This is a genomic window from Streptomyces lacrimifluminis, assembly GCF_014646095.1.
In the GTDB taxonomy this organism is placed as follows: Bacteria; Actinomycetota; Actinomycetes; order Streptomycetales; family Streptomycetaceae; genus Streptomyces; species Streptomyces lacrimifluminis.
Map to the genome: position 1 here is coordinate 64,548 of NZ_BMMU01000023.1, position 57,671 is coordinate 122,218.

The window sequence follows — 57,671 nt, forward strand, 5'->3', positions numbered from 1 at the left end:
GACAGAGATAGCCCTGACAAGGACGGCTCAGTGCGCGGCCTCGGCGAGGTGTTGCGTGCCGATCCGCTTGCGGAACACCCAGTACGTCCAGCCCTGGTAGAGCAGGACCATGGGGGTGGCGATCCCCGCACACCACGTCATGATCTTCAGGGTGTAGGGGCTCGACGAGGCGTTGGTGACCGTGAGGTTCCAGTCCGCGTTGAGCGAGGACGGCATGACATTCGGGAAGAGCGTCAGGAACAGCATCGCGACGGCGGCCACGATGGTGACGCCCGAGAACGCGAACGCCCAGCCCTCCCGCCCCTTCCACGCCGCACCCAGCGCGGCGACGAGGGCGAGCACCGCCACGACCGCCGCGGCCAGGGAGCCGCTGTCGCCCTTGTCGGCCTGGGTCCAGCTCAGGAACGCGAGCGCGACGACGGCAGCCACGAGTCCGACGCGCACCGCCAGCTTCCGCGCCCGTTCCCGGATGTCCCCGACGGTCTTGAGGCCGACGAACACCGTGCCGTGGAAGGTGAACAGCGACAGGGTGACCAGGCCGCCGAGCAGGGCGTACGGGTTGAGCAGGTCGGCGAGATTCCCGACGTACTCGAAGTCCGCGTCGATCTTCACCCCGCGCGTGATGTTGGCGAAGGCCACGCCCCAGAGGAAGGCCGGCAGGAGCGAGGTCCAGAAGATCGCGGTCTCCCAGTTGCGCTGCCAGTTCTCCTCGGGCCGCTTCACGCGGTACTCGAAGGCGACACCACGGACGATCAGGCAGACCAGGATGAGCAGCAGCGGCAGATAGAAACCGGAGAAGAGCGTGGCGTACCACTCGGGGAAGGCGGCGAAGGTCGCGCCGCCCGCCGAGAGCAGCCACACCTCGTTGCCGTCCCAGACGGGTCCGATGGTGTTGATGAGGACCCGCTTCTCCGCCCGGTCACGGGCGAGCAGCTTGGTGAGGACACCGACCCCGAAGTCGAAGCCCTCCAGGAAGAAGTAGCCGATCCACAGGACGGCGATGAGGACGAACCAGACGTCGTGAAGTTGCATGGCGTTTCCAGCTCCCTGGGCCTAGTAGGAGAAGGCCATCGGCTTGTCGGCGTCCTGTGGGTCGCCGCCGATCTTCGTGGGCGGGTTGAGGTCGGCCTCGGTCATTTCGGGCGGCCCGGCCTTGACGTACTTCACGAGGAGCTTGACCTCGATGACGGCGAGGATCGCGTAGAGCGAGGTGAAGACGATCATCGAGGTGAGGATCTCGCCCTGCGACACCCCGGGGGAGACCGCGTCCCGGGTCTGGAAGATGCCGTAGACAACCCACGGCTGGCGGCCCATCTCGGTGAAGATCCAGCCCCAGGAGCTGGCAATCAGCGGGAAGCCGAGGGTGAGGATCGCGATGCGCCAGTACCACTTGGTGAGCGTCGGGCCCAGCACCTTCCCGGGGAGCAGCGAGAGGTGCGGCACTTCGTCGTCACCGACCCGCAGATGCTGCGGCAGCATGAACTTCTTGCGCGTCAGCCAGAGCCCGGCGAGCCCGATCGCGAAGGACGTCATACCGAAGCCGATCATCCAGCGAAAGCCCCAGTAGGCGACCGGGATGTTGGGCCGGTAGTCGCCGGGCCCGAACTTCTCCTGCTCGGCCTTGTTGACGTCGTTGATCCCGGGGACGTACGAGCTGAAGTCGTCGTTGGCCAGGAAGGACAGCAGGCCCGGGATCTCGATGGCGACCTTGTTGTGGCCCGCGTCGACGTCACCGTAGGCGAAGACGGAGAAGGGCGCGGGCGCCTCGCCGTCCCAGAGTGCCTCGGCGGCGGCCATCTTCATCGGCTGCTGCTTGAACATGACCTTGCCGAGGAAGTCACCGCTGACCGCGGTGAGCAGACCGCCGATGACGACGGTGACCAGGCCGAGCCGCAGCGAGGTCTTCATCACGTCGATGTGCTTCTTGCGCGTCAGGTGGAAGGCGGCGATGCCGACCATGAAGGCGCCACCCGTGAGGAAGGCCGCGGAGAGCGTGTGGAAGACCTGGGTCAGCGCGGTGTTCTGCGTGAGGACCAGCCAGAAGTCGGTGAGCTCGGCGCGCCCCTTCTTCTCGTTGATCCGGTAGCCGACGGGGTGCTGCATCCAGGAGTTGGCCGCGAGGATGAAGTACGCCGACAGGATCGTGCCGATCGAGACCATCCAGATGCAGGCCAGGTGGATCCTCTTCGGCAGCTTGTCCCAGCCGAAGATCCACAGCCCGATGAAGGTGGACTCGAAGAAGAAGGCGATCAGCGCCTCGAAGGCGAGCGGGGCGCCGAAGACATCGCCGACGAAGCGCGAGTAGTCGGACCAGTTCATGCCGAACTGGAACTCCTGCACGATGCCGGTGACGACACCCATCGCGATGTTGATCAGGAAGAGCTTGCCCCAGAACTTGGTGGCCTTGAGGTACTTCTCCTTCTCGGTGCGCACCCAGGCGGTCTGCAGGCCGGCGGTGAGCGCGGCGAGGGAGATCGTCAGCGGGACGAACAGGAAGTGGTAGACGGTGGTGATGCCGAACTGCCATCGCGCCAGAGTCTCGGGCGCCAAAGCAACGTCCACATCTCCTCCTTACGAGCCGTGACCATTGCGTCGGTCTGTCCCGGTTGCCGTCCTCCATGAGTGGGACAAACGGGTGCGCTTGTGAACGCGTTCACATTCACAAGCAATTATGGCGCATGCCCGTTCGAACTTGCATGGGTGGGGGGTCCCTAAACGAGACCTGACCGGCCCTTGACAGAAAAGGGCCGGTCAGACGATGTACGGCCGGTCCTGGACGCGCCGGGTCGCCGACGCCCAGGACCTCTGGACTAGAGCTCCTTGCGGAACACCTCCGCCGCCTTCAGGAAGACGTCGTTCGCCTCGGTCTCCCCGACCGTCACCCGAACCCCCTCGCCCGGGAACGGCCGGACGACGACCCCGGCCCGCTCGCACACCGCCGCGAAGTCCGCCGTGCGCTCCCCCAGCCGCAGCCACACGAAGTTCGCCTGTGTCTCGGGCACCGTCCAGCCCTGGCCGCGCAGACCGTCGACCACCCGCGAGCGCTCGGACACCAGCGAACCGACCCGGCCCAGCAGCGCGTCCTCGGCCCGCAGCGAGGCCACCGCCGCGTCCTGGGCGAGCTGGCTCACCCCGAACGGCACCGCCGTCTTGCGCAGCGCCGCCGCCACCGGCTCGTGGGCGATCGCGAACCCGACCCGGAGTCCGGCGAGGCCGTATGCCTTGGAAAAGGTCCGCAGCACACAGACGTTCGGCCGGTCGCGGTAGAGCGCGACCCCGTCCGGCACTTCGGAGTCGCGAACGAACTCCCGGTAGGCCTCGTCGAGCACCACCAGCGCATCACCGGGCACCCGGTCCAGGAACCGCTCCAGCTCGGCCCGCCGCACGGCCGTCCCGGTCGGGTTGTTGGGGTTGCAGACGAAGATCAGCCGGGTCCGGTCGGTGATCGCGTCCGCCATCGCGTCGAGGTCGTGCACATCGCCGGGCGTCAACGGGACCTTGACCGAGGTGGCGCCGCTGATCTGCGTGATGATCGGATAGGCCTCGAAGGACCGCCAGGCGTAGATCACCTCGTCGCCGGGCCCGCTGGTGGCCTGGATCAGCTGCTGGGCGACACCGACCGAACCGGTGCCGGTGGCGACATGGGAGACCGGCACGGCGAAACGTTCTGCCAGTTCGCTCATGAGCTCCGTGCAGGCCATGTCCGGGTAGCGGTTGAAGGCTCCCGCCGCGGCTGTCACGGTCTCCAGCACCCCGGGCAGCGGCGGGTACGGGTTCTCGTTCGAGGACAGCTTGTAGGCCACCGGACCGCCGGCCGCGGCAGGCCTGCCCGGCTTGTAGGTGGGGATACCCTCCAGCTCGGCGCGCAGCTTGGGGCTCGTCTCGCTCACCGCAGTCCTCCTCGTGACCACCACCGGCTCAGCACGGCGACCCGCTGCCGGTTACCGGGTACCAATGCTTCTCACCTTATGAGGATTCGGCGCCGCTGCGTACGGGTCGGTCCGCTTCGAGAACCTCGGACGGCTCCACGCCTCCACCTCACCTGTCCCATGAGCATCAGGGGTATCACCGTACAAAATTGTACGAATTAGGGGGCGCATTGCGCTTCTCGGCACGCGCCGGTGGCTCGCGCCGTGGCGCGCATCCCTCGTAGAGGTGAGTTGAGACCTCTTCGAAACATCGGTCACTTGGCAGGCCTATGTCCGCCGACAAGTCACGTAGGTCAGTAATTTCGTTCAACTGACTTCTTTTCTCAGGCAGTTGATAGCTTTTGACCATGCAGAAACGTGCCTGTCAACGACTGCATATGCGTCCGCACTACCCCACCGCATGAGCCCTACTATCGGCTCGCCATGACAGCAGCAGGGAAGCACCAGGTGAGCCGCGCGGAGACAACCCGAAGAAGCGGTCGGCCGGGCCGGGCAGGCATCAGAGACGTGGCCGCCGCCGCCGGTGTCTCGATCACGACCGTCTCCGACGCCCTCAACGGAAAGGGCCGGCTCCCGGACGCCACCCGCCGCCATGTCCGAGAGGTCGCGGACCGGCTGGGCTACCGCCCGTCGGCCGCGGCCCGAACCCTCCGTACCGGCAAGTCCGGGCTGATCGGTCTGACCGTGACGACATACGGGGATGAACCTTTCACCTTCACCGAGTTCGCGTACTTCGCGGAGATGGCGAGGGCCGCCACCTCGGCAGCGCTCGCCCGGGGCTACGCCCTGGTCATCCTCCCCGCGACCTCGCGCCACGACGTCTGGTCGAACGTCGCCCTGGACGGCACGGTCGTCATCGACCCGTCCGACCACGACCCGGTGGTCACCGAACTCGTCCGGCAGGGACTGCCCGTCGTCTCCGACGGACGCCCGGCCGGCTCGCTCCCGGTCACCGCGTGGGTCGACAACGACCACGAGGCGGCGGTCCTGGGCATCCTCGACCACCTGGCCGACGCCGGCGCCCGCCGCATCGGCCTGCTGACGGGGACCTCCACCGACACCTACACCCATCTCTCGACCACGGCGTACCTCCGCTGGTGCGAGCGGGTCGGCCAGGACCCGGTGTACGAGTCCTACCCGGCCCACGACCCGTGCGCGGGCGCCGTGGCCGCCGACCGGCTGCTGGCCCGCCCGGACCGCCCGGACGCCGTCTACGGCCTCTTCGACCCGAACGGCACCGACCTGCTGGCCGCGGCCCGCCGCTACGGCCTGCGCGTCCCGGACGACCTCCTGCTGGTCTGCTGCAGCGAGTCGACGGTGTACGCCACCACGGAGCCGCCGATCACCACCCTCTCCCTGAAGCCGCGCCGCATCGGCACGGCGGTGGTCCAGCTCCTGATCGACGCCATCGAGAACCTCGACTCGGACCAGCCGGTCGAGCAGGTGATACCGACCGAACTGATCGTGCGGACGTCCTCGCAGCGCCGTCCGCCGCGCACGACGGTCAGTCCTCCGCGGTCGCCCGAGGAAGGGTGATCCGGGGGCGGTGGTGAGGGGCGGGCAAAGTGGGCTTGTGCGGGGCCGGTTCCCGGACAGCGGGGCCGTACGAGGGGTCGGCCCCGTAGGGGAAGCGGGAGCCCGGCCCCGTTCAGGAACGCGGGACACCGGCGTCCGGACAGTTGACGGGCGCCGGTGTCATGATCGTACGAATCATCGGTGTCCGAGGTTCGAAGCAAGCCACGAAACCGGCGGGTCCGGGGTGGGCCCAGACGGGAAAGCCCCTCCGAACCGGGGCGAAAGCCTCAGTGAACTGGGCTCCTTCGCCGATTCACCACCCCTGGGTCATCACATGGCGCGATCCGCATTCCTATGATGGGCCCACGACACCGCGGGCCGCTGCGACCAGGCAGTCCGATGCGGTGCAGATGCGGCGCGATGGTGGAGGGGTCGATGACTCAGGGGGCCGGTCAGGGACCCGAGGTGACGCGGACGGCGACGTTGCGCGACTTCCGGGTGCCCGCTTACGTCCATGAGGCCGGTCCGCACACCGACGGCACGGCCCCCCGGGACGTCACCGCCGGGACGGCCGACACCGAGGTCCAGGAGCCCGCCGAGGGAGCTCAGATCCTGTCCGACCTGGAGGAATACCCCGACGGGTACACGCCGACCCAACGCGACCTGCCCGTCATCAACCGCGGTGACACGCTCCAGGTGACCGTCGATCCCGCGGCCCTGGCCGCCGACGGCCCGGGACCTCTGTTCGTCGTCGGCGACGTCCACGGCTACCTCGACGAACTGGTGGGCGCCCTCCAGGAACAGGGCCTGATCGACAGCGCGGGCAACTGGTCGGCGGGCACCGCCCGGCTCTGGTTCCTCGGCGACTTCACCGACCGCGGTCCGGACGGCATCGGGGTCATCGACCTGGTCATGCGGCTGTCCGCCGAGGCAGCCGCGGCCGGCGGCTACTGCAAGGCCCTCATGGGCAACCACGAGCTGCTGCTCCTGGGTGCCAAGCGGTTCGGTGACACCCCCGTCAACTCGGGCGCGGGCACGGCCACCTTCCAGGCGGCCTGGCTGCTGAACGGCGGCCAGAAGACCGACATGGACCGGCTTCAGGACCACCACCTCCAGTGGATGGCCCGCCTCGACGCGATCGAGGAGGTCGACGGCCACCTGCTCGTGCACTCGGACACCACCGCCTACCTCGACTACGGCGACTCGATCGAGGCGGTCAACGACACCGTCCGAGAGACGATCACGCGCAACGACGCGGACGAGGTGTGGGATCTGTTCCGCAAGTTCACCAAGCGCTTCTCCTTCCGCGACGAGGGCGGCGCCGAGGCCGTACGCTCCCTCCTCGACACCTACGGCGGCACCCGCATCGTTCACGGCCACAGCCCCATCCCGTATCTGGTGGGCGATGTCGGCACCGAGGACGACGGCGGGGACAACTCCGGTCCGAACATCGAACATCCGCATGTCTACGCCGACGGACTGGCCATCGCGATGGACGGCGGCGTGACCATGGCCGGAAAACTGCTGGTCCAGGAACTACCGCTGGATCTCTGACGGCTATCCGAGCGTTTCCCGGGCACACGTCCTCCGACTGCGAACCGCATCGGACGGGGGACAGTCGCACGGCAATTTCTTCAAACCCCCTGTCACCGCGCGCCGTCGCCGCTCTACCATCGGCTTATCCGTAGCAGGCTCCCCTCCGTTTCTGCCCGACGGCTCGTCAGCATGCCGAGCCCCAAGCCCTACGGAGCATCGGGGGATGCACATGAACAGCGTTCCGCAGCACCTGTTGAACGAGGACCGCCAGGAATACGGGCGGATCCTCGATGAGGCGCTGCGCTCCGCCCCACACCGCCCGGAACTGGCCGCCGTCGGCCAACGGCTGAACCCCGAACAACTGCGCACCATGGCACTCAACGCCACCGCGCTCATCACGGTCGCCGCGGCGGCCGAATACCAGCACTACGTGAAGGTCCGCGACGAACTGCGCCACCCGGCGCCGTCCACCCCGTCGTCCTTCCACGAATCCGGCTCCACCGAGCCGGGCCCAGGCACGATGGGACTCGCAGGAATGGGCGAGGCCGCCGCCGAGACCGCCGGGGCGGGCGCCGTCGCCGTCGTCGCGGTCCTGGCTCCCGTCCTCGCGGGCACGGCCGCGGCGATCTTCCTGCTCGTGGGCTACATCCTCAAGATGCTCGACCCCCAGCCGGCGTTCGCCCAGACCATGCTCACCACCGGATGGGTGTTCGGTGCGATGACCGCGGCAGCGATACTCGTCGCCGGGGTCGGCCTTCTCCTCACCGCCCTGCGCAACAGCCCGGAGGCGGAGGAGGCCGGGGCGTACGGCGAACTGACCGGGGAGGTCGCGCAGGCCAGGGAAGCCTGGCGCGAGGCCCTGCTGGAGCGCGGCATCATGCCGTTCCTCCGCGATGCCCTCGCCGATCCCGGTACGGCGGCCATGAACCGCAAACCGGCTCCGGAACCCACCACCGGCCGCATGCCCCAACTCGGCTACAACCGACCCGGCTTCAGCAGCCCCGATGAGGGCTCGACGACGGGCCACCGCCCCAGCTTCTCGAGCCCGGACTTCTCCAGCCCGGACTTCGGGGGCCCGGACCACCCGCCGGAGTGACCGGCCGGTCCGGAAGCGGGCCCAGGACTCAGGTGGAGCGGGCGGCTACTGGAGCCGCCTGACCACCTGGGCTTCCGCACGCTCCAAAGGCGTACGGCCGTTCCCATGGACCGGGGCCGGCGCGGTACAGGGCCGGGGCAACCGGCGCCCACCGGAAGAATAGGATCACATGATGCCCGCCTGGCCTGCGGCAGCGATCCAGGTCGGGAACTCGGACAGGAGCCGGTCGTACAGCTCCTGGTCGGGGACGGTACTGATGTCGTCCACAGCGAAGAATCCGACGTTGTCGACGCGACGGCCGGGCAGGGTGTCGAAGCGTTCCAGCACTCCGTAGTTGGACCGTCCAAGCCCCACGAACTGCCAGAAGATCGGTTCCTCGACGGCTTCCCGCAACTCCCGCTCGATCACGTCGTTGCGGTAGACGCCCCCGTCGGAGAAGAACAGCACCAGGGTGGGGGCAGCGGCAGGGTTTTCCCTGACATACGTACGAACTTGGGCGATCGCCTTCTGTTCTTCGTTCTGGATACCCACCGTCCGCATGTCGACCTGACCGGATTCCAGCCCTCTGCCGGGCTTTCTGCTGCGCCGGAAGAGGCTGATCTGTCCCACCCGGACGTGCAGTCGCAGCCACTCGGGAAGGTCCCCGAGTCGCAGGTCAGGGAGGCGTGCCGCATGTGAAGCGAACGTCCAGGCCTGCATTTCACCGTCGTCGTCCAGCTGCGCGGCAACCGCTGCCATGCGCTCCACGACATCGGCGACGACCCCCTTGGAGTAGAGGAAGGACATGGATCCGGAGGCGTCCAGGACCAGGATGACGCGTGCGGTGATCCCGGCTGCGCCATGCTTTCTCAGACTGACCGCCACCTGCTCCTTGCGCAGAGACAGACGCTTGCGCATTTCGACGGGCAACTGTTCCTCGCCCTTGCTGAGGCGTGGGCCCACGGATGCTGGGGCCGGGACGGGAGATGCCGAAACAGGTGTCGCCGGGAGCGCGGACGTGTCCGAGGACGCGTCGTCAACGGTGATGCCGAAGTCGGTGGCCAGTCCGGCGAGCCCGGAGGCATAGCCCTGACCGACCGCACGGAACTTCCACTGCCCTGCCCGCAGATACAGCTCGCCACCGATGAACGCGGTCTCCGTCCCGGCCTCCATGGGAAACCGTGCGATCTCTGTCCCGCTCTTCGCGTCCAGGAGCCTCAGGGTCAGTCCAGGCACCTGCCCGAACGTTCCCCCATCGGCCGAAGCGCACAGCACAACTCGCTCTACGGCGGGGTCGAGCGAGTGCAGATGCACCTCGACCGTGTCGGTGAGGACACCACCGGAACTCACCTTTCCCAGGTGGGTCACAGCGTTCGACGCATGCTGCGGCTGGTTGTAGAAGACGAAGTCACCATCGTCGCGAACGCGTCCCGCACCGGTGAGCAGCAAGGCCGAGGCGTCGACATCGGGCATGCCAGGCTTCTCATGCCAACCGAACTCGACGCGTACCTCAGGAGAATCGACGGGAAGGTTGGCGCCCTTGCTCAGTGCTCTCGCTGTCATGGGGGCAGTCTGCCCGCCGAGAGAGCAGGAGGGCAGCCTTGCCGAGGTCCCAAGGGTGACGATGCCCCGAAGCGCCGGGGCATCGGGGGCATCGCCACCCGGTTCTCACTCCGCGAGCGGCAAATACACCCGGTTTCCGCTGGCCGCAAACTCCTTCGACTTCTGCAGCATCCCCTCAGCGACCTCCTCGGCCGTCGCGTCCGCAGCCGCCGTACCGCCAAATCGCTCTGTGATGCTCTGGCTGATCTTCATCGAGCAGAACTTCGGCCCGCACATCGAGCAGAAATGAGCGGTCTTGGCGGGCTCGGCCGGCAGGGTCTCGTCGTGGAACTCCCGCGCTGTGTCCGGGTCGAGGGCCAGGTTGAACTGGTCCTCCCACCGGAACTCGAAGCGGGCGTCGGAGAGTGCGTCGTCCCAATCCTGCGCACCTGGGTGCCCCTTGGCGAGGTCGGCTGCGTGGGCGGCGATCTTGTAGGTGATGACGCCGGTCTTGACGTCGTCACGATTGGGCAGACCCAAGTGCTCCTTGGGTGTGACATAGCAGAGCATGGCCGTGCCCCACCAGGCGATCATCGCGGCACCGATGCCGGAAGTGATGTGGTCGTACGCCGGCGCGACGTCCGTCGTCAGCGGGCCGAGCGTATAGAACGGAGCTTCATCACAGATCTCCTGCTGTAGATCGATGTTCTCCTTGATCTTGTGCATCGGGACGTGTCCCGGGCCTTCGATCATCGTCTGTACGTGAAAACGCTTCGCGATCGTGTTGAGTTCCCCGAGCGTCCGCAACTCCGCGAACTGCGCCTGGTCGTTGGCGTCAGCGATCGATCCGGGCCGTAGGCCGTCGCCCAGGGAGTAGGTGACGTCGTACGCGGCGAGGATCTCGCACAGTTCTTCGAAGTTCTCGTACAGGAAAGACTCCTTGTGGTGCGCCAGGCACCATGCCGCCATGATCGATCCACCGCGCGAGACGATGCCGGTCTTACGGTTCGCGGTGAGCGGTACGTACGCGAGGCGAACGCCCGCGTGCACCGTCATGTAGTCCACACCCTGCTCGGCCTGTTCGACGACCGTGTCCTTGTAGATCTCCCAGGTCAGTTCCTCGGCCCTGCCGTCCACCTTCTCCAACGCCTGGTAGAGCGGCACCGTGCCGATGGGGACGGGGGAGTTGCGCAGCACCCACTCACGGGTGGTGTGGATATTGCGGCCGGTGGACAGGTCCATGACCGTGTCGGCGCCCCAGCGCGTCGCCCAGGTCATCTTCTCGACCTCTTCCTCGATGGAGGAAGTGACCGCGGAGTTGCCGATGTTGGCGTTGACCTTCACCAGGAACCGCTTGCCGATGATCATCGGCTCGATCTCCGGGTGGTTGACGTTCGCGGGCAGTACCGCGCGTCCGGCGGCGATCTCGTCGCGGACCACCTCCGGGTCCATGTTCTCCCGGACGGCCACGAACTCCATCTCGGGCGTGATCTCCCCGCGGCGGGCGTACGCGAGTTGCGTCACCGCCTGTCCGTTCCGGCTCCGGCGCGGCTGCCGGGGCCTCCCCGGGAACACCGCGTCGAGGTTCCTGAGCCCGCCACGCGGCGAGGTGTGCTTGATCCCGTCGTCCTCCGGGCGGATGGGGCGACCCGCGTACTCCTCGGTGTCACCGCGGGCGATGATCCAGTTGTCGCGCAGCGGCGCCAGCCCCCTGCGGACGTCGGTGTCGATCCGCGGATCGGTGTACGGACCCGACGTGTCGTACAGGGTTACCGACTTCCCGTTGGTGAGGTGCACCTGACGGACCGGCACCCGCACGTCGGGGCGTGAGCCGCCGACATACCCCTTGTGCCAGCCGATGGACTTCCCGGCCTCCTGGGACTGTTCGCCCTGGACGAGCTGTGCGTCCTGGTCGGAGGCAGGCGTGCGTGTGTCCTTGATGGTCATGAGACCTACTCCCTACGCCGGCATTACCCGGTAACAGGTTCAGCGGTCGACGCAGCGGATCCCGTCTGCCGATGTTTCATGTGAAACATCACTCGTTCCACATGTTCCACGTGAAACATCGCTAAGACGGAGGTCAGCGCCCTCTCAGCCCGGTGCTCCGAGCTCCCGCGTGTACAAAAGGTGCCTCCACGCTAGCGTCAATTTGGGCGAGGTGAACAGAGGGCCCCTGCCGTTCTTGCGATGATCGGGCGGTGACCACGACGCAAGGACCCCCATACCCGCCCTCCGAGCCGCCGCGCGGAAGCGGCGCCGGGCACGGCTCCGGGACGGGCAACGGAAACGGCGGCGGCACCGGCCGAGAGCGCGGGCCCCGGTCCGGCAACGGCTCCGGCGGCCTCGGTGGTGTGTCCTCGCCCGGCACGGGAGCAGGCGGCGCCGGCGGGGCGACCGGCCCGAGTAGCGGTCCCGGATTCCGGCCAGAATTCGGGCCCGGTCGGAGGATCGATCGCGGCTACGGGCCCGGAGCGGGGTCGGGTCGAGAAGACCGACCGGGTCCGCGTGGCCAAGGACAGGGCTTCGGAACCGAGGGGCCCGGGACCGGTCAGTTCGGCCCTCTTCCCGCTTCCGCTTCCGGTGCCGGGCAGAGTCCTGGACCTGGAGCAGGTGGTGGTCACGATCACGGATCCGGCCCGGGACAAGGCGGCCAGGGCCACGGTCACCCTGGGCACGAAAACGGCCCCGGCGGCGGGTACAGCGGCGGACCTGGCGGCGGTTCCGGTGGTGGGCACGGACCCGGACCCGGTGACGGACACGGTGGAGGACACGAGGGCGGACACGGGCCCGGTGACACCTACGGCCCCGACGACAACCGCGGTCACTCGCACGGCCACAGTCACAGCCATGGCCCGGCAGCCCCTGTCTCCATCCACCTGCGGAAGATCATCGGGGCGATTCTGATCCCCTTCGCCGTGGCGGTCGTGGTCGGGCTCGCGGTGCTGTGGCCCGGCGGCGCCCCGGCCCACGAGCGCACCGGCGTCGGCTTCGACCGGCAGACCCAGGAGGCCACGGTCACCAAGGTCGTCGCGGTGGACTGCAAGTCCGTCAACGCCTCGGGGGAGACCCCGACCGGCGACACGTCCACCGCCGAGGGCTCCTCGGCGCAGCAACAGGCGACCGGCGACTGCAAGCGGGCGACGATCCGGGTCGACACCGGTGACGACAAGGGCCGTACGTTCACGGAGATCGTCCAGCCGGACCAGTCACGGCAGTTGCACCAGGACCAGAAGGTCGTGGTGGCCTACGAGCCCTCGGCACCGAAGGACCTGCAGTACTCGGTCTCCGACGTGAACCGCAGGTTCCCCATGGCCCTGCTGGCCGGCATCTTCGCGCTCGCCGTCGTGGCCGTCGGACGCATGCGCGGTGTGATGGCCCTGGTCGCACTGGCCGTCAGCTTCATGGTCCTGACCTTCTTCATCCTGCCGGCGGTCCTGCAGGGGTCGAATCCACTGGTCGTGGCGGTGGTCGGAGCCAGTGCCATCATGCTGATCGCGCTCTACATGTGCCACGGCCTCTCGGCCCGTACATCCGTGGCAGTGCTCGGCACCCTGATCTCGCTGGTGCTGATCGGCGTTCTCGGCTCGCTGTTCATCGGCTGGGCCGCGCTGACCGGTAACACGGACGACAACACGGGTCTGATCCATGGCCTGTATCCGTCCATCGACATGAGCGGCCTGCTGCTCGCAGGTGTCATCATCGGTTCGCTCGGCGTCCTGGACGATGTGACGGTGACGCAGACATCGGCGGTCTGGGAACTCCACGAGGCGAATCCGACGATGGGATGGCGCGGGCTGTACCGCGCCGGCATCCGCATCGGCCGCGACCACATCGCCTCCGTCGTCAACACGCTCGTCCTCGCCTACGCGGGTGCCGCGCTGCCCCTGCTGCTTCTCTTCTCGATCGCGCAGAGCAGCGTCGGGGCTGTCGCCAACAGCGAACTCGTCGCGGCGGAGATCGTGCGGACCCTGGTGGGCTCGATCGGCCTGGTCGCGTCCGTGCCGGTGACCACGCTCCTGGCGGCTCTGATGGTCTCGGCCGACCGCCCGGGCACGGCACCGCTGACCGCAGGAGCGGCAGCGGGGACCGGGCCGGGGGCAGGGGCCGCGGCAGCCGGGGCAGCCGGGGCAGGAACAGCGGCCCAGGCGGTCCCGGCCCGCGCCGGGAAGGGCCGTCGCCGCAAGCACTGACGGAGGCTGGGCACCGACTCCGCATCTGCGCCGAAGCAGGGCTGGGCGCGAAGTACGGCTGTAACGCTTCTCCTCGCGCCAAGGAGAAGCGTTACAGCACTGTCGGGGGTCCGGCTCAGCCCGCGCTCTGTTCCTCCGCCAGAATGCGGTCCAGCGCCTCGTCGAGGTGGGCGTCGAAATCGGCGAGGGAGCGCTCCTGCCCCAGCGGCACGAGTTTGTCCGTGCGGTCGAGGAAGGCCACCAGCGGCGCCGCACCGGAGCGGAACAGCGCCTGGTCGCCGCCGACCTGAAGCCGGATCAGCACCTCACCCAGGACATCGGAGTCGGCGGGAGAGATCCGCACATCCCCGTCCCCGCAGGGCCGCCCCACTCCGTCGATCAGCAGCTCGCGCCCGAAGGCCCAGGTCACAGGGGCGTCGCCAGGCAAATGGAAGGTCAGCCTGACGGCATAGGGATCACAGGTCTCGTAGCGCAGCTCCACCGGAATGCGGAAGGAGAGCTCCTCCGAGACAAGAAAGCTCATCATGACTTCTGCCTGCACCGACTCGCGCATCGCCTAACCCCGTCACTTGCCGTGGACTGGCCTGGAATCATCGCTCTTGATACTGCTCGAATCTTGCTGAAAGTACACGGTGAATCACAAGGAGTGAGTTTTCAGATACTGATAGAGATCGCGAGCGACCCCAGCAGTCTTCCGACCTCTGTCTGCAACTGCTGCGCCGCTTCTAGCAGTCGATCGGCCTGGTGGGAAGGCAGAGAAATGGCCAATGTGGCAGCCGTGGAACCGATGGTGATCGGAACCGCCGCACAGACCGTCCCCAGCGCGTACTCCTGCCGCTCCACGACCAGTTCCATGCGCCGCATGCGGTCGAGACGGCGCAGCAGCGTATGGCTGTCACGCACCGTGTAGGGGGTGACCGCCTGGACGGGGTGACGGTCGAGATGGTCCCGGCGGCACTCCTCGTCCAACTGGGAGAGCAGGCACTGTCCGATGGCGTGCGCGTGTCCGGTCTCCCGGAAGTCCGCCCACTCCTCGACCGCCGGGTTACCGGGGGTGTCGGAGACGCACATGACCTCGATCTCGCCGTCGCGGTACACCGCGTAGTACACGGGTACGCCGATGGTGTCCCGCCAGTGCGCGAGTGCGTCCACCACTGTGCTGCGACGCTTCTGCCTTGCCCCGCTGCTGCCGAGCCGATCGGCCGCCTCACCAAGGAAGAACAGCCCTTTGTCCCGCCGCAGATAACCCTCGAAGACGAGCGTCCGCAGCAGGTGGTAGGCGGTCGGGAGGGCGAGGCCGGTCTCGCGGGCCAACTGTTTCGCCGGTGCGCCGTGCTCGTGCGCGGCGACGGATTCCAGCAGACGCATCGCCCGTTGCACGGAGCCGATAAGGGTCGCCGTGGAGTGCGCTTCGGCGGGCGGCGCGGGGCGGAGGGCAGGTACGGGGGCCGAGACGGGTACCTCGGTGGGTCGGCCGCGAGGCCTCGGGGAGGGCGCGGTCCGTTGTTCGGGCCGGCGCTGAACGGGTGGAGCCTGTGGTTCCGCGGGGGCGGTGTCGACCATGGCGAGGGTCACTCTCGAAGGCGAGGGGGGCTGCCCGTGCGGAAGGCACGGGAGGAGGGGGTACGCCGTCCGCGAGGGTTGTCCCCGCGTCGAATTCCGGACTCTAACCGCCTGTCACCGCCCACAGACGGCCCGTACGGGAAACTTCCCCCGCCCGAGCGAACCGGTGATTTCTGTTACCGGCGCCCGCGCCGTCCCGCCGACCGGCTCCCGTGCCCCCCTCGCCCCACGGCACTCACCAGTCGCTGCGCGACGACGAACTCGTCATGAACTTCCGTACGACGTAGATGAGTCCGCCGACCAGGGCGACGAAGACCAGCGCCTTGAAGAGCAGGGCGATGACGAACCCGACGACGGTCGCTATCAGCCCGCCGAACACGACGAGGGCGATGACCGGCACCGCGACCCACTTCACCCACCACGGCATTCCCGCGAAGATCTCTCGCATCGCGCTCTTCCTTACTTCTCGGCCCGTCGCATCCGCCGGGGCCTGTGGCCTTCGCTCGTGCCGGGACATGTGATGTTCCGCCTTCGATGCTAGGGCCGGCAGGGGGCCCGGCGGGGGCCTCGCATCCCTTGTCCTCCCCTGATCGATCCCCTAGGGAACCCCGAGGCAACAGGTCAGCTCTCAGGCGGAGAGAAGACCACCATGACCCGCAGATCCTCGCTGATGTGATGGAACTTGTGGGCCACCCCGGCCGGCACGTACACGACACTGCCGCGTGCCACCTGGGTCGTCTCCATACCGACCGTGATCGCGGCCCGCCCGCTCACCACGAAGTACACCTCGTCCTGGCGGTGGGGCTGCTGCGGGTCCTGCTCGCCCGCGTTCAGTGCGTACAGGCCGACCGACATGTTCCGTTCGCGCAGGAACTGCAGGTAGGCACCGTCGTTGGCGGCACGTTCCGCCTCCAGTTCATCCAACCGGAATGCCTTCATCGCCCTCGCCCACGCTCGTAACCGATCTCTTCTGCCACGATCAGACACATGAAGAATTTCGTAGTCAAGACGATCGCCAACGCGGGCGCCCTCGGCGTGGCCGTGTGGGTACTCGACAAGATCACCCTGACCGGTGACAGCACGGGCAAGAAGATCGGCACGTTGATCGTCGTCGCTCTGCTGTTCGGCCTGGTGAACTTCCTGGTCAAGCCGCTCGTGCAGGTGCTGACCTTCCCGCTGTTCATCCTCACGCTCGGACTGATCACCCTGGTGGTCAACGCCCTGATGCTGCTGCTCACCTCGTGGCTGGCCGACAAGTTCGACCTGAGCTTCCACGTCGAGGGCTTCTGGACTGCCGTCCTGGGCGGTCTGATCATCTCGATCGTCTCCTGGGCGCTGCACATCGTCCTTCCCGACGAGGACTGAGGACGCTCGATGCCCTACCGCGTCTGTTTCGTCTGCACAGGCAACATCTGCCGCTCCCCGATGGCGGAGTCCGTCTTCCGCGCGCGCGTGGAGGAGGCCGGGCTGGCGGGCCTGGTCGAGGTCGACAGCGCGGGCACGGGAGGCTGGCACGAGGGCGACGCCGCCGACCCGCGCACGGTCTCCGTGCTGGAGGCGGCCGGCTACGACGGCGATCACGCGGCCCGCCAGTTCCAGGCCGCGTGGTTCACCCGTCTCGACCTCGTCGTCGCCCTCGACGCAGGCCATCTCAAGGCCCTGCGCCGTCTGGCGCCCACTCCGCAGGACGCGGAGAAGGTACGTCTGCTGCGCTCGTACGATCCCGTCGCGGACGCCGATCTGGACGTCCCTGACCCGTACTACGGGGGCACGGACGGCTTCGAGGAGTGCCTTGAGATGGTGGAGGCGGCGAGCGTGGGCCTGCTCATCGCAGTGCAGGCGGAAGTGGAAGGACGGGCGGCATGACCCATTCGAATGCGAACAAGAGTTCAGACATTCGCGCGAATCAGGGCATGGGTAACGGCACGCGCGCGGTGCGGGCGGGGCTGCCCGACCCGGTGAAGCACGCGCCGGCCCTCCCCGGCCCGGTGTTCGCCGCCCACTACCATCTGCCGGGCGACCCCACCGGCCCGTACACCTACGGCCGCGACGAGAACCCGACCTGGACGTTGCTGGAGCGCGCCATCGGCGAGTTGGAGGCACCGGAGCGGGATGGCGTCGAGACGCTCGTCTTCGCCTCCGGGATGGCCGCCGTCTCGTCGGTGCTCTTCTCCCAGCTGCGCACCGGGGACACCGTCATCCTGCCCAACGACGGCTACCAGGCGCTGCCCCTGGTGCGGGCCCAGTTGGAGGCGTACGGCATCGAGGTGCGCACCGCGCCGACCGGCGGCAACGCTCAGCTCGACGTGCTCGACGGCGCACGGCTGCTGTGGATCGAGACCCCGTCGAACCCCGGACTCGACGTGTGCGACGTACGACGGCTCGCCGAGGCGGCACACGCGCGTGGCTGTCTCGTGGCCGTCGACAACACCCTGGCGACGCCCCTCGGCCAGCGCCCGCTGGAACTCGGCGCCGACTTCTCCGTGGCCAGTGGAACCAAGCAGCTCACCGGGCACGGCGACGTGCTGCTCGGTTACGTCACCGGTGCGGACGCCTCCGCGATGGCCGCCGTACGACGGTGGCGCAAGATCGCCGGGGCGATTCCCGGGCCCATGGAGGCATGGCTCGCCCATCGGTCGATTGCCACTCTCCCCTTGCGTGTCGACCGGCAGGACGCCACCGCACTGGCTCTCGCCGAGTCTCTGCGGGGACGGCCCGAGGTGACCGGGCTGCGCTATCCGGGGCTGCCGGAGGACCCCTCGTACGAGATCGCTGCGCAGCAGATGCGGCGCTACGGGTGTGTGGTTTCCTTCGTGCTGCCCACGCGCGCACGTGCCGACCGTTTTCTCGACGCGCTGCGGCTCGTGGACGACGCCACGAGTTTCGGTGGGGTCCGGTCCACGGCCGAACGGCGCGGCCGGTGGGGCGGGGACGCCGTGCCGGAGGGCTTCATTCGTTTTTCGGTCGGCGCCGAGGACCAGGACGACCTGGTGGCGGATGTGCTCCGCGCGCTGGACGAGTCGACGGACTGACCTGTCGAGCAGGGGCCGAGAGGTGCTCCGCTACGCCCGATGGCGGTCCGAGCCTCCCCCCTCGTGGCTCGGACCGCCGCGGTTCCACGCGCGAAGAACCGCGCGCACAAGGCTAGTTGACTCTGTGTCAGTGTCCAATCACGGCAACGACAGGGTCCTATCGACTTATTTATAGTTGGACAGGCCTGGAGGACGAAAGAAGGGCAGCGAAGGGGGAGCACACGTCATGGACCTGGCCTTGCTGCGCACCTTCCTGACTGTCCACCGAGCCGGCTCCTTCACTCGTGCCGCCGCCCTGCTCGGCCTCTCACAGCCTGCCGTCACCTCGCAGATCCGCGCCCTGGAGCGGCAGCTGGGGCGCCCTCTGTTCCTGCGCCAAGCCCGTGGCGTGACCCCCACGACCATCGGCGACGAGCTCGCGCACAAGGCCGCGCCACATCTCGACGCGCTCGTGGAGATCACCGAGACCGGGCTGGACGAGGACTCCTCCCTACGCACGCTGCACCTTGCCGGGCCACCGGAGTTCACCGCCGAACGCGCGCTTCCCGCGCTTACGGAGCTGACCGGGGACGACGGCCAGGGCTTCGCCCTGCGTGTCTCCTTCGGCAATGCCGAGGAAACCCTGGAGGGCCTGTCCGCCGGGCATCATGATCTGGCCATCACGACGACCCGTCCGCACGGCACCCTGCTCACAGCGACTGCGCTCTGCGACGAGGAGCACGTCCTGGTCGCCGCTCCGCGCTGGGCCGCCGAGGTCGGCGCCGGGAAACTGCGCTGCAAGGGGGCGTCCGTCCTGCAGGACCTCCCCTTGGTGGAGGTCCACGAGTCGCTGCCACTCGTCGCCCGCTACTGGGCCTCCGTCTTCGACTCCCATCCCGCCGCCTCGGGCACCGTCATCGTGCCCGACCTGCGTGCGGTGCTCGCCTGCGCGGTCGCGGGCGCGGGACTCGCGGTGCTGCCCCGGTATCTGTGCGCGCCCGCCCTGGAGCGCGGGGAGGTGGTTGCTCTGCTCGATCCGGCGGTACCCCCACTGCGGACGTATTTTCTGGTGGTCCGCACCGGCACACTGGCAATGCCGCACCTCACACGGGCACACGAATGGCTCCAGCGCGCGGCGACCGACTGGGGCTGAGCCCTCGCTGGGCCTGGAAGCCCTCTGTGGACCTTTCCGCGGACCTCTCCAAACCCCTGCAATGTTTCACGTGAAACAGCCATTTCACCCCATGCGGTCCGCCGCCTTTGCTTCACCGAGAGCACATCGTGGGGAGCCGAGATGTTTCACGTGGAACCAGCCGGGCCACATTTCTCCCATGACCGTCCGACCTGTGGTCAAGCGCACCGCACGCGCCATCCTGCTCGATGGCGACGATCTGATCCTCATCAAGCGGACCAAGCCGAGTGTCGATCCCTACTGGCTCACTCCGGGCGGCGGGGTCGAACCGGACGACACGACGGTCGTCGACGCCCTGCACCGTGAAGTGCACGAAGAGCTGGGTGCCAAGATCACCGACGTGGTGCCCTGCTTCGTGGACACCGTCGAGCACATCGGCGCGGACGGCGGCGCCACAGGCGTGAAGGTGCAGCACTTCTTCGTCTGCCGTCTGGAGAGCATGGACCTCTCGCTGCGACACGGCCCCGAAGTCGACCAGCCCTGCGGCGAGTACGAGATCGTCCGCATCCCCTTCACCCGGGTCGGCATCGCCTCCGTCCATCTCGTGCCGCTGTCGCTGCGCCACTATCTGGACGGGAACATCGAGGGCGTACGGGCGATGCACGCGCCCGACTTGGGCTGACAGCGCGCAGCCGGGTCAGTTCCCGGTGACGACCAGTTCCTCCACCGAGTCGTGGCGGATCCGCTCCGCGGGGATACCGGCACGCAGCAACGCGTCCACACCGCTGCGGATCATCCCGGGCGGGCCCGACAGATAAGCGTCGTACTCGTACCAGGGCCCGTACTCCCGTACAGCGTCGGGGAGCTGGAGATTCGCCTGCTGGTCTATGACCGCGCGTACCGACAGCCAGGGATGGCTCTGCTGGAGCCGCAGCATGGTGTCGATGTCGTACAGGTCGAGATCAGTACGGGCACCGTAGAACACCTCGACCCGCCGCCGGTCACCGTGCTCGGCGACGTCCTCGACCAGCGCCTTGATGGGCGCGATACCGGTGCCGCCGCCCAGACAGAGCAGGCCGCTGTCGGTGGTGTGGTCGACGGTCATCGTGCCGGCGGGCGGGCCCAGCCGGACGATGTCGCCGGGTCGGGCACGGTGCACCAGTGCGTTGGAGACCCAGCCCGCGGGCACCGCCTTCACATGGAAGGACAGCAGACCGTCGGAGCGGGGCGCCGACGCGAAGGAGTAGTGCCGCCAGATGCGGGGCCACCACGGTGTCTCCAGGCTCGCGTACTGCCCGGCGAGGAACGGGTACGGCTGGTCGGGCCGGACGGTGATGACGGCGATGTCCGGGGTCCTGAGATCGTGCGACACCACCTCCCCGTGCCACCAGGCCGGAGCGCGCAGTTCGTCGACGGCCGCAGCGTCGATCATGACCTGCGACATCGTCGTGTACGCCCGTACCCACGCCGCCTCGGTCTCCTGGTCCCAGATCGCGGCGGCGTACCGGCTCAGCGAGCCGATGAGGCACTCGCCGACGGCCGGGTAGTGCTCGGGCCGGGTGCCGTACTTGCGGTGGCCGCGGCCGAGGTTCTTCAGATACGCGACTAGGACCTCGGTGTTGTCGATGTGTTCGGCGGCGGTGAGCAGTGCCTTGAGCAGCCGGTCCCGCTGGGTGTCCATCGCGGCCGGGAAGAGTGAACGCAGTTCGGGATGACGAACGAAGAGGAGCGCGTAGAAGTACGAGGTGGCCTTGTCGGCGACAGGACCGACCACTTCCATGGTCCGCCGGATGAGCACTGCGTCGGGGGACGCCTGCTGGAGCGGCTCGGAAGCCGGAGCGGGCAGCTGCACGGGCACGGGCGGCTCGGAGTACGGCGCGGGAGGTGTGCGGGAAGCCTCGGAGGGAGTGGCCGCGAGGGCCGGCACCGGGCGGACGGGGGGAGCGGGCTCGGGTGCGCCTGCCGAGGTGCCGGAATCCGGCGGTACGGAAGCTGGGGCCGGCGGAGTGAAGGGCGGGCGGACCGGGGTCTCGGTGGCCGCAGGCGCGGGGGTGAAGGGCGCGGGAAGCGGTGACGCGGGAACGAGGGGCAGGGGAGGCAAGGGCGCGGGAGTCGGAGGCATCGCCGGGGGCTCGGGGGGCGACGGCTCGGGTATTCGTTCCCGCTCCGGCGAAGGTTCGCCCCCGGCCGGACGGGCGTTGGCGTCCGACGAGGAACTCGTGGCGGCGCCCGTAGCGGGCCGGCCCACGGGACGCAGGGCGGCCAGCCGACTGGCCGTGCCCTCCGTTGCCTCCTGCCCGCCGCCCGGGGGCGTTTCCGGCTGCTTGCGCGGCTTGAACCAGCCGCCCCCGCCGCTGCCGCCGGACGTGCCGTTGTCGGCCGACGTGGTGGTCGGAGCGTCCATGGTCTGCCTCGCCTCGAACATCTTTCGGTCGGTCTGCGCACTTCCTAGGTCGGAATGTGCTCGCGTTCCCCCGCTGACGGCTTGCTTTCCCCGTTCGCCCCCTGTCCAATGCGGCCGCATTCAACCCGGATTACCACTCCACGCGGACAAGGAGCGCCAGAGTGTGACCTTGGCCGCAGTCCCCTCACCGCAGCGTCCCACCATGGACGAACACCTCCGCCGCGTAACCGGAAATGCGAGTCTTCGATCTCTCCGTCCCGTTAGGCTGCATTGCCCTGCTCTTGCCGCGTGCCCGGGATACGCACCCCGGTTACGGGCAGGAACCGGAGTCGACCATACCGGCCGTCGCCGAGCGCACAAGTCCCACCCTTATTCACCGCTGACGAGTAAGGGGGCGAACCATCAATTCCCTCAACTACCGGGCGCCGCACACCAATTCATAGGCATCCCACAAATCCTGCCCCGCGTAGGTATGGGTCGCGAGGCCCGCCAGATGACGGTCGGCGTTGACCGCGACAGAGACCGGCACCACCTCGAAGAGCTCCGCGTCGGAGAGCGAATCGCCGTACGCGACACAGTCCGCCCGGGTCAGACCGAACTGCCCGCAGAGCCGGTCCGCGATCCCTACCTTGGCCGCCGACGTGAGGATTCCGGTGGGATCCAGCGGCTCCGTGAAGGGCACCGCCGGGAAGCGCGAGCCGTGCGCCGCATGTGCGCCCCACCCTGTCAGCCGTTCGACAAAGAACGAGGGTGACAGAGAGACAACGGCGCAGTACTCCCCCCGGCCCCGGATCTCGTCCCATGTCTCCCTGATCCGCCGCAGCCAGGGCGCTTCCGCGAAGGCCGCGTCGACATGGGCAACGGTCAGCTCCGCCCAGAGAAAGTGCACGCGCCGCGCGTACTCCGCAGGCTCGACACGTCGAGTCACGAAGTCCCGCTCCAACTCGGCGATTTCGCGGTCGAGCCCAAGTTGCCGGGATATCTCGACGGGGGCGGCTGAGCCGTGCAGCAGCGTTCCGTCGAGGTCGAAGAGATGCAGTCGCGTCATGAGCGCCGAGGCTAGGGCCTGGCGCCCGATGACCGATGCTCACCGTTTCACGTGAAACATCTGTCCGCGCGCTGTACGGTCGGGCACGACATGGCCAAAAGTGCGTACGTCCGACCACAAACAGGTGGACGCCGGGGGCGCCGGTCGGACAGCCTGACCTGCGTGCCGACTCCTTCTCCTGTCGATCTGCCCATCCGCCGCCTGACGCGTCGTGATCTCACCGCCTGCGCCGACCTGTCCGAGGACCGGGGCTGGCCCCGTGAAGAGCACAAGTGGGGTCTCCTGCTCACGGCCGGAAAGGGTTACGGCATCGATGACCCGGGCGGCGGACTGGTCACCGCTTGCGTCGTCACCGAGTACGGACCGTACGGATACCCCGAGTTGGGAGCCATCGGCATGGTGCTGGTCGCCGAGCGGCATGCCCGCCAGGGCGTCGGGAAGCGGCTGATGCAGCACGTGGTCGCCGCGATGGGCACCACGCCTCTGACACTGCACGCCACCCCGAACGGCCGCCCGCTCTACGAAGAACTCGGCTTCAAGGTCATTGGCAAGGCCGAGATGGTGCGCGGCCACTTCACGCCGCACGGGCCGGAGCCCGAAGTCGGCACGCGCGCGGCCACGGCCGAGGATCTCGCCGACATCCTCCGGCTCGACGAGGAGGTGTTCGGCACCGACCGCACACCCATCATCACTCGGCTGCCCGCCTTCTCCGACCAGTTGCGCGTCGCCGAGGAGAACGGCCGGATCATCGGCTACGCGGCGGCCTGGCCCAACATGGAGACCCATGTCGTCGGTCCACTGATCGCCCGCGACACGGAGGCGGCGAAAGCGCTCCTCGCCTCACTCGCGGCCCACACCGACCGTCCGCTGCGCACGGACATCGATGTACGGCACGGAGAACTGCTGGCATGGGTGAAGGAGCGCGGACTGGCGCCGCTGAGCTTCAACGCGGTGATGACGCACGGCATCCCCGAACTGCCGGGTGACTGGACGCGGCGGTTCGCGCCTCTGACCGTCGCCGCAGGCTGAGGCTGCGGTCCAAGAGCAGCATGAGCATCCGTTTACGGGAGACCTTGGTACGACGGCGGACATGACCGGGGCCCCGACCACGACACCGAGCGCATAGCCGGTCACGGGAACTCCGGCGGTCGGGATGGAGACCCCGAAGTCGCTCGCGACAGCCAATGCCGGCGACGGACCCCGCACTCACCCGCCCTCTCCCAGGGCTGGTGCGCCCTTTCCTTGCTGCACGGAAGGTCGAGGCGCACATTGAGCGCGCCCTGCAGAGCAAGCACGGGCTGAGTGTGCGCGAGTACTCGCTGCTGGAAGTCCTCAGCCGACAGCACGACGGCGTGGGCCGCCATCTGCAGATGAAGGCGGTCGCCGACGCGGTCGTCCTCAGCCAGGGCGCCACGACACGACTGGTCACCAGACTCGAGGACCGCGGGCTGTTGGCCCGCTACCTGTGCCCCACGGACCGCCGCGGGATCTACACCAACGTCAGCGAGGCAGGCCTCAGGCTCCTCGACGAGGCACGTCCCACCAAATGACATCGCCCTGCGCGAGGCTCTCGACGAGGCGGCGAAGAATCCGGAGCGGGCTCCGCTGGTCCGGGTCGTGGAGTCGGTGAACCTCCCCACGTAGGGTGCGGCCATGGGAGATCTTGAGATACGGCCCGCGACCGCGGAGGACCTTCCCTCGGTCGTCGGCATGCTCGCCGACGACCGGCTGGGCGCGCAGCGGGAGTCACCGGACGACTTGACCCCGTATCTGACCGCACTGGCCCGTCTGACCGCCGACCCGAACCAGCACCTGGTCGTCGCGGTCCGTGAGGGGCGCGTGGTCGGCACGCTCCAGCTCACCATCGTTCCGGGGCTGTCCCGCAAGGGCGCGACCCGGTCGATCATCGAGGGTGTGCGCGTCCACGCCGCCGAACGCGGCAGCGGCCTCGGTGGTCGGCTCATCGAGTGGGCGATCGACAGGTCGCGCCGGGAGAACTGCCAGTTGGTTCAGCTGACCTCGGACGTCACACGCACGGACGCCCACCGTTTCTACGAACGGCTCGGCTTCACGCCTTCACACGTCGGCTTCAAACTCCAGCTCTGAACACTCGGAAGAAGCGTCATGTTTCACGTGAAACATGACGCTTCCGCGCAGTCGGTGCCTACTTGATCCCTCGCCACCCTTCCGGATCCACCCCACCCGGCACGGACGCCCCCTCGTCGTACGGCTGACGCACGAAGACGAACGACCCGAGGTCCAGGTGGTCCACGGCCCCGTTCGGCCGCCGTACGGCCCGCAGAAGCTCTCCGGCGAAGTAACCGTCGAGGCCCGTCCAGGTGCCGTCACCGTTCGACTTGAAGCGCGAGCGGCGGCCGATGCCGACCAAGGGCCCCAGCGAGACACCCCCGTCGACCGACAGCCGCAGGGCATAAGGGGCAGTCCCCCAGTACCAAGGACCCGCCAACTCCAATACGGACCTGTCGACTTCGGGCAACGGGCGCCATGGCTCCGGAATCCGCGGCTCGGCCTCCGCGACGATCTGCACGAGGTCGGCGGCGACCGCGGACACCAGCAAACCAGAGGTGCAGTTGGCCAGGACGACAGCCGCGAGGTCGTCCGCCACGCCGATGGTGAGGCTCGCCAGGAAGCCGGGCAGCGATCCTCCGTGCCCCACCAGCAGCCGGCCGTCCCGGTACTGAACCTGCATACCGAGGCCGTACGCCGAACCGGCGGCCACATCCTCCGTTTCGGCCGGAGCCGCCGGCGTGCGCATCTCCGCAACGGACGCAGCGCTCAGCACCCGGTCGTCCCCCTTGGCCAGGAAGGCGGCGAAGCGCGCCAAGTCTCCTGCGGTGGACCAGAGCTGGCCGGCCGGCGCCATCCGTCCGAGGTCCTCCGTCGGCTCCGGCAGCAGCACATCGGCCCAGGGATGCACTGCCCAGCCACCCGCGTGCGGCGCCTGCGGGTGCCCGCTGGTCCGCTCCAGCCCGAGGGGTTGGAGTACCTCACGCCGCAGCACGTCCTCCCACGGAGCACCGCGCAACTCCTCGACCAGAGCGCCGAGAACGCTGTAGCCAGGGTTCGAGTAGTGGTGGCGTCGACCCACAGGATGCAGCAATGGACGCTCCCCGAGTACGTCGGCCAACTCGGGTCGCAGTGATCCAGGTGTCCGCTCCCACCAGGGCGCCGGCGACTCGGCCGCCAACCCACCCGTATGCGCGAGCAGTTCGGCGATGGTGGCCTCCCCCGCGCCGGTACCCGGCAGATGTTTCTCCAGCGGATCGACGAGATCGAGGAGCCCCTCGTCGCGCAACCGCATCACCAGTACGGCGGTGAAGGTCTTGGTGATCGAACCGATCCGGTACTGCACGTTGGCATCGGGCGCATGGCCCTCCACCGAGGTTCGCGCCCCCGTCCAGACCATCTCTCCGCCTCGAACCACCGCCGCGACCAACGACGGTGCCCGCCCTGCGCTCTGGGCAACAGCGATCCGATGCAGCAACGCCCGCCGCGTGCCGGGAAGAAGCTCGTCCTGTGGTGTTGTCATGGGGCAAGTTCATCGGTCGCGCTGCGTTGCGTCGAGCGCATTTCCCCTCCACCGTGGGAGGCATGCAGGGCCTCGCCGCTCGTGACCTGTCGATCTTGCGTGACCTGGGCGTTCTTGGCTGTCTCACGGCCATGTCACCCATGATCAGTCTGAAATCCGTGGCATTTCCTCGCAGGGGCGAGGTCGAGATCAGGCGGCTTGTCCGATTCGGCCGAGTACACCTCGCCGAGCCCCGAGCACGAGGGCTACCGGAGAGCCCAGCTCGTGCACCGATGAGTTTCCCTCGCCGCGCTGGTCTATACACCGGACACCCACGAACGGAAGGTTGAGCCATGCGGAAACTGGTCTACGGCATGAACCTGACCCTGGACGGCTACATCACCGCGGCCGGCGACGACATCAGCTGGGGCGGACCGCCGAGCGACGAGCTGTTCCAGTGGTGGCTCGACCACGAGCAGGCGAGTGGCCTGTCGCTGTATGGGCGCAAGCTGTGGGAGACGATGAGCTCCTACTGGCCGACCGGCGACCAGCAGCCGGGCGCCACCCCGGCGGAGATCGAGTTCGCGCGGAACTGGCGGGACACACCGAAGGTGGTGTTCTCCTCGACGATCGACAAGGTCGACTGGAACACCCGCCTGGTCACCGGCGACGCGATCGCCGAGATCACCCGGCTCAAGGCCGAGGACGGCGGCCCGATGAACATCGGCGGCGCAACGCTCGCCGGGGCGGCCATGCGCGCAGGGCTGATCGACGAGTACGCGATCGCCGCCCATCCGGTCCTGGTGGGCAGCGGCACGCCGTTCTTCACCGCGCTGGACAGCTGGGTGAACCTGAACCTGGTGGAGACGCGGACGTTGCCCGGCGGCGTGGTCCTGACCAGGTACGAGACGAGGCGCTGAGCAGCAGCACCCACAGGCTGGTCCCACGGTGATGTCGTATACGACATCGGTACGACACGGCCCGTGGGATGACGACATCAGCCGCGAGACCCTGCAAGGCACCACCACGTCACGTCTGGGCCATGTCCACGAACCGCGAATAGTGCCCCTGGAAGGCAACCGTGATCGTCGCCGTCGGGCCGTTTCGGTGCTTGCCGACGATGATGTCCGCCTCGCCCGCGCGTGGAGACTCCTTCTCGTACGCGTCCTCGCGGTGCAGCAGGATCACCATGTCGGCGTCCTGCTCGATCGAGCCGGACTCACGCAGGTCGGAGACCATGGGTTTCTTGTCCGTACGCTGCTCGGGACCACGGTTCAGCTGCGACAGCGCGATCACCGGCAGCTCCAGTTCCTTGGCCAGGAGCTTCAGGTTTCGCGACATGTCGGAGACCTCCTGCTGGCGGCTCTCGGAACGCTTGCCGCCGGACTGCATCAGCTGGAGGTAGTCGATGACGACGAGTTTCAGGTCCGCGCGCTGCTTGAGGCGGCGGCACTTGGCCCGGATCTCCATCATCGACAGGTTGGGGGAGTCGTCGATGTACAGCGGCGCGGCCGAGACGTCCGGCATGCGGCGAGCGAGCCGCGTCCAGTCCTCGTCGGTCATCGTGCCGGAGCGCATGTGGTGAAGGGCCACGCGTGCCTCGGCGGACAGCAGACGCATGGCAATCTCGTTGCGGCCCATTTCGAGGGAGAAGATCACGCTCGGCATGTTGTGCTTGATCGAGCACGCACGAGCGAAGTCCAGCGCCAGCGTCGACTTACCCATGGCGGGGCGAGCCGCGATGATGATCATCTGACCGGGGTGCAGGCCGTTGGTGAGCTGGTCGAGGTCGGTGAACCCGGTCGGCACACCGGTCATCTCCCCCGAACGTGAACCGATCGCCTCGATCTCGTCGAGGGCACCCTCCATGATGTCGCCGAGCGGCAGATAGTCCTCCGTGGTGCGCTGCTCGGTGACCGCGTAGATCTCGGCCTGGGCGCTGTTGACGATCTCGTCGACGTCTCCGTCGGCCGCGTATCCCATCTGGGTGATGCGGGTTCCGGCCTCGACCAACCGTCGCAGAACCGCGCGCTCGTGCACGATCTCCGCGTAGTACTCGGCGTTCGCCGCCGTCGGCACCGTCTGCACCAGCGCATGCAGATAGGGAGCACCGCCGACCTTGGTGATCTCGCCCCGCCTGGTGAGTTCGGCCGCAACCGTGATGGGGTCGGCCGGCTCGCCCTTCGCGTAGAGATCGAGGATCGCCCCGTAGACGATCTCGTGCGCGGGCCGGTAGAAGTCGTGGCCCTTGAGTACCTCGACGACGTCGGCGATCGCGTCCTTGGACAGGAGCATGCCGCCGAGCACGGACTGCTCGGCGTCGAGGTCCTGGGGCGGGACGCGCTCGAACGACGTGCTCTCGCTTTCCCAGGCGCCGTTTTCGCTGCCGCGGTCGTGCTGTTCGTCGCGGCCCCGGCCCCTTTCGCGGCGCTGTCGGGAGGGGGGCAGACGATCACTGGGACCGCTGTCGGCCCACGGATCGTCCAAGGGCTCGGAAATACTCACCGAGCGACCTCCTCCCGTCCGCCGAGCGGACCTCGCCGTGCCCCTCTTTTCTACGGCACGGCACTGACAAATAAGACGCCCAACTCCGGTTCCGGCGCGTCGGTTTTGTGACGTTTCCGAGGCTGGGAGACGGAGTGGGCGCCGCACCACCGTAGGCCCGTCGGCACCGTCAGCCAATCTGGTTATCCACAGGCCATGTGGACGACGGCCCGGATGCTGTGGAGAACTCCGCAAAACCTGTGCACGACCCGGTGGACAGCCCTGTGAACAAGCTTTCGCGGCTTTCGATGCACCCCTGCTGACCAGCGACTTTCCCGTCCACCGGCTGTGCAGAAGAAAAACTTTCCGCATCAGGCCAAGATCTCCACAAGCGGCACACCGCGACGCGTCCCCCAAGAGGGCAGGTAATGGTCACAAGCACATTGCATCTCTTACCTGTGGAAGATTAGATTGGTGGTCATGACACAGGCTCCCGCTGACCCCAGGGCTACGCGACGTCGGCACGACCGAGAGATCGTCGCACTGGCTGTCCCTGCCTTCGGCGCACTCACCGCCGAGCCCCTCTTCGTCATGGCCGACAGCGCGATCATCGGCCACCTCGGCACAGCACAACTCGCCGGTCTCGGCATCGCCTCTGTCCTGCTCACCACAGCGGTCAGTGTCTTCGTCTTCCTCGCGTACGCCACCACGGCCGCCGTCGCCCGACGCGTCGGCGCGGGCGATCTCCAGGCCGCCATCCGCCAGGGTGTGGACGGCATCTGGCTCGCCCTCCTGCTCGGCGCCGGGGTCATTGCCGTCGTCCTGCCCTCGGCACCCGCACTCGTGGATCTCTTCGGCGCCTCGAACACCGCGGCCTCGTACGCGGCAACCTATCTGCGGATCTCGGCGCTCGGCATCCCGGCCATGCTCGTCGTCCTCGCCTCCACCGGCATTCTGCGCGGCCTCCAGGACACCAGAACCCCGCTGTACGTCGCCATCGCGGGCTTCGCCGCCAACGCTGCCCTGAACGTGGGCCTCGTCTACGGTGCGAACCTCGGTATCGCGGGTTCCGCCTGGGGCACCGTTATCGCCCAGTGGGGCATGGCGGCGGCCTATCTCACGGTCGTCGTCCGCGGCGCACACAGGCACGGCGCCTCGCTTCGCCCCGACCCCAAAGGGATACGGACCTCCGCCCAGGCGGGCGCGCCACTTCTCGTGCGCACCCTCTCACTGCGGGCGATCCTCATGATCGCCACAGCCGTTGCCGCCCGACTCGGGGACGCGGATGTCGCCGCACACCAGATCATCCTGTCCCTCTGGAGCCTGCTCGCCTTCGCGCTCGACGCGATCGCGATCGCAGGCCAGGCCATCATCGGGCGCTACCTCGGCGCGAACGACATCAGGGGCGCCCGAGAAGCCTGCCGCCGCATGGTCGAGTGGGGCATCGCCACCGGAATCGTGCTCGGCCTGCTGGTGATCGTCAGCCGTCCGCTGTTCCTGCCCCTGTTCACCAGCGACGCCATGGTCAAGGACACCGCGTTGCCGGCCCTGCTCATGGTCGCGCTGTCCCAACCGATCTGCGGGATCGTCTTTGTGCTCGACGGCGTTCTGATGGGCGCGGGCGACGGCCCCTACCTGGCTGGGGCAATGCTGATCACGCTCGCCGCTTTCGCACCGGTGGCCCTGTTCGTGCCGACCCTGGGCGGCGGCCTCACCGCCCTCTGGGGAGCGATGACGCTCATGATGATCGTCCGCATGCTGACTCTGTGGCTTCGAGCCCGCTCAGGCCGTTGGATGGTCACGGGCGCCACCCGCTGACGGCACGGAGAGCACCGAATGCGCCGTACCGCTCTGCTCCACGTCCCCTGTTTCACGTGAAACATCGACCCGGTTCCTGCCGTTTCACGTGAAACATCGGCGTGGTCAGTTCCTCGCACAAGCAGGGGATCGCTTCCTGACTACGCCACACGCCCACGAATCCGCTCATGCAGAAGGGCCGCACCCCAGAGGATGCGGCCCTACAACTGCTTCAGCGAGCACACCGCTTAGGCGGCGACAACCTCGATGTTGACCTTGGCGGCAACCTCGGGGTGCAGACGCACGGACGTCTCGTGGGCGCCGAGCGTCTTGATCGGCGCGCCCAGCTCGATGCGGCGCTTGTCGACCTCGGGGCCACCGGAAGCCTTGATCGCCGTGGCGATGTCGGCCGGAGTGACGGAACCGAAGAGACGACCGGCGTCGCCGGAGCGGACGGCCAGACGGACCTTGACGCCTTCGAGGCGGGCCTTGATGTCGTTGGCCTGCTCGATGGTCTGGATCTCGTGGATCTTGCGAGCGCGACGAATCTGCTCGACGTCCTTCTCGCCACCCTTGGTCCAACGGATAGCGAAGTTCCGCGGGATCAGGTAGTTGCGAGCGTAGCCGTCCTTGACGTCGACGACGTCGCCCGCGGCACCGAGGCCAGAGACCTCGTGGGTGAGGATGATCTTCATTAGTCGGTCACCCTTCCCTTATCGCGCGGTGGACGTGTAGGGCAGCAGCGCCATCTCACGGCTGTTCTTGACAGCCGTGGCGACGTCACGCTGGTGCTGCGTGCAGTTGCCGGTCACGCGGCGGGCACGGATCTTGCCACGGTCGGAAATGAACTTCCGCAGCATGTTCGTGTCCTTGTAGTCCACGTACTGGACCTTGTCCTTGCAGAAAGCGCAGACCTTTTTCTTGGGCTTGCGCACAGGCGGCTTCGCCATGGTGTTTCTCCTGTGTGATCAAGAAGTGTGGGTACGGCCCACCCCTCGGCCCGAAGGCCTAGAAGGGGGGCTCGTCCGAGTAGCCGCCACCGGAACCGCCGGAGCCGCCGGAGTTTCCACCCCAGCCGCCACCACCGCCACCGCCCTGGTTGCCACCAGCGGGAGCGCCCGTTGCCCAGGGGTCTTCAGCCGGAGCGCTGCCGCCCTGCGGAGCGCCGCCGGAGTTTCCACCCCAGCCGCCACCCTGCTGGCCACCACCGCCACCGGAGCCGCCGCCGCTGTAACCGCCCTGACCACCTCGGCCGGCGGCCTTGGTGACCTTGGCGGTGGCGCTGCGCAGGCTGGCGCCGACCTCGTCGACGTCCAGCTCGTAGACCGTGCGCTTCTCGCCCTGCGTGGTCTCGTAGGACCGCTGCTTCAGCCGGCCCTGCACGATGACGCGCATGCCTCGCTGAAGCGACTCGGCCACGTTCTCCGCCGCCTGACGCCAGACCGAGCAGGTCAGGAACAGGCTTTCGCCGTCCTTCCACTCGTTCGTCTGCCGGTCGAAAGTGCGGGGGGTGGACGCGACACGGAACTTCGCGACCGCCGCACCCGAGGGGGTGAAGCGCAGCTCGGGGTCATCGACAAGATTGCCGACGACCGTGATGACGGTCTCGCCTGCCATAGGGGAACCTCTCGGCGGGTTTGCTGCTGGCTGCTTTTGGTGCTGCTACTCGAAATCCCGAGATCAGCTGAGCGGGAGGCTCAGTGGGTCTCGGGGCGGAGGACCTTGGTCCGGAGGACCGACTCGTTCAGGTTCATCTGGCGGTCGAGCTCCTTGACGACCGCAGGCTCGGCCTGCAGGTCGATGACCGAGTAGATGCCCTCGGGCTTCTTCTTGATCTCGTACGAGAGACGACGACGGCCCCAGGTGTCGACCTTCTCGACCTTTCCGTTGCCCTCACGGACGACGGAGAGGAAGTTCTCGATCAGAGGGGCGACAGCGCGCTCCTCCAGCTCGGGGTCGAGGATGACCATCACTTCGTAGTGACGCATGTGGAACCCACCTCCTTTGGACTCAGCGGCCACGGTCGTTCCGTGGCAGGAGGGTTGTTATGCGTACGCAACGGTATCGGCAGCCACTGACAGTCGGAGGTCCCTGATAGGGATTCCTCGTCATGGCATGGGCAGACACCGGTGCAGACGGTACAGAGTACCCGCACTGCGCTTCCGGTTGAAATCAGGCCCCAGAGACCGTCAATCTGTACACATCGGGTGTGTATGGCGCTACGATGCGCCGCCTTCCGCAGGAGGTGCCACATGGCACAGGCATTGCGACCCAACACCGCCGGATCTCTCTTCGCCACCGACGGCAAGCCCCATCCGCTCCAGGACAGCCTGCTCGCTGTGACACTGGTGCTCGGAGTGATCGCCCTCGTCACGGCGATGTTCCACAGTCTGCATCTGCTCAGCTCCTGGACCGGCCTGGTGGGCATCCTCACCGGTGCGTACGGACAGTTCGTCTCGGAGACGACCCGCGAACGCTTCGGACTGATCCTGGGCCTCGGCGCCGCAGCGATCGGCTTCTTCCTCGGCATGGCGCACGGCGGTCTCTTCGGCGGCGTGATCGGCTGACACGGACCACCGCCCTGTGCCCCGGCCGAGGTGAGCCGGGGCACAGGTGCCATACGGCCAGACGAGGCGCTCGCAGGGCGCAGTAGGCTTCGGCGCGAGAGCCGGAGCCCTTGTACCCATGGGGACACACCAGCCCGAGGAGCGCCCCGAATGAGCTTGACCCTGAGGACGATCAGCCGAGAGCAGCATCTGGCGTACATCCAGAGCCTGCCGTCGGCGAGCCACATGCAGGTTCCTGCCTGGGCTGACGTCAAGGCGGAGTGGCGCTCCGAGAACCTCGGGTGGTTCGACGACCGGACGGGCGACATGGTGGGCGCGGGTCTCGTGCTGTACCGCCAGCTGCCCAAGATCAAGCGGTATCTCGCCTATCTGCCCGAGGGCCCGGTCATCAACTGGTTCGCGCCGAATCTCGACGACTGGATCCAGCCGATGCTGGCCCACCTCAAGCAACAGGGCGCCTTCTCCGTGAAGATGGGCCCGCCGGTGATCATCCGTCGCTGGGAGGCCACGTCCATCAAGGCCGGCATCCAGAGCCCGGACGTGAAGCGGCTGCGCGACATCGAGGCCGACTTCATCGAGCCGCGCGCCTTCGAGGTCGCCGACAAGCTGCGTCGCATGGGCTGGCAGCAGGGCGAGGACGGCGGAGCCGGCTTCGGCGACGTACAGCCTCGTTACGTCTACCAGGTGCCGCTCGCGAACCGTTCACTGGAAGAGGTCCACCAGAACTTCAACCAGCTGTGGCGCCGCAACATCAAGAAGGCCGAGAAGTCCGGTGTCGAGGTCGTCCAGGGCGGTTACCACGACCTGGAGGAGTGGCAGCGGCTGTACGAGATCACAGCGGTGCGCGACCACTTCCGGCCCCGCCCGCTGTCGTACTTCCAGCGCATGTGGACGGCCCTCAACACCGAGGACCCCAACCGAATGCGGCTCTACTTCGCCCGCCACAAAGGAGTGAACCTCTCGGCCGCGACGATGCTGATCGTCGGCGGGCACGTCTGGTACTCGTACGGCGCCTCGGACAACATCGGGCGTGAAGTGCGCCCCTCGAACGCCATGCAGTGGCGGATGCTGCGCGACGCCTACGCACTGGGCGCCACCGCCTACGACCTGCGAGGCATCTCCGACTCGCTCGACGAGACGGACCACCTCTTCGGGCTGATCCAGTTCAAGGTCGGCACCGGTGGGCAGGCTGCCGAATATCTCGGCGAGTGGGACTTCCCGCTCAACAAGCTGCTCCACAAGGCGCTCGACATCTACATGTCGCGCCGCTGATGTACCGGCATTCCCGTTCACACCACTGATGCACCGCAGCCACGAGAAAGGTTCCAGGTCCCGGCCATGGCGCTCACGCTCTACGTCGACACCGCGCGCTGGCGTGCGCACCACAAGCACGTGTCCGAGCAGTTCCCGGGGCTCGTCCCGGTCTGCAAGGGCAACGGCTACGGCTTCGGGCACGAACGGCTGGCCGAGGAGGCCACGCGGCTGGGCTCGGACATCCTGGCCGTCGGAACGACGTACGAGGCCGCGCGGACCAAGGACTGGTTCAGCGGCGACCTGCTGGTGCTGACGCCCTTCAGGCGGGGCGAGGAGCCCGTGCCGCTGCCCGATCGCGTCATCCGCTCGGTGTCGTCGGTGGACGGGGTGCACGGCCTCGTCGGCGCCCGTGTCGTCATCGAGGTCATGTCCTCCATGAAGCGTCACGGTGTGACCGAGCAGCAGCTGCCCCAGCTGCACGCCGCCATAGAGGACGTGCGTCTCGAAGGCTTCGCGATCCATCTGCCGCTGGACCGTACCGACGGCTCGGACGCTGTGGAAGAGGTCATCGGCTGGATGGACCGGCTGCGCGCGGCAAGGCTGCCGTTGCACACCATGTTCGTCAGCCACCTCAAGGCCGAGGACCTCGCGCGACTGCAGCAGCAGTTCCCGCAGACCCGCTTCCGCGCTCGTATCGGCACCCGGCTGTGGCTGGGGGACCACGACGCCACGGAGTACCGCGGCGCGGTCCTGGACGTCACCCATGTGGCCAAGGGCGACCGCTTCGGCTACCGGCAGCAGAAAGCGGCTTCGGACGGCTATCTGGTGGTCGTGGCAGGCGGTACGTCGCACGGGGTGGGTCTGGAGGCCCCCAAGGCCCTGCACGGCGTCATGCCGCGCGCGAAGGGCGTCGCCCGCGCCGGCCTCGCCACGGTCAACCGAAATCTCGCCCCGTTCGTCTGGGACGGCAAGCAACGCTGGTTCGCCGAGCCGCCGCACATGCAGGTCTCGATCCTCTTCGTGCCCTCGGCGGACGCCAAGGAGCCGAAGGTCGGCGAGGAACTGGTGGCCCATCTGCGGCACACCACCACGCAGTTCGACCGGATCGTCGACCGCTGACCAGCTGGTCGGGGTGTGCGAAGGGCCGTACAGGGAGTCCGTGTACGGCCCTTCGCAGTGCCTTCTCGACGCGTGTTCGCTCAGAGCGAACGGTCGTCGTCCTCCCGCATCCGCTGGCTGCCCCACTCCACCTGCGGTACGTCGACGTGCGCGGCGTGCCTCGGCGGATGGGCCGCAGGGCCGAGCACGAAGACGTCCTGCGCGCCGTCGAGCACGCCCCCTGACGGATCGTCGTCGCCGGCCCGGCGCACCACGTCCCGCTCTGGCATGAGGATGTCCCGGACGACCACAGCGCACAGGTACAGCGTGCCCACCAGGTGGACACCGATGACGAATTGGTAGCCCTCGGTGGGCAGGCCCTTGTGGGCGTCACCGCTGGTCGTGTAGGCGAGGTACATCCAGATGCCCAGGAAGTACGCGACCTCGCACGCCTGCCAGATGAGGAAGTCCCGCCATTTCGGGCGGGCCAGAACGGCGAGGGGGATCAGCCACAGGACGTACTGGGGCGAGTAGACCTTGTTGGTGAGGATGAACGCCGCGACGATCAGGAAGGCGAGCTGGGCGAAGCGCGGACGACGCGGGGCGGTCAGCGTGAGTGCCGCGATGCCCGCGGCCGAGGCCAGCATCAGGAGCATCGCAAAGGTGTTGACGGTCTCAGTGGTGAACGGATTGTCCGAGTGCTGGGCGAGGACCAGCCAGAAGGAACCGAAGTCGACGCCCCGTTCCTGGCTGAACCGGTAGAACTTCGACCAGCCGTCGAAGGCGAAGACCATCACCGGAAGGTTCACCGCGACCCAGGCGACCACGGCTCCTCCCAGCGCCTTGCCGAACGGCCGCCACTTGCCTGCGCGCCAGCACAGCAGGAACAGGGGCCCCAGAAGCAGGAAGGGATAGAGCTTGGCGGCCGTGGCGAGCCCCAGCAGGACACCGAAGGCGAGTGACCGGCCACGAGACCACATCAGCATCGCAGCGGCCGTCAGAGCGACCGCCAGCAGGTCCCAGTTGATCGTGGCGGTGAGCGCGAAGGCAGGCGCCAGCGCGACCAGCAGACCGTCCCAGGGACGCCGCGTGTGCGTGCGTGACACGCATACGGCGATGATCACCGCGCACACCATCAGCATCCCGGCGTTGACGAACCAGTACCACTGTTCCTGGTGCTGGATGGTCCCGCTGGCGGGCGTGAGCCAGGCGGCCACCTCCATGAACACGCCGGTCAGCACCGGGTATTCGAGGTACTCCATGTCGCCGGAGATCTTGTCGAAGTACGGCACGAGTCCGTCGGCGAATCCGCGGCCCTGGTAGAGGTGCGGAATGTCGGAGTAGCAGGCGTGCGTGTACTGCGTGCCGGCCCCGAAGAACCAGCCGCCGTTGTAGCAGGGCGCCTTCTGGACCAGGCCGAGGGCGAACATGCCGATCGCCACGAGCGCGACCACTCGTACCGGAGTCCACCAGGACGTCCCCAGCAGGGCCCGCCGCCCGATGGGGCCGCCGATCAGCTCACTGCCGGCTACGGCGATCTCGTCGTCCTTGGTCGGCCGTACCGGGTCCGGCTCGCGCACGCTCGCTTGCGTCGTCTCTGCACTGGGCATGGGCCACATCCTGCCGTACGCACCTAGGAATACGCCGGGGGCCGCCGCACCTGGTCGGTGCGACGGCCCCATGTTTCACGTGAAACAGCGTGAATCGGATCGGTGTTTCACGTGAAACACCCGCACCGGGCGCTGTCGGCCAACGGGCCGGTCAGCCGAAGATGCCGCCGTTGCCGGTGCCGCTGCCGCTGCCGTTCGCGTTGCCGGTGCCGCTGCCGTTGCTTTCTTCGTCGCTCTCCGTGGGTGTCGGACTGGATGTCACTCCGCCGTCGGTAGAGCCTTCGTCCGTGCCGCCGGTATCCGTCCCTCCGGTGTCTTCGCAGGTGACGTCGAAGGTGCCGCAGGTCTCGCTCGGTGAGGGCGAAGGGGAAGGCTCGACTTCTTCCTCGGTGGGCGTCGGGCTCGGCGTCGGCTCCACTTCCTCCGACTCGGTGACAGTGGGCGTCGGGCTCGGCAGCGGATCCTTGTCGACGACCTCGCCGTAGGGCTCGGGAGTCGGGAAGTCCTTCACCGGCGCACCCTTGAGCGCCTGTTCCATGTAGTCCTGCCAGATCTCGGCCGGGAACGAGGCGCCGTGGATCTTCTCCTGGCCACCCGTGCCGTACATCTCCAGGAACTCGCGGTTCTTCTTGGTCTCGTCGTCGTCCATCCGGAACATGCTGATCGCGGTGGACAGCTGCGGGGTGTAGCCGACGAACCAGGCCGACTTGTTGCCGTCGGTGGTACCGGTCTTGCCGGCCACGTCACGACCGGACAGTTGGGCCGCCGTACCCGTTCCGTCGTCGACCACGGTCTTGAGGACGTCGGTGACGTTGTCGGCGACCTGGGCGGTGAACACCTGCTTGGCGTTGGCGATCTTCTCGTGCTCGAAGATCGTGCCGTCCTTGTTCGTGACCGTCTCGACTGAGTACGGGGTCCTCTGCTTGCCGCTGGCCGCAAAGGTCGCGTAGGCGCCGGCCATGCGGATCGCGCTCGGGCTGGAAGTGCCGATCGAGAACGACGGGAAGTCAGCACTCGCGAGGCTGCTGTCGAGGATGCCCGCGTCGGTGGCGGACTCCCTGACCTTGTCCAGACCGACGTCCATGCCGAGCTGGACGTAGGCGGAGTTGGAGGAGACCCGCATCGCCTCACGCAGGTCGATCCGGAAGCTGGGCGCGTTGTACGACTCGTCGCCGTCGTTGCGCTGCAGCCACTCCTTGTCGTCCTTGTCCCTCCAAATGGTGTTGTCGTAGTTCTTGATCTTCAGCTTGTTCTTGCCGCTGTAGATGCTCTCCGGGGAAACCTGGGTCCGCTCGTCCTGTGCCTGTGTGGCCCCGAGATCCGGATCTCGCACGCCCCATTTCATCGCGGCGGCGAGGACGAACGTCTTGAACGTCGAGCCCACCTGGGCGCCCGTCGTGTCGGCGTTGTTGGTGAAGTGCTTGGTCGCGTCCACACCGCCGTAGGAGGCCTTGATCGCGCCCGTCGTCGGGTCGACAGAGGCCCCACCGAACTGGACGTACTTGTCGGTGTCCGGCCTCTTCTTCTCATCGATGTTCGCCTTCTGGACCTTCGTGACCGCCTTCTCCAGCGCCTGGACCTTCTTCTTGTCGAAGGTCGTGTAGATCGAGTAGCCGCCCTGCTGCAGTTGGTCGGCGGTGATCCCGGTCTTGTCGGTGTTGTTGATGAGGTAGCCCTTGGCGAGGTCGACGAGATAACCGACCTGACCGCTCAGCGCGGTGTTGGAACGCGGGTTCTGGGTCTTCGGGAAGGTCGTGTACTTGGCGCGCTCCGCTGCGGTCATGCGCCCGTCCCTGACCTCCTCGTCGAGGATCCACCTCCACCGCTCCACGGCCCGCTTGCGGTTGAGCTCAGGCTTGGCGTTCACGGCGTCGACGTTCACGTTGCCGGCGGGGTCGTAGTACGTGGCGCCCTTCAGCACCGCGGCCAGGAAAGCGCACTCACTGGCGTCCAGATCCTCGGCATCCTTGTTGAAGTACGCGCGGGCAGCTGCTTGCAGACCGTAGGAGTCACGGCCGTAGTACGCGGTGTTCAGGTAGCCGGCCATGATCTCCTCTTTGGAGACATTGGTGCCGACCTTGATGGAGATGAACAGCTCCTTGAACTTCCGCGTGAGCGTCTGCGACTGGTCGTCCAGGCGGGCGTTCTTCACGTACTGCTGGGTGATCGTCGAACCACCCTGCGTCTGACCGCCCTTGGCCATGTTGAACAGGGCTCGGCCGATGCCCATCGGGTCGATACCGCTGTCGGTCTCGAACGTCTTGTTCTCGGCCGACATCACGGCGTACCGCATCGACGCGGGGATCTTCTCGTAGCCGATGATCTGACGGTTCGTCTCACCACCGGTCGCCACCATCTGGCTGCCGTCGGCCCAGTAGTAGACGTTGTTCTGGGCATTGGCGGCCTTCGCGACATCCGGCACGCCCACCAGGGCGTAGCCGATGCCGGCCACCGCCACCAGGCTGCCGACGAAGCCGATGAACAGTCCCGTCACCTGCCGCCAGGACGGCATCCAGCGCGCCGCTCCGTACTTGCCCGCGCGCGGGTAGTCGATGAAGCGCTTCTTGGGCGGGGGGCCGGCCGTACGGCCTCTGCCGCGCCCTGGCCCGTTCGGGCCGTTGGGACCGCCGCGGCGCCCGCCGCCACCGCCCTCGGGCACTCTGCGACGCCCGCCAGTACTTCTCTGCGAGGCGCGCCGGGATTCGGCGCGGCCTCCGGACTGGCGCTCGTCACCTTCCGCTCCGTATGGACCCAACCCATAGGAATCCGATCCATAGGAGTCGGAAGGAGACTCGGTTGCGCCCCGCGGTGCCGCGCGGCGGCCGGAGGACGAGCCGGACTGGCCGCGTCGGGCCGCGGCACGTCCGCCTCCCTGCGGCTGCGGCGGTTTGCGACGGTGCTCGCTCATCGAACGATTACTCCTTGGGCAGGCGCACCCGTGCGCGCCTGGAAACGGCGGCTGGTTTCCGGTCCCCCCAAAGTACGGATGCGACCGTGTTCGCATTCATCCGTACCGCACCGAGCACGACAACGTCCCCAAACGTCACTCGGTTCCCGGTGGACTGCATGGCGCACAGACTACGCACCGTCAAAACCCGCCTAGCCCCGAAGTTCACCCCAAATCAGGCAACTTGCTTCCTACGAATCGGTGATGTGATCCCGTTCACGACCTCCCCTCTTGTCGCATCCACAGGGGCGTTCTATCGTCTAGATGTATCGAGTCGATACATCAGCTCGGCATAAACAGTGCCGGAGACGTCACGGTCGGACCGTGGGAGAAAGGAGGCGACGATGAGCCGGCGTGCCGGAATCCTCGAGTTCGCCGTCCTCGGCCTGCTCCGCGAGTCCCCGATGCACGGCTATGAGCTGCGTAAACGGCTCAATACGTCACTGGGTGTGTTCCGCGCCTTCAGCTACGGCACGCTGTACCCCTGCCTCAAGACGCTGGTCGTGAACGGCTGGTTGATCGAGGAGCCCGGCAGTGCGCCCGAGGACGTGCTCGCCGCTTCGCTCACAGGGCGTCGCGCCAAGATCGTCTATCGGTTGACGGCTGAAGGTAAGGAGCACTTCGAGGAGCTGCTCTCACAGACGGGGCCGGACGCTTACGAGGACGAGCACTTCGCCGCTCGTTTCGCCTTCTTCGGCCAGACGTCCCGCGATGTACGCATGCGCGTTCTCGAGGGACGCCGCGGCCGGCTGGAGGAGCGTCTGGAGAAAATGGGCGCCTCTCTGGCGCGTACCCGGGAGCGCCTCGACGACTACACCCTTGAGCTCCAGCGCCACGGAATGGAGTCCGTGGAGCGCGAAGTGCGCTGGCTGAACGAGCTCATCGAGAGCGAGCGGGCCGGGCGGGACCTCAAAGGTGCCGTTTCCGGAGAACCCGACTCGCAGGACACCACATCTGGAGCGCCGGGCGGCCTGCCCCGGTCCAGGGAGGACGACTCCCGGACCGGTCCGTCCGACGACACCGCCACGTGAGGGCCGCTCAGGTCCTCACTCGTACACACAGGGAGCAACCGAATGGGTTCCATTCGCGTAGCCGTCGTCGGCGTGGGCAACTGCGCCGCGTCGCTGGTACAGGGAGTCGAGTACTACAAGGACGCCGATCCGGCGGCCAGGGTCCCGGGCCTCATGCATGTGCAGTTCGGGGAGTACCACGTCCGTGACGTGGAGTTCGTCGCCGCGTTCGACGTCGACGCGAAGAAGGTCGGTCTCGACCTCGCGGACGCCATCGGCGCCTCCGAGAACAACACCATCAAGATCTGCGACGTCCCCTCCACGGGTGTGACGGTCCAGCGCGGCCACACCCTCGACGGGCTCGGCAAGTACTACCGCGAGACCATCGAGGAGTCCGATCAGGACCCGGTCGACATCGTCCAGGTCCTCAAGGACAAGCAGGTCGACGTCCTGGTCTGCTACCTCCCCGTGGGTTCCGAGGCCGCGGCGAAGTTCTACGCCCAGTGCGCGATCGACGCCAAGGTCGCCTTCGTCAACGCACTCCCGGTCTTCATCGCCGGTACCAAGGAGTGGGCGGACAAGTTCACCGAGGCGGGTGTCCCGATCGTCGGCGACGACATCAAGTCGCAGGTCGGCGCCACGATCACGCACCGTGTGATGGCGAAGCTGTTCGAGGACCGGGGTGTGGTCCTGGACCGCACGATGCAGCTGAACGTCGGCGGCAACATGGACTTCAAGAACATGCTCGAGCGGGAGCGCCTGGAGTCCAAGAAGATCTCCAAGACGCAGGCTGTCACCTCCCAGATCCGCGACCGCGAGCTGGGCGCCGACAACGTCCACATCGGCCCGTCGGACTACGTGGCCTGGCTCGACGACCGCAAGTGGGCGTACGTCCGCCTGGAGGGCCGCGCGTTCGGCGACGTCCCGCTTAACCTGGAGTACAAACTGGAGGTCTGGGACTCCCCGAACTCCGCCGGCGTCATCATCGACGCCGTGCGCGCCGCGAAGATCGCCAAGGACCGCGGAGTCGGCGGCCCGATCCTCTCCGCGTCGAGCTACTTCATGAAGTCCCCGCCGGTCCAGTACTTCGACGACGAGGCACGGGAGAACGTCGAGAAGTTCATCAAGGGCGAAGTCGAGAGCTGAGAGGAGTCCAGCGCCGGTCGAGCCCCCACAGGCTTGTCGCTCCTGCCCGTCGAGGGTCCCCGGGTCATCCGCCCGGGGACCCTCCTCGTATGTGAGGCTGTGCCCCATGGCTGTCGTGTGTGACCTGCGGGTACTCCTGCGCCTGAGGAACTTCCGGCGGCTGCTCACCGTAAGGCTGCTCTCCCAGGGCGCCGACGGCGTCTACCAGGTCGCACTCGCCGCGTACGTCGTCTTCTCGCCGGAGAAACAGACCTCGCCGGCCGCGATCGCCTCCGCGATGGCGGTTCTGCTTCTGCCGTACTCCCTGGTCGGCCCCTTCGCAGGTGTCCTGCTGGACCGCTGGCGACGCCGACAGGTCTTCCTGTACGGCAACCTGCTGCGCGCCCTGCTGGCATGCCTGACGGCCGTCCTGATGCTGAGCCATGTCCCCGACTGGCTCTTCTACGTCTCCGCCCTCTGTGTCACCGCCGTCAACCGCTTCGTCCTGGCCGGGCTCTCGGCGGCCCTGCCGCGCGTGGTCGACGACGAGCGCCTGGTGATCGCCAACTCGCTCTCCCCGACAGCCGGCACACTCGCTGCCACGGCGGGCGGCGGACTCGCCTTCGTCGTACGAATCGCCGCCTCCGACTCCGATGCCGCGGTAGTCCTCCTGGGCGCGGCCCTGTACCTCTGCGCATCGCTCGCCTCCCTCCGCCTCGACCGGGAACTACTTGGCCCCGATGCCGAGTTGGTGCAGCCCCGGCTGGGGTCGGCGCTCACCGGCACCGCACGCGGTCTGGCGGCAGGCGTACGGCACCTGGCCGAGCCTGGGCGCCGGGAGGCGGCCTGGTCGCTGGGCGCAATGACGCTGATGCGGTTCTGCTACGGCGCCCTGACGGTCATGGTGCTCATGCTCTGCCGGTACGCCTGGTCGGACGGCTCCGACGACGGGCTGGCCCTGCTCGGCCTCGCGGTGGGCATCTCCGGAGCGGGTTTCTTCGTCGCGGCCGTCATGACACCGGCAGGCGTCGGGCGACTCGGTCCCGGCGGCTGGATCGTGGTGTGCGCCGGAGCGGCGGCTGTCCTGGTGCCCGGGCTCGGCCTGTCGTTCGCCGAAGTGCCCATGCTGATCGCGGCGTTCGTCCTCGGCCTTGTCACTCAGGGCTCGAAGATCGCCACGGACACGATCGTCCAGTCCTCGGTCGACGACGGTTTCCGCGGCCGGATCTTCTCCGTCTACGACGTCCTGTTCAACGTCGCCTTCGTCGGCGCGGCCGGGGTGGCGGCCTTGATGCTGCCCTCCGACGGCCGCTCGGTGCCCCTCTTGGTCACGATCGCCGTTATCTACGGGGCAATTGCTATGACTATGGCCCGCTTTGAACGCCGGTAAGTGTCACATGAATGCCACAGAGACTCTGTGAGGTTCAGAGTTGTCAGTGGGTCCCGGTAATTTACGTGCGTCTTACTTCGCACCAAGCGCACCCATACCCAAGGGGGACCCCCGAAATGACCACTCCGCCACAGGACCAGAACCCGAACGCCCCTGTGCCCGCCGAGCCGACGGCGGCCCAGCAGCCGTACCCGCCGCACCAGGGTGCCCCGTTCCAGGGAGCTCCGGTCCCGCCGCCCGCGCCGACCAAGCGCTTCAGCAAGAAGCTGATGCGCATAGGCGTGTTCATCGTCATCGCGATAGCCATCGCCGGCGGCAAGTGGTACTTCGGGCAGAGTGACGCCGAGACGACGTCCGTGGGCGCCTGTATGCACAACGACGGTTCGAACACGGCGCCCGACCTCAACGAAGTCGGCTGCACCTCCAGCGACGCCCAGTACAAGGTCGTCGAGAAGTTCGACAACACCAGCGACGCCGACAAGTGCAAGTCCGTCACGGAGGCAACGATCTCCTACTACCAGGAGGGCAGCAGCCACGACGTCGTGCTCTGCCTCAAGGAAGTCTGAGCAAGACACAACACACAAGGACAGCGGGCGGTGTTTCACGTGAAACACCGCCCGCTGTGTGTTCCGGCGCGATGTTTCACGTGAAACATCGCGCCGTTTCACACCTCAGTCCTGCTCGGCCCACCACTCCTTGAGCGCTCCCACCGCGGCCTCTCGCTCCATCGGCCCGTTCTCCAGCCGCAGTTCCAGCAGGAACTTGTACGCCTGACCGATCGCCGGACCGGGCCCGACGCCCAGGATCTCCATGATCTGGTTGCCGTCGAGGTCGGGACGGATCGAGTCCAGCTCCTCCTGCTCCTGGAGTTGGGTGATCCGCTCCTCCAGGCCGTCGTACGCACGCGAGAGCGCCGTTGCCCTGCGCTTGTTCCGTGTGGTGCAGTCCGAGCGGGTCAGCTTGTGGAGGCGGTCGAGGAGAGGACCCCCGTCCCGGACATAGCGGCGGACCGCCGAGTCCGTCCACTCTCCGGTGCCGTACCCGTGGAAGCGCAGGTGGAGTTCGACCAGACGCGAGACGTCCTTCACCAGCTCGTTGGAGTACTTGAGCGCCGTCATCCGCTTCTTGGTCATCTTCGCCCCGACCACCTCGTGGTGGTGGAACGAGACCCGCCCGTCCTCCTCGAAGCGACGCGTGCGCGGCTTGCCGATGTCGTGCAGCAGCGCGGCAAGCCGGAGAACGAGATCGGGGCCGTTCCGCTCCAGCTCGATCGCCTGCTCCAGAACGATCAGGGAGTGCTCGTAGACGTCCTTGTGCCGGTGGTGTTCGTCGCGCTCCAGGCGCAGAGCCGGCAACTCGGGCAGTACGTGGTCGGCGAGGCCGGTGTCCACCAGCAGTGTCAGGCCCTTGCGCGGGTGCGGAGACAGGATCAGCTTGTTCAGCTCGTCCCGCACGCGCTCCGCCGAGACGATCTCGATACGGCCGGCCATGTCGGTCATGGCCGTGACGACCTCGGGGGCCACCTCGAAGTCGAGCTGGGCGGCGAAGCGCGCGGCCCGCATCATCCGTAGCGGGTCGTCCGAGAAGGAATCCTCAGGCGTGCCCGGCGTGCGCAGCACACGACGTGCCAGGTCCTCACGTCCGCCGTGCGGATCGATGAACACCTTCTCCGGCAGCGCCACGGCCATCGCGTTAACCGTGAAGTCGCGCCGGACGAGGTCCTCCTCAATGGAGTCACCGTACGAAACCTCCGGCTTGCGCGAGGTCCTGTCGTACGCCTCCGACCGGTAGGTCGTCACCTCGATCTGGAAGCCGTCCTTCTGTGCCCCGAGCGTCCCGAAGGCGATCCCGACCTCCCACACGGCGTCCGCCCAGGGGCGGACGATCTTCAGTACGTCCTCGGGGCGAGCGTCGGTCGTGAAGTCCAGGTCGTTGCCGAGCCGGTCCAGCAGCGCGTCCCGGACGGAGCCGCCGACCAGGGCGAGCGAGAACCCGGCCTCCTGGAAACGACGGGCAAGGTCGTCGGCGACCGGGGCCACCCGCAGCAACTCACTCACCGCGTGGAGCTGCACCTGGTTCAGGGCACTGGCATTGTCTTCGTTGGCGTTCGGCACAACAGAAAAGGGTACGTGGCCCGGGCGACGGACCGCGCCTCCATAAAACGTCCACGCACTCGGCCGGGGACTCCTCCATCGATACACACACATAGAGGACAGCCGACCGGTGTTCCACGATCTTGTGGAGCAGTCCGCGGCACTTCCCCTCAGCGCGCATCGTTACCATGCGTGGACGCACATTCCGACGACCACTGACGACGAGGGACGGGCGAACGCGTGGCCGAGGCGGCAGACTTCCCGGGGCTGACTCCCTCACTCGCGCGCCGGTGGTTCCGGCGAGCCGGAGTGCTGCTCACGGGGGCGCCTCTACTGGCCTGTCTGCTCCAACTACCCGCCGGACAGCCCGCGTATGCCGCGGATTCCGACCCGGTGGTCGTTTCCATCGATTCGCTCACCCCCAGCGCCCCCACGGACGGGGACACGGTGACCGTGTCCGGCACCGTGACCAACAAGGGCAAGCGGGCGGTCACGGACGCCCATGTGGACCTGCGCGTGGGACAGCTGCTGACCACCCGCTCGGGGATCGACGACGTCGCCGCGCGCACCGACTACGTATCGGGTGCCGACGGGACGGAGGTCGGCGGCAAGTACGTCGAGAAGTTCTCGAAGCTCACTCCGGGGGTCGCCCAGCCGTTCACCCTCTCCGTTCCGGTCGACAAGATGGACCTCGGCCAGGACGGCGTCTACCAACTCGGCGTCTCGCTGTCGGGCGAGACCTCCGCCGAACCGTACGAGCGGGTGCTCGGAATCCAGCGGACGTTCCTGCCGTGGCAGCCCAAGGAGGCGGACACAAGGACGCGGACGACGTATCTGTGGCCACTGATCTCCACGGTCCACATGACGGCGCAGACCGGCCCGGGCGAGCAGCAGACGCCCGTCTTCCTCAACGACGACCTCGCCACGGAGATCTCCCCGGGTGGACGCCTGGAGCAGATGCTCTCCCTGGGCAAGGAACTCGACGTCACCTGGGTGATCGACCCCGACCTGCTGGCGTCCGTCGACGCGATGGCCGGCGGCTACGGCATCCAGGGCGCCGACGGCACCAGTACGCCGGGCACGGGTCAGGCGGTCGCCAAGCAGTGGCTCGCCGAACTCCAGGACGCGGTCGCGGGCAAGGAGGTCGTCGCCCTCCCCTTCGGTGACCCCGACCTCGCTTCCATCGCGCACAACGGCAAGAACGTCACCGGCACTCTGAGCCATCTCAAGAGTGCCACGGACGTTGCCACCGACACCGTGAAGACGATCCTCCATGTCACACCCAGCACCGACTTCGCGTGGCCGGTGAACGGTGCCGTAGACCCGTCGATCGTCAAGATCGCCACCTCGGCGGGTGCCGACAAGGTGATCGCGCGAAGCGACAGCCTGAAGGAGACCGGCGACCTGCCGTACACGCCATCCGCGGCCCGCCCCATCGGTGGCGGCACCACGGCGGTCGTCGCGGACACGCGGCTGTCCACGGCCTTCCAGGGCGACATGACGAAGGCCGGCAGCTCCACGCTCGCGGTGCAGAAGTTCCTCGCCACGAGCCTGACGACCACCCTCCAGGCCGACAAGCAGCGCACCATCGTCGTCGCCCCGCAGCGCATGCCGTCCGCGAGCCAGGCCCAGACGATGGAGGAGGCGATCACCGCCCTCCAGGACTCGAACTGGTCCCAGCCCCAGGAACTCACCGCGACCGCCGACACCAAGCCGGACCCGGGCGCCACCACCAAGGTGCCCTCGGCGTCCTCCTACCCCGCCACACTGCGCAGGCACCAGTTGCCGAAGTCGGCCTTCGCGCAGATCGCGACCACGCAGGACAAGCTCGACAACTTCAAGATCATCCTTACCGACGAGACCCGCGTGGAGACGCCCTTCGGGCGGGCCGTCAACCGCGAGATGGCCACGTCCTGGCGCGGCCGGTCCGGCGCTGCGAACAGTTTCCGCAGGGGCGTGGAGTCACACCTCGACGACCTGACCGACCAGGTCAAGCTGATCAAGAAGTCCGAGACGAAGCTCTCCGGCGGCAGCGCCACCATCCCGGTCACCGTCCAGAACAACCTCGTCCAGCCCGTCGACAACCTCGTCCTGCGGGTCACCTCGACGAACCCGACCCGGCTCAAGATCGGTGACGACGACTACCAGGAAAAGCCCGTCGCGATCTCCGGCGGCCACAGCCAGTCCGTGAAGTTCACCACGTCGTCCAACGCCAACGGCCCGATCACCGTGATCGCGCAGCTGTACACGAAGGACGGCCAGAAGTACGGACCGGCCGTCTCCTTCGACGTGCGGGTCACCGAGTTCACGGCCATGGCGATGCTGGTCATCGGCGGCGGCTTCCTGCTGCTCGTACTCGCCGGCCTGCGCATGTACACACAGCGCAAGCGCGCCGCGGCCCGGCGCGCCGAGGGGTCGGGCAACGGGCACGAGGACGAAGCTGTGGATGAGGCGGCCGGAGACGACGAGAACCATGCCGACGACGAGAGTCGTCCGCGGGGGGAGTCGGACGCGGCGGTGCGGGCAGACGCCCCGGAGCAGCCGAGTGACCCGACGCCGAACACCGCACCGGAAAGCGCCGACCCGTCCGGGACGGGTGAGAGAGTGGACCGTTGAGCGATGTCGTGGCCGGTGGGCCCGGTGAACGATGAGGTGGGGTAACCATGAACGCGCCGTACGACGGTGACCGCGGTCAGGGCGCGGGCGACTCGGGCCGTCCCGAGGCTCCGCCGCCCGAGGACGGCCAGGTGCCGGCGCAGTCCCCCGCGGACATGTACCTCCAGGACGCCTACACACAGGACCCCTACCGGGCCCAGGATCTCTCCGCCCAGGACCCGGTGGCCGAGGCGCTCTACGACCGCGCCGCGCACCCCCCGCCGCCCCCCGGCACGTATCAGCCGCAGCCTCCGCTCTATGGCCAGCCCGCCCAGGCGCCGTACGCCCCCGATCCGCACGTGTGGGCCCAGACCCCGGCCCCCGAGCCGGACGGAGCCACGCAGTACCTGCCGTACGGCGACGATCCCCGCACCACCCAGTACGTGGGCGTCGACGCCCTGGTCTCCCAGGCCGGGGAGCAACGACACGAGCCGGACGCCTTCGCGCATCTCTTCCGGGACCAGCAGCAGGGCGGCGGGCAGGGGCCCGCGGAACCCCCGGTGGTACCCGGCCCGTCCCCCTCGCCGGCCCCGGGCCACAGCCCCGCCCCGCGGGTCCAGGTCCCGGCTGCCGACGCCACTATGCAGCTCACCCCCCAAGCAGCACCCGCCCCCGCCACGACACCTGCGGCCCCCAAGAAAAGCGGTCGGGCCGCGGGCCTGCTGAAGTCGAGCGCCGTCATGGCGGCGGGCACGATGGTCTCCCGCCTCACCGGCTTCGTCCGCTCGGCGCTGATCGTGTCGGCCCTCGGTCTCGGCATGCTGGGCGACTCCTTCCAGGTCGCCTATCAGCTGCCCACCATGATCTACATCCTGACCGTCGGCGGGGGCCTCAACTCCGTCTTCGTACCGCAGCTCGTACGTGCCATGAAGGACGACGACGACGGCGGCGAGGCGTTCGCGAACCGTCTGCTGACCCTCGTCATGGTCGCCCTCGGCGTGCTCACCGCGCTGGCGGTTTTCGCCGCTCCCCTGCTGGTCCGCGCCCTGTCGGTGGAGATCGCCGACGATCCGGCGGCCAACGAGGTCGCCGTCACCTTCACCCGCTACTTCCTGCCCACGATCTTCTTCATGGGCATCCACGTCGTGATGGGGCAGATCCTCAACGCGCGCGGGAAGTTCGGCGCGATGATGTGGACGCCGGTCCTGAACAACGTCGTCATCATCGTGACCCTCGGCATGTTCATCTGGGTGTACGGCAGCGCGGCGGACTCCGGCATGGAGGTCACCACCATCCCGCCGGAGGGCCAGCGCCTCCTCGGCATCGGTGTGCTGCTAGGCCTCGTCGTCCAGGCCCTCGCGATGATCCCGTACCTGCGCGAGACCGGCTTCAGGATGCGGCTGCGCTTCGACTGGAAGGGCCACGGCCTCGGCAAGGCCGCGATGCTCGCCAAGTGGACGATCCTGTTCGTCCTCGCCAACCAGGCGGGCGCCCTCGTCGTCACCCAGCTGGCCACCGCCGCCGCCGGCGACAACCCGGAGGTCAAGGGCACCGGCTTCGCGGCCTATGCCAACGCCCAGCTCGTCTGGGGCCTGCCGCAGGCCATCATCACGGTCTCCCTGATGGCCGCACTGCTGCCGCGGCTGGCCCGCTCGGCCCACGAGGGCGACGCCGGCGCGGTGCGCGACGACATCTCCCAGGGCCTGCGCACCACCGCTGTCGCGATCGTGCCCATCGCCTTCGGCTTCGTGGCCCTCGGTATCCCGATGTGCACCCTGATCTTCGGTTCCTCGGGCACCACCGAGGCCACCAACATGGGCTTCATGCTGATGGCCTTCGCCCTGGGCCTGATCCCCTACTCCGTGCAGTACGTCGTCCTGCGCGCCTTCTACGCGTACGAGGACACCCGCACCCCCTTCTACAACACGGTGATCGTCGCCGCCGTCAACGCGACGGCATCCGCCCTCTGCTTTTTCGTGCTCCCGGCCCGCTGGGCCGTGGTCGGCATGGCCGCCTCGTACGGACTCGCGTACGCGATCGGTGTCGGCGTCGCCTGGAACCGGCTGCGCAAGCGCCTTGGCGGCGACCTCGACGGCACCCGTGTCCTGCGGACGTACGCCCGGCTGGGCATCGCCTCGGTACCGGCCGCGCTCCTCAGCGGCGCGGCCTGCTACGGCATCGGCCACACTCTGGGCCAGGGCGTCGGCGGCTCCTTCGCCGCCCTGCTCGGCGGTGGTGCCGTCCTGCTCGGCGTCTTCTACGTCGCCGCCCGCCGTATGCGCATTGAAGAACTGAACTCACTGGTGGGTATGGTGCGCGGGCGACTGGGGCGGTGAGTCGAGGGAAACCGCACAACCATCGTCCGCCACCGCGTGTCGTGCAGAGTGGCGGACTGTGGGCACAATTGGGTTTGGCGTCGGAGAGCTCGTAACGGATGGGGAGGCAGGAGCGACGGTGGCGGAACGGAGCACAGCTGCCGTCGACGTGGCAGACAACAGCGGCGACGAGCCGTTGACCGCGCAGGCGGACGAGCCCACGGCCGACGGCGTGGCCCAGAACCGGGAGCGGGACACGGACAACGACGAGGCACAGGGGAGCGGCGGGACCGAGAGTCCCGGAAAGGCCTCACCGCCCGAACTGCACAGCGGCCACAAACTCGCCAGGCGCTACCGCCTGGAAGAGTGCGTCACCCGTCTGGACGGATTCAGCAGCTGGCGCGCGGTCGACGAGAAGCTTCGTCGCGCCGTCGGCGTGCACATCCTGCCCGCGGACCACTCACGGGCGCGTTCCGTGCTGGCCGCGGCCCGATCCTCGGCGCTGCTCGGCGACCCCCGCTTCGTGCAGGTCCTCGACGCCGTCGAGGAGGACGACCTCGTGTACGTCGTCCACGAGTGGCTGCCCGACGCGACGGAACTGACCGCACTCCTGGCCGCAGGCCCGCTGGAGGCGCACGACGCCTACCAGATGGTCAGCCAGATCGCCTCCGCCATGGCCGTCGCCCACCGGGAGGGCCTCGCGCATCTGCGCCTGACCCCGAGCACCATCCTGCGGAGCTCGTCCGGCCAGTGGCGTGTGCGCGGCCTCGCGGTCAACGCGGCGCTGCGCGGCATCACTTCCGACACCCCGCAACGGGCCGACACGGAGGCGATCGGCGCCCTGCTGTACGCCTCGCTCACCCAGCGCTGGCCGTACGAGAACGACGCGTACGGCCTGTCGGGGCTGCCCAAGGGTGTCGGTCTGATCGCGCCCGACCAGGTGCGGGCCGGAGTCCACCGCGGCCTGTCGGAGCTCGCGATGCGCGCGCTCGCCAACGACGGCGCCACCGCCTCACGCCACGAGTCCGCGTGCACGACGCCCGAGGAACTGGTCAAGGCGATCGGCGAGATGCCCCGCATCCGCCCGCCGGAGCCGGTGTTCACGGCACCGCCCGACTACCAGCGCACGACGTACCAACAGGGCTCGTACGGCCGTCAGGCTCCCCGCCCGGGCCTCGCGCAGCCGCTGCCCACCCCGCCGCCCCCGCTGCAGAGCCGTACCGGCAAGGCGCTCAAGTGGGCTGTCTCCGCCCTCCTGATCGCCGCCCTCGGCCTCGGCAGCTGGCAGCTCGCGGACGCCCTCATGGACCAGGGCAACAAGGCCGACGACACCGACCAGACGCAGACAACGGACGGTGGGGACAAGAGTCCGGCGAAACCTGTCAGCAGGCCGATCGCCATCGAAGGGGCCCGTGACTTCGACCCGCTCGGCGAGGACGGGACCGAGAACCCGGACGACATAGACAAGGTTTACGACACCACTGCGGGCACGTACTGGCAGACGAGCTACTACACAAGTTCCGACTTCGGACGGTTGAAGTCGGGCGTCGGAGTCGTCCTCGATCTCGGCAAGGTCCAGCAGGTCGGAGAGGTAACCGTCACCTTCGTCGGCGACACCTCCGTCGAACTCCGCGCCGCCTCGGGAGACACCGGTACGGAGCCGACGTCCCTCGACGGTTACACGAAGGTGGCCGGAGGCTCGGGCGCGAGTGTGACCCTCAAGCCCGGCAAGTCGCTCAAGTCTCGCTATCTTCTGGTCTGGCTGACCGATCTGCCGAAGCAGGTCGACGACGGCAAGTTCCGCGGCAGGATCGTGGACGTCAAGGTGAGCAGCTGAGAAGTGAAGGGGAGGGGGGTCCGATGGCAGATGGCAGCGCATACGGTGACACAAGCGATCAGGACCTTCTCGCCCGGCATGTAGAAGGCGACCCCGACGCCTTCGGTGAGATCGTGCGCCGGCATCGTGACCGGCTCTGGGCGGTGGCCCTGCGGACTCTGGGGGACCGCGAGGAGGCCGCTGACGCCGTCCAGGACGCCCTCGTCTCCGCCTACCGGGCCGCCCACACCTTCCGGGGCCAGTCGGCCGTCACGACCTGGCTGCACCGCATCACGGTGAACGCCTGCCTTGACCGCGCCCGAAAAGCCGCGTCCCGCAAGACCTCACCGGTCGACGACACCGAACGGCTGGAGCAGCTGCTCGAACCGCACGAGTCGGCGTCGGCACCGGCCGAGCGCAACGATCTGCACCGCCAGCTCATCGAGGCGCTCGGCACCCTCCCGCCCGACCAGCGCGCCGCCCTCGTCCTGGTGGACATGCAGGGCTACCCGGTAGCGGAGGCCGCCCGTGTCCTCGGAGTACCCACTGGGACGGTGAAGAGCCGTTGTGCCCGCGGCAGAGCCAGACTGCTGCCGCTCCTCACCCATCTCCGACCGGAGAAAACCGGTGACGGCAAGGAATCGGGTGACGGACGGAACCGGGCGCAGGGGACATCCGTCCCACCCGCAGCGGGACCAACAGATGCAGGGCCAAGCGATTCAGCTGCTGTGAAGGGCGGAGGTGGGCGAGCGTGACATCCACGACCGACACAGCTGGACACCCGGACGTCACGGAGCTCTCCGACCTCACCGAGGGCCTGCTCACACCGTCCCGGACCGCGGACGTACAACGGCATCTGGACGAGTGCGTTCTCTGCGCCGATGTGTATGCCTCCCTGGAGGAGATCCGCGGCCTCCTCGGCTCGATGCCGAGCCCTGTACACATGCCGGACGACGTGGTCGGCCGTATCGAAGCCGCCCTCGCCGCCGAGGCGCCGCTGAACACCCCGGTTTCGGTCGCCGCTGCCGGTGCCGTGTCCGGCGAGAGCGAGGGCGCGCATGTTTCACGTGAAACATCGCCCCCCGCCGCAGGACTCACGGACCGTCCCACGGGCCGTGCTCACGCGGCCACCGGGCCGGGCCGGAAGGACCGCGCACGACGCGGCCGGCGCCGCACCATTGTTCTGAGCACAGTCTTCACGGCTGCCGCCCTGGGACTCGGCTCCATCCTGGTGTCGTCCCTGGGCGATGACAACAAGCAGCCCCAGGCTGCGAGCACGTTTGCCGGGCAGAAGGTCGAGGCCCAGGTCGCCGAACTCCTCAAGGGGCAGGACCTTGAGAAGAACACCCGCAGCGGAAGGCCGTCGGTCGGCGTCCAGATCCACCCCGATGACCCGACGACCGACGAAAACGACGGCACTGTCAAGATCGAGCCGACGACCGTCCCCGCTTGTGTCATCAAGGGCATCGGCCGCGGCAACACACCCGTCCTCGGTGTGAAGCAAGGCTCTTACGACGGCACCGATGCCTATCTCGTGGTGCTCCCCGCGGCAGGCGACAACACCCGCGTCACCGCCTACGTCCTCGACTCGGCCTGTACGAAGCAGCCGTCGGGCCCTCCGGCAGAGGTTCTGCTGACGCACTCCTACGCGCGTTCCTGAGCGCGAACGCTTCGCCTCCCCCTCCGCGGTATCCCGTACCGAGCGGCGCCCCTGTGTGCCCGGACACAGCGGGAATGCGGGCCCCGTAGGATCCGTTGGGTGGGGTGAGAGTTCTGAGAGAGGCTCCCACCGGTCGTACGAAGCCGTCCAGAAACGAGGAAACACGCCGTGAGCGACGTCCGAAACGTGATCATCATCGGCTCCGGGCCCGCCGGCTACACGGCGGCGCTCTATACAGCACGCGCGTCACTGAAGCCGCTGGTCTTCGAGGGCGCCGTGACCGCCGGTGGTGCGCTCATGAACACCACCGAGGTGGAGAACTTCCCCGGCTTCCAGGACGGCATCATGGGCCCCGAGCTCATGGACAACATGCGCGCCCAGTCCGAGCGCTTCGGCGCCGAGCTCATCGCGGACGACATCGTCGCCGTAGACCTGACGGGTGACATCAAGACCGTCACGGACACCGCGGGCACCGTGCACAGGGCGAAGGCCGTCATCGTCACCACCGGCTCGCAGCACCGCAAGCTCGGCCTGCCGAACGAGGACGCCCTGTCCGGCCGTGGCGTCTCCTGGTGCGCGACGTGCGACGGCTTCTTCTTCAAGGACCAGGACATCGCCGTCATCGGCGGCGGCGACACCGCGATGGAGGAAGCGACCTTCCTCTCCCGCTTCGCCAAGTCGGTGACGATCGTCCACCGTCGCGACACCCTGCGCGCCTCCAAGGCGATGCAGGAGCGCGCCTTCGCCGACCCGAAGATCCGCTTCGTCTGGGACAGCGAGGTGGCCGAGATCCAGGGCGACCCGAAGCTCGCCGGGCTGAAACTGCGCAACCTCAAGACCGGCGAGCTGTCGGACCTGGCCGTGACGGGTCTGTTCATCGCGATCGGCCACGACCCGCGTACCGAACTCTTCAAGGGGCAGTTGGTCCTCGACGAAGAGGGCTACCTGAAGGTCGACGCTCCGTCGACGCGGACCAACCTCAGCGGGGTCTTCGCCGCCGGTGACGTGGTCGACCACACCTACCGCCAGGCGATCACCGCGTCCGGCACCGGCTGCTCCGCCGCGCTGGACGCCGAGCGCTTCCTCGCCGCCCTGGCGGACAACGAGGAGCAGGCCGAGCCCGAGAAGACCTCTGTCTGACCCCCATCCGCCCCACCGAAGCATCGAGTTAAGGAGCCCCCTGTGGCCGGCACCCTGAAGAACGTGACCGACGACTCCTTCGACGAGGACGTCCTCAAGAACGACAAGCCCGTCCTGGTGGACTTCTGGGCCGCCTGGTGCGGACCGTGCCGCCAGATCGCGCCGTCGCTCGAGGCTATCGCCGCCGAGTACGGCGACAAGATCGAGGTCGTCAAGCTCAACATCGATGAGAATCCGGGAATCGCCGCCAAGTACGGCGTGATGTCCATCCCGACCCTGAACGTCTACCAGGGTGGCGAGGTCGCCAAGACCATCGTCGGCGCCAAGCCGAAGGCCGCGATCGTGCGCGACCTTGAGGACTTCCTCGCCGACTAGTTGACGCAGCAGCCGATGTTTCACGTGAAACATGAGTGGGCCGACCCGAAAGGGGCGGCCCACTCGCTTGTGCAAGTCCCTAGAGCGGCCGAAGCACCGGTTCCTTCTGTACTGCTCCCAGCAGCCGGTCGAGCGCCATCTCCACGTCTTCCTTCCAGGAGAGCGTCGTCCGCAGCTCCAACCGAAGCCGAGGATGCAGGGGATGGGGTCGCACCGTCTTGAAGCCCACAGCGAGCAGATGGTCCGCGGGCAGGACACAAGCTGTCTCTTTCCAGCGGGCGTCCCCAAAGGCCTCGATCGCCTTGAAGCCCCGTCGCAGCAGGTCCTTGGCGACCGTCTGCACCATCACGCGCCCCAGTCCCTGCCCCTGGTAGCCCGGCATGATGAAGGCGGTCATCAGCTGCACCGCGTCCGGCGAGACCGGACTCGTGGGGAACGCCGTGGACCGGGGAACGTAGGCCGGAGGGGCGTAGAGCACGAACCCCACCGGATTGTCGTCGACGTAGACGACACGGCCGCAGGAACCCCAGTCGAGCAGAACGGCCGAGATCCACGCTTCCTTCTCCAGCGCGGGTGTCCCGGCCTTTAGCGCGGCTTCCCCGCTGACGGGATCCAGTTCCCAGAAGACGCACGCGCGACAGCGTTGGGGAAGGTCCTGAAGGTTGTCCAGCGTGAGCGGTACGAGCCGACGCCCCATGAAGGCTGTTCCTCGCTTCCTTCGCCCGCAGCGTCGCGAGCGGCTGTCAGAGCGCTCCGTTCCCTGAGCAGGCTGCCGACGAACCCGCCGACTGCGCCCAGGCCCAGACCCGCGCTCACGAGACCGGTGCGGCTCACCGTTCGCATGGCCCCCGCCTCTCCAATCAGAGGTGCTGCCAGGTGGATTCGCCTTCCCGACCGCATCGTATCCACGAAGCGATCGCATCGATACCGCCTGCAAGCAAAGAGCGGGTCGTGTCCAGTGACACCGGACACGACCCGCTCCTGTCGCCGATCGAGCGGAAATTGCTCGAGCCGGCCAAGCTCTCAGTCCTCCGAGTCCTCGGAGTCGTCGTCCAGAAGACTCTTCTGGAGAACCGGCCCCTCGCCCGGGGCGAGAGAGCTGAGGATGCGCTCAAGGTCTTCCATCGAGGCGAACTCGACAGTGATCTTGCCCTTCTTCTGCCCCAGGTCGACCTTCACCCGTGTCTCGAAGCGGTCCGAGAGCCGACCGGCGAGATCGGTCAGTGCCGGAGACACCAGAGCGCCGGCTCGTGGCCCCTTGGACCTCGTCGCCGCCGTCGGCCGCGAACCCATCAGGGTCACGATCTCCTCGACGGCCCGTACCGAGAGTCCCTCGGCCACAATCCGGTGAGCCAGCCGGTCCTGCTCCTCCGAGTCGTCCACGGAGAGAAGCGCGCGGGCGTGCCCGGCGGAGAGGACTCCGGCGGCGACACGTCGCTGGACCGCCGGCGAGAGCTTCAGCAGACGCAGGGTGTTGGAGACCTGCGGCCGGGAACGGCCGATCCGGTCCGCCAACTGATCGTGCGTGCAGTGGAAGTCCTTGAGCAACTGGTCGTAGGCCGCCGCCTCTTCCAGCGGGTTCAGCTGAGCCCTGTGGAGGTTCTCCAGCAGCGCGTCCAGGAGGAGCTTCTCGTCCTCCGTGGCCCGCACGATCGCCGGGATCGCTTCAAGGCCCGCTTCACGGCAGGCCCGCCAGCGCCGCTCGCCCATGATGAGCTCGTAGCTGGTGGCACCCACCTGCCGCACGACGACGGGCTGGAGGAGACCGACCTCCTTGATGGAGGTGACCAGCTCCGCCAGCGCGTCCTCGTCGAACACATCACGTGGCTGTCGTGGGTTCGGCGTGATGGAGTCGATGGGAAGCTCAGCGAAGTGGGCACCGATGGGAGGCGCCGGGACCTCCCCGAATTCGTTCGAGGAG

Annotated in this window: 49 protein-coding genes and 2 pseudogenes (1 of these 51 only partly in view); 28 read left to right on the plus strand and 23 right to left on the minus strand. The window is 67.8% G+C overall.

Annotation, left to right across the window (positions count from 1 at the left end):
- Positions 1-27: 27 nt before the first annotated feature.
- From cydB to hisC, 3 genes are all read right to left on the minus strand, one after another.
- Positions 28-1,032 carry a cytochrome d ubiquinol oxidase subunit II gene (gene cydB / locus IEY89_RS28760; RefSeq protein WP_189150434.1) on the minus strand — a complete coding sequence of 335 codons (1,005 nt, stop codon included), beginning with the start codon at positions 1,030-1,032 and terminating at the stop codon, positions 28-30.
- 21 nt (positions 1,033-1,053) lie between these two features.
- Positions 1,054-2,562 (minus strand): cytochrome ubiquinol oxidase subunit I, encoded by a 1,509-nt coding sequence (locus IEY89_RS28765; protein ID WP_189150435.1) that lies wholly within the window; start codon positions 2,560-2,562, stop codon positions 1,054-1,056.
- Between the two features lie 248 nt (positions 2,563-2,810).
- Positions 2,811-3,890, minus strand: a complete 1,080-nt coding sequence (gene hisC / locus IEY89_RS28770; protein WP_189150436.1) for a histidinol-phosphate transaminase — start codon at positions 3,888-3,890, stop codon at positions 2,811-2,813.
- A 462-nt stretch (positions 3,891-4,352) separates the two neighbouring features.
- Between hisC and IEY89_RS28775 the strand changes: the two genes are divergently transcribed.
- From IEY89_RS28775 to IEY89_RS28785, 3 genes are all read left to right on the plus strand, one after another.
- Complete coding sequence (locus tag IEY89_RS28775) at positions 4,353-5,465, plus strand: LacI family DNA-binding transcriptional regulator (protein ID WP_189150437.1); 1,113 nt, start codon at positions 4,353-4,355, stop codon at positions 5,463-5,465.
- Between the two features lie 399 nt (positions 5,466-5,864).
- A complete protein-coding gene (locus IEY89_RS28780) occupies positions 5,865-6,998 on the plus strand; it encodes a metallophosphoesterase (protein WP_268240766.1) in 1,134 nt (377 codons plus the stop codon).
- Positions 6,999-7,203: 205 nt separating this feature from the next.
- A complete protein-coding gene (locus IEY89_RS28785) occupies positions 7,204-8,076 on the plus strand; it encodes a hypothetical protein (protein WP_189150439.1) in 873 nt (290 codons plus the stop codon).
- A 165-nt stretch (positions 8,077-8,241) separates the two neighbouring features.
- On the opposite strand, the gene IEY89_RS28790 is transcribed toward IEY89_RS28785, so the two are convergent.
- Together IEY89_RS28790 and thiC are read right to left on the minus strand one after the other, a co-directional pair.
- Positions 8,242-9,618, minus strand: a complete 1,377-nt coding sequence (locus IEY89_RS28790; protein WP_189150440.1) for a VWA domain-containing protein — start codon at positions 9,616-9,618, stop codon at positions 8,242-8,244.
- Positions 9,619-9,723: 105 nt separating this feature from the next.
- Entirely contained in the window at positions 9,724-11,544 is a 1,821-nt protein-coding gene (gene thiC, locus IEY89_RS28795) for a phosphomethylpyrimidine synthase ThiC (protein ID WP_229695461.1), read from the minus strand.
- Positions 11,545-12,512: 968 nt separating this feature from the next.
- On the opposite strand from thiC, the gene IEY89_RS28800 reads away from it, so the two are divergent.
- Positions 12,513-13,787, plus strand: a complete 1,275-nt coding sequence (locus IEY89_RS28800; protein WP_373287305.1) for a YibE/F family protein — start codon at positions 12,513-12,515, stop codon at positions 13,785-13,787.
- Positions 13,788-13,902: 115 nt separating this feature from the next.
- On the opposite strand, the gene IEY89_RS28805 is transcribed toward IEY89_RS28800, so the two are convergent.
- The 4 genes from IEY89_RS28805 to IEY89_RS28820 all read right to left on the minus strand — a co-directional run bounded on the left by IEY89_RS28805 (position 13,903) and on the right by IEY89_RS28820 (position 16,289).
- Positions 13,903-14,340, minus strand: coding sequence for an SsgA family sporulation/cell division regulator (locus tag IEY89_RS28805; protein WP_055529170.1), 438 nt, complete (start codon positions 14,338-14,340; stop codon positions 13,903-13,905).
- A gap of 101 nt (positions 14,341-14,441) precedes the next feature.
- Positions 14,442-15,350: an IclR family transcriptional regulator gene (locus IEY89_RS28810; protein ID WP_268240767.1), complete on the minus strand. Its 909-nt coding sequence runs from the start codon at positions 15,348-15,350 to the stop codon at positions 14,442-14,444.
- Between the two features lie 235 nt (positions 15,351-15,585).
- On the minus strand, positions 15,586-15,798 hold the full coding sequence (locus IEY89_RS28815; protein WP_189150441.1) for a DUF5326 family protein: 213 nt from the start codon (positions 15,796-15,798) through the stop codon (positions 15,586-15,588).
- 173 nt (positions 15,799-15,971) lie between these two features.
- Positions 15,972-16,289, minus strand: coding sequence for a cupin domain-containing protein (locus IEY89_RS28820; protein WP_189150442.1), 318 nt, complete (start codon positions 16,287-16,289; stop codon positions 15,972-15,974).
- 48 nt (positions 16,290-16,337) lie between these two features.
- Between IEY89_RS28820 and IEY89_RS28825 the strand changes: the two genes are divergently transcribed.
- The 5 genes from IEY89_RS28825 (at position 16,338) to IEY89_RS28845 (ending at position 20,175) form a co-directional block, all read left to right on the plus strand.
- A complete protein-coding gene (locus IEY89_RS28825) occupies positions 16,338-16,715 on the plus strand; it encodes a phage holin family protein (protein ID WP_189150443.1) in 378 nt (125 codons plus the stop codon).
- 9 nt (positions 16,716-16,724) lie between these two features.
- Entirely contained in the window at positions 16,725-17,216 is a 492-nt protein-coding gene (locus IEY89_RS28830; protein WP_189150444.1) for a low molecular weight protein-tyrosine-phosphatase, read from the plus strand.
- The gene (locus tag IEY89_RS28835) at positions 17,213-18,382 is read left to right on the plus strand and encodes a cystathionine gamma-lyase (RefSeq protein ID WP_189150445.1); all 1,170 of its coding nucleotides are present in this window, start codon (positions 17,213-17,215) and stop codon (positions 18,380-18,382) included. The genes IEY89_RS28830 and IEY89_RS28835 overlap by 4 nt, the downstream gene beginning before the upstream one ends.
- 226 nt (positions 18,383-18,608) lie before the next feature.
- A complete protein-coding gene (locus IEY89_RS28840) occupies positions 18,609-19,514 on the plus strand; it encodes a LysR family transcriptional regulator (RefSeq protein WP_189150446.1) in 906 nt (301 codons plus the stop codon).
- Positions 19,515-19,692: 178 nt separating this feature from the next.
- Positions 19,693-20,175, plus strand: a complete 483-nt coding sequence (locus tag IEY89_RS28845) for an NUDIX domain-containing protein (protein ID WP_189150447.1) — start codon at positions 19,693-19,695, stop codon at positions 20,173-20,175.
- A 15-nt stretch (positions 20,176-20,190) separates the two neighbouring features.
- On the opposite strand, the gene IEY89_RS28850 is transcribed toward IEY89_RS28845, so the two are convergent.
- Complete coding sequence (locus tag IEY89_RS28850; RefSeq protein WP_189150448.1) at positions 20,191-21,897, minus strand: globin domain-containing protein; 1,707 nt, start codon at positions 21,895-21,897, stop codon at positions 20,191-20,193.
- 415 nt (positions 21,898-22,312) lie between these two features.
- Positions 22,313-22,945 (minus strand): HAD family hydrolase, encoded by a 633-nt coding sequence (locus IEY89_RS28855; protein ID WP_189150449.1) that lies wholly within the window; start codon positions 22,943-22,945, stop codon positions 22,313-22,315.
- Positions 22,946-23,107: 162 nt separating this feature from the next.
- Between IEY89_RS28855 and IEY89_RS28860 the strand changes: the two genes are divergently transcribed.
- Entirely contained in the window at positions 23,108-23,974 is an 867-nt protein-coding gene (locus IEY89_RS28860) for a GNAT family N-acetyltransferase (protein WP_189150450.1), read from the plus strand.
- Positions 23,975-23,984: 10 nt separating this feature from the next.
- Here the strand turns inward: IEY89_RS28860 and IEY89_RS40990 are convergent.
- A pseudogene (locus tag IEY89_RS40990) lies at positions 23,985-24,124 on the minus strand (MFS transporter); the annotation flags it as partial.
- Positions 24,125-24,129: 5 nt separating this feature from the next.
- Here IEY89_RS40990 and IEY89_RS28865 point away from each other — a divergent pair.
- Positions 24,130-24,589 (plus strand): annotated as a pseudogene (locus IEY89_RS28865) (MarR family winged helix-turn-helix transcriptional regulator).
- Between the two features lie 9 nt (positions 24,590-24,598).
- Positions 24,599-25,051, plus strand: coding sequence for a GNAT family N-acetyltransferase (locus IEY89_RS28870; RefSeq protein WP_189150451.1), 453 nt, complete (start codon positions 24,599-24,601; stop codon positions 25,049-25,051).
- 58 nt (positions 25,052-25,109) lie between these two features.
- On the opposite strand, the gene IEY89_RS28875 is transcribed toward IEY89_RS28870, so the two are convergent.
- Positions 25,110-26,495 (minus strand): serine hydrolase domain-containing protein, encoded by a 1,386-nt coding sequence (locus tag IEY89_RS28875; protein ID WP_189150452.1) that lies wholly within the window; start codon positions 26,493-26,495, stop codon positions 25,110-25,112.
- Between the two features lie 332 nt (positions 26,496-26,827).
- Between IEY89_RS28875 and IEY89_RS28880 the strand changes: the two genes are divergently transcribed.
- Positions 26,828-27,394 carry a dihydrofolate reductase family protein gene (locus IEY89_RS28880; RefSeq protein ID WP_189150453.1) on the plus strand — a complete coding sequence of 189 codons (567 nt, stop codon included), beginning with the start codon at positions 26,828-26,830 and terminating at the stop codon, positions 27,392-27,394.
- A 109-nt stretch (positions 27,395-27,503) separates the two neighbouring features.
- On the opposite strand, the gene dnaB is transcribed toward IEY89_RS28880, so the two are convergent.
- The gene (dnaB, locus tag IEY89_RS28885; RefSeq protein ID WP_189150454.1) at positions 27,504-28,979 is read right to left on the minus strand and encodes a replicative DNA helicase; all 1,476 of its coding nucleotides are present in this window, start codon (positions 28,977-28,979) and stop codon (positions 27,504-27,506) included.
- 459 nt (positions 28,980-29,438) lie between these two features.
- On the opposite strand from dnaB, the gene IEY89_RS28890 reads away from it, so the two are divergent.
- Positions 29,439-30,776, plus strand: a complete 1,338-nt coding sequence (locus IEY89_RS28890; protein ID WP_189150455.1) for an MATE family efflux transporter — start codon at positions 29,439-29,441, stop codon at positions 30,774-30,776.
- A 227-nt stretch (positions 30,777-31,003) separates the two neighbouring features.
- Here IEY89_RS28890 and rplI read toward each other — a convergent pair whose 3' ends face one another.
- The 4 genes from rplI to rpsF form a co-directional block, all read right to left on the minus strand.
- Positions 31,004-31,450, minus strand: coding sequence for a 50S ribosomal protein L9 (rplI, locus tag IEY89_RS28895; RefSeq protein ID WP_189150456.1), 447 nt, complete (start codon positions 31,448-31,450; stop codon positions 31,004-31,006).
- Between the two features lie 18 nt (positions 31,451-31,468).
- Positions 31,469-31,705, minus strand: coding sequence for a 30S ribosomal protein S18 (gene rpsR / locus IEY89_RS28900; protein WP_006381652.1), 237 nt, complete (start codon positions 31,703-31,705; stop codon positions 31,469-31,471).
- Between the two features lie 58 nt (positions 31,706-31,763).
- The gene (locus IEY89_RS28905; RefSeq protein ID WP_189150457.1) at positions 31,764-32,372 is read right to left on the minus strand and encodes a single-stranded DNA-binding protein; all 609 of its coding nucleotides are present in this window, start codon (positions 32,370-32,372) and stop codon (positions 31,764-31,766) included.
- Positions 32,373-32,452: 80 nt separating this feature from the next.
- Complete coding sequence (gene rpsF, locus IEY89_RS28910; protein WP_146481131.1) at positions 32,453-32,743, minus strand: 30S ribosomal protein S6; 291 nt, start codon at positions 32,741-32,743, stop codon at positions 32,453-32,455.
- A 264-nt stretch (positions 32,744-33,007) separates the two neighbouring features.
- Here rpsF and IEY89_RS28915 point away from each other — a divergent pair, with 264 nt between their 5' ends.
- From IEY89_RS28915 to IEY89_RS28925, 3 genes are all read left to right on the plus strand, one after another.
- Positions 33,008-33,322 carry a hypothetical protein gene (locus tag IEY89_RS28915; protein ID WP_189150458.1) on the plus strand — a complete coding sequence of 105 codons (315 nt, stop codon included), beginning with the start codon at positions 33,008-33,010 and terminating at the stop codon, positions 33,320-33,322.
- Between the two features lie 150 nt (positions 33,323-33,472).
- Positions 33,473-34,594 (plus strand): peptidoglycan bridge formation glycyltransferase FemX, encoded by a 1,122-nt coding sequence (femX, locus tag IEY89_RS28920; RefSeq protein ID WP_189150459.1) that lies wholly within the window; start codon positions 33,473-33,475, stop codon positions 34,592-34,594.
- A gap of 66 nt (positions 34,595-34,660) precedes the next feature.
- Positions 34,661-35,695 carry an alanine racemase gene (locus IEY89_RS28925; RefSeq protein ID WP_189150460.1) on the plus strand — a complete coding sequence of 345 codons (1,035 nt, stop codon included), beginning with the start codon at positions 34,661-34,663 and terminating at the stop codon, positions 35,693-35,695.
- A gap of 80 nt (positions 35,696-35,775) precedes the next feature.
- On the opposite strand, the gene IEY89_RS28930 is transcribed toward IEY89_RS28925, so the two are convergent.
- Positions 35,776-37,284 (minus strand): glycosyltransferase family 87 protein, encoded by a 1,509-nt coding sequence (locus tag IEY89_RS28930; RefSeq protein WP_189150461.1) that lies wholly within the window; start codon positions 37,282-37,284, stop codon positions 35,776-35,778.
- 151 nt (positions 37,285-37,435) lie between these two features.
- Positions 37,436-40,192: a transglycosylase domain-containing protein gene (locus tag IEY89_RS28935; protein WP_189150462.1), complete on the minus strand. Its 2,757-nt coding sequence runs from the start codon at positions 40,190-40,192 to the stop codon at positions 37,436-37,438.
- Between the two features lie 383 nt (positions 40,193-40,575).
- Here IEY89_RS28935 and IEY89_RS28940 point away from each other — a divergent pair, with 383 nt between their 5' ends.
- From IEY89_RS28940 to IEY89_RS28955, 4 genes are all read left to right on the plus strand, one after another.
- On the plus strand, positions 40,576-41,262 hold the full coding sequence (locus IEY89_RS28940; protein WP_189150463.1) for a PadR family transcriptional regulator: 687 nt from the start codon (positions 40,576-40,578) through the stop codon (positions 41,260-41,262).
- A gap of 42 nt (positions 41,263-41,304) precedes the next feature.
- Positions 41,305-42,387: an inositol-3-phosphate synthase gene (locus IEY89_RS28945; RefSeq protein ID WP_189150464.1), complete on the plus strand. Its 1,083-nt coding sequence runs from the start codon at positions 41,305-41,307 to the stop codon at positions 42,385-42,387.
- A gap of 106 nt (positions 42,388-42,493) precedes the next feature.
- Complete coding sequence (locus IEY89_RS28950) at positions 42,494-43,756, plus strand: MFS transporter (RefSeq protein ID WP_189150465.1); 1,263 nt, start codon at positions 42,494-42,496, stop codon at positions 43,754-43,756.
- 116 nt (positions 43,757-43,872) lie between these two features.
- Positions 43,873-44,322, plus strand: coding sequence for an LppU/SCO3897 family protein (locus IEY89_RS28955; protein WP_189150466.1), 450 nt, complete (start codon positions 43,873-43,875; stop codon positions 44,320-44,322).
- Between the two features lie 105 nt (positions 44,323-44,427).
- Here the strand turns inward: IEY89_RS28955 and IEY89_RS28960 are convergent, their stop codons facing one another.
- The gene (locus tag IEY89_RS28960; protein WP_189150467.1) at positions 44,428-45,870 is read right to left on the minus strand and encodes a CCA tRNA nucleotidyltransferase; all 1,443 of its coding nucleotides are present in this window, start codon (positions 45,868-45,870) and stop codon (positions 44,428-44,430) included.
- A 219-nt stretch (positions 45,871-46,089) separates the two neighbouring features.
- Between IEY89_RS28960 and IEY89_RS28965 the strand changes: the two genes are divergently transcribed.
- From IEY89_RS28965 to trxA, 7 genes are all read left to right on the plus strand, one after another.
- Complete coding sequence (locus tag IEY89_RS28965; protein ID WP_189150468.1) at positions 46,090-48,465, plus strand: DUF6049 family protein; 2,376 nt, start codon at positions 46,090-46,092, stop codon at positions 48,463-48,465.
- Between the two features lie 47 nt (positions 48,466-48,512).
- On the plus strand, positions 48,513-50,780 hold the full coding sequence (gene murJ / locus IEY89_RS28970; protein ID WP_189150469.1) for a murein biosynthesis integral membrane protein MurJ: 2,268 nt from the start codon (positions 48,513-48,515) through the stop codon (positions 50,778-50,780).
- A gap of 118 nt (positions 50,781-50,898) precedes the next feature.
- Positions 50,899-52,596, plus strand: coding sequence for a protein kinase family protein (locus IEY89_RS28975; RefSeq protein WP_189150470.1), 1,698 nt, complete (start codon positions 50,899-50,901; stop codon positions 52,594-52,596).
- 23 nt (positions 52,597-52,619) lie between these two features.
- Positions 52,620-53,330 carry an RNA polymerase sigma factor SigM gene (gene sigM / locus IEY89_RS28980; RefSeq protein ID WP_189150471.1) on the plus strand — a complete coding sequence of 237 codons (711 nt, stop codon included), beginning with the start codon at positions 52,620-52,622 and terminating at the stop codon, positions 53,328-53,330.
- The gene (locus IEY89_RS28985; protein WP_189150472.1) at positions 53,327-54,235 is read left to right on the plus strand and encodes an anti-sigma factor family protein; all 909 of its coding nucleotides are present in this window, start codon (positions 53,327-53,329) and stop codon (positions 54,233-54,235) included. Before sigM ends, IEY89_RS28985 begins: the two co-directional genes overlap by 4 nt.
- A gap of 168 nt (positions 54,236-54,403) precedes the next feature.
- Entirely contained in the window at positions 54,404-55,375 is a 972-nt protein-coding gene (gene trxB, locus IEY89_RS28990; RefSeq protein ID WP_189150473.1) for a thioredoxin-disulfide reductase, read from the plus strand.
- A gap of 42 nt (positions 55,376-55,417) precedes the next feature.
- Positions 55,418-55,750, plus strand: coding sequence for a thioredoxin (trxA, locus tag IEY89_RS28995; RefSeq protein ID WP_189150474.1), 333 nt, complete (start codon positions 55,418-55,420; stop codon positions 55,748-55,750).
- Between the two features lie 79 nt (positions 55,751-55,829).
- Here the strand turns inward: trxA and IEY89_RS29000 are convergent, their stop codons facing one another.
- A complete protein-coding gene (locus tag IEY89_RS29000; RefSeq protein ID WP_189150475.1) occupies positions 55,830-56,447 on the minus strand; it encodes a GNAT family N-acetyltransferase in 618 nt (205 codons plus the stop codon).
- A 326-nt stretch (positions 56,448-56,773) separates the two neighbouring features.
- Positions 56,774-57,671 carry the 3' portion of a ParB/RepB/Spo0J family partition protein gene (locus IEY89_RS29005; protein ID WP_189150476.1) on the minus strand. Its footprint extends 203 nt past the window's final position, so only the last 898 of its 1,101 coding nucleotides appear in the window; the start codon falls outside the window, past its right edge; its stop codon occupies positions 56,774-56,776.

Bases quoted from the DNA above. Each gene is read 5' to 3' on its own strand.
- rpsR (WP_006381652.1), bottom strand. From the start codon at position 31,705: ATGGCGAAGCCGCCTGTGCGCAAGCCCAAGAAAAAGGTCTGCGCTTTC.
- IEY89_RS28940 (WP_189150463.1), top strand. From the start codon at position 40,576: ATGAGCCGGCGTGCCGGAATCCTCGAGTTCGCCGTCCTCGGCCTGCTC.
- IEY89_RS28775 (WP_189150437.1), top strand. From the start codon at position 4,353: ATGACAGCAGCAGGGAAGCACCAGGTGAGCCGCGCGGAGACAACCCGA.
- IEY89_RS28825 (WP_189150443.1), top strand. From the start codon at position 16,338: ATGAAGAATTTCGTAGTCAAGACGATCGCCAACGCGGGCGCCCTCGGC.
- thiC (WP_229695461.1), bottom strand. From the start codon at position 11,544: ATGACCATCAAGGACACACGCACGCCTGCCTCCGACCAGGACGCACAG.
- IEY89_RS28780 (WP_268240766.1), top strand. From the start codon at position 5,865: ATGGTGGAGGGGTCGATGACTCAGGGGGCCGGTCAGGGACCCGAGGTG.
- IEY89_RS28840 (WP_189150446.1), top strand. From the start codon at position 18,609: ATGGACCTGGCCTTGCTGCGCACCTTCCTGACTGTCCACCGAGCCGGC.
- IEY89_RS28880 (WP_189150453.1), top strand. From the start codon at position 26,828: ATGCGGAAACTGGTCTACGGCATGAACCTGACCCTGGACGGCTACATC.
- IEY89_RS28815 (WP_189150441.1), bottom strand. From the start codon at position 15,798: ATGCGAGAGATCTTCGCGGGAATGCCGTGGTGGGTGAAGTGGGTCGCG.
- IEY89_RS28855 (WP_189150449.1), bottom strand. From the start codon at position 22,945: ATGACGCGACTGCATCTCTTCGACCTCGACGGAACGCTGCTGCACGGC.
- IEY89_RS28875 (WP_189150452.1), bottom strand. From the start codon at position 26,495: ATGACAACACCACAGGACGAGCTTCTTCCCGGCACGCGGCGGGCGTTG.
- IEY89_RS28835 (WP_189150445.1), top strand. From the start codon at position 17,213: ATGACCCATTCGAATGCGAACAAGAGTTCAGACATTCGCGCGAATCAG.
- IEY89_RS28785 (WP_189150439.1), top strand. From the start codon at position 7,204: ATGCACATGAACAGCGTTCCGCAGCACCTGTTGAACGAGGACCGCCAG.
- rplI (WP_189150456.1), bottom strand. From the start codon at position 31,450: ATGAAGATCATCCTCACCCACGAGGTCTCTGGCCTCGGTGCCGCGGGC.
- IEY89_RS28805 (WP_055529170.1), bottom strand. From the start codon at position 14,340: ATGCGCGAGTCGGTGCAGGCAGAAGTCATGATGAGCTTTCTTGTCTCG.
- IEY89_RS28915 (WP_189150458.1), top strand. From the start codon at position 33,008: ATGGCACAGGCATTGCGACCCAACACCGCCGGATCTCTCTTCGCCACC.
- IEY89_RS29000 (WP_189150475.1), bottom strand. From the start codon at position 56,447: ATGGGGCGTCGGCTCGTACCGCTCACGCTGGACAACCTTCAGGACCTT.
- IEY89_RS28790 (WP_189150440.1), bottom strand. From the start codon at position 9,618: ATGACAGCGAGAGCACTGAGCAAGGGCGCCAACCTTCCCGTCGATTCT.
- IEY89_RS28955 (WP_189150466.1), top strand. From the start codon at position 43,873: ATGACCACTCCGCCACAGGACCAGAACCCGAACGCCCCTGTGCCCGCC.
- IEY89_RS28930 (WP_189150461.1), bottom strand. From the start codon at position 37,284: ATGCCCAGTGCAGAGACGACGCAAGCGAGCGTGCGCGAGCCGGACCCG.
- IEY89_RS28870 (WP_189150451.1), top strand. From the start codon at position 24,599: ATGGGAGATCTTGAGATACGGCCCGCGACCGCGGAGGACCTTCCCTCG.
- IEY89_RS28810 (WP_268240767.1), bottom strand. From the start codon at position 15,350: ATGGTCGACACCGCCCCCGCGGAACCACAGGCTCCACCCGTTCAGCGC.
- IEY89_RS28925 (WP_189150460.1), top strand. From the start codon at position 34,661: ATGGCGCTCACGCTCTACGTCGACACCGCGCGCTGGCGTGCGCACCAC.
- IEY89_RS28830 (WP_189150444.1), top strand. From the start codon at position 16,725: ATGCCCTACCGCGTCTGTTTCGTCTGCACAGGCAACATCTGCCGCTCC.
- IEY89_RS28905 (WP_189150457.1), bottom strand. From the start codon at position 32,372: ATGGCAGGCGAGACCGTCATCACGGTCGTCGGCAATCTTGTCGATGAC.
- IEY89_RS28950 (WP_189150465.1), top strand. From the start codon at position 42,494: ATGGCTGTCGTGTGTGACCTGCGGGTACTCCTGCGCCTGAGGAACTTC.
- IEY89_RS28845 (WP_189150447.1), top strand. From the start codon at position 19,693: ATGACCGTCCGACCTGTGGTCAAGCGCACCGCACGCGCCATCCTGCTC.
- IEY89_RS28945 (WP_189150464.1), top strand. From the start codon at position 41,305: ATGGGTTCCATTCGCGTAGCCGTCGTCGGCGTGGGCAACTGCGCCGCG.
- femX (WP_189150459.1), top strand. From the start codon at position 33,473: ATGAGCTTGACCCTGAGGACGATCAGCCGAGAGCAGCATCTGGCGTAC.
- cydB (WP_189150434.1), bottom strand. From the start codon at position 1,032: ATGCAACTTCACGACGTCTGGTTCGTCCTCATCGCCGTCCTGTGGATC.
- IEY89_RS28850 (WP_189150448.1), bottom strand. From the start codon at position 21,897: ATGGACGCTCCGACCACCACGTCGGCCGACAACGGCACGTCCGGCGGC.
- rpsF (WP_146481131.1), bottom strand. From the start codon at position 32,743: ATGCGTCACTACGAAGTGATGGTCATCCTCGACCCCGAGCTGGAGGAG.
- murJ (WP_189150469.1), top strand. From the start codon at position 48,513: ATGAACGCGCCGTACGACGGTGACCGCGGTCAGGGCGCGGGCGACTCG.
- IEY89_RS28935 (WP_189150462.1), bottom strand. From the start codon at position 40,192: ATGAGCGAGCACCGTCGCAAACCGCCGCAGCCGCAGGGAGGCGGACGT.
- IEY89_RS28890 (WP_189150455.1), top strand. From the start codon at position 29,439: ATGACACAGGCTCCCGCTGACCCCAGGGCTACGCGACGTCGGCACGAC.
- sigM (WP_189150471.1), top strand. From the start codon at position 52,620: ATGGCAGATGGCAGCGCATACGGTGACACAAGCGATCAGGACCTTCTC.
- IEY89_RS28820 (WP_189150442.1), bottom strand. From the start codon at position 16,289: ATGAAGGCATTCCGGTTGGATGAACTGGAGGCGGAACGTGCCGCCAAC.